This is a genomic window from Lentzea flaviverrucosa (assembly GCF_003350445.1).
Classification (GTDB): Bacteria; Actinomycetota; Actinomycetes; order Mycobacteriales; family Pseudonocardiaceae; genus Lentzea; species Lentzea californiensis.
The window spans coordinates 284,750-340,427 of record NZ_QQAU01000009.1; the positions used below are offsets into that span (position 1 = coordinate 284,750).

The window sequence follows — 55,678 nt, forward strand, 5'->3', positions numbered from 1 at the left end:
CGAGCCCGAACACCTGCGTGCCTCGTCGTGAGCCGGCGACCAGCAGGGCGAGCGCCTCGTCGTGGTTCAGGCCGGTCAGCTCGGTCTGGAAGCCGGGCAGCAACGCGAACCCGCCGTGCCTGCCGCGTTCCGCGTAGACCGGGACACCTGCCGCGGACAACGCCTCGATGTCGCGCAGCACCGTGCGGGTGGACACCTCGAGTTCGCGGGCGAGGGTGGCCGCCGACAACTGGCCGTGCCGCCGCAGCAGCAGGACCAGCGACACCAACCGGTCGGCACGCATGCGAAAACCGTACGGGAATACGTGACACAGGATGTCGTGTATCGCTTGCGAGGCTGCACAGCGTCATCCGAGTTCAGAATGGAGCTGTTGTGGCTTTGGAACGAACGCCCGTCAACCCGTGGACCTGGTCGGCTGCGCTGGGGTACCACCAGGGCGAGGTCGTCATCGGGCAGACCCGCACGCTGTACTGCGCGGGCCAGACCTCGATGAACGGCGACGGCAAGCCCGAGCACGCCGGTGACATGGCGGCACAGCTGGCTCTGAGCCTCGACAACCTGCAGGCGGTGCTGGCGGAGGCGGGCATGACGCTCGCCGACCTGGTGCGGCTCAACGTCTACACGACCGACGTCGACCTGCTGTTCCAGCACTACGGCGTGCTGGCGGCACGGCTCGGGGCCGCACGCGTGGCACCGCCGACGACGATGCTCGGGGTGAGCAGGCTGGCGATCCCCGACCTGATGGTGGAGCTGGAAGGGACGGCCGTGGCGTGACGCTCAGGGTGGTGACGATCGGCGTGTACGGCTTCGGCGAGGAGTCGTTCCTGCGAGGGCTGCGGGACGCGGACGTCCGGCTGCTGCTCGACGTGCGGCAACGGCGCGGGGTCCGCGGGCCCGAGTACGCCTGGGCGAACTCGCTGCGGTTGCAGGCGGCGCTCGCCCGTGCCGGCATCGCCTACGAACACCACCCCGAGCTCGCCCCGACCACCGAGTTGCGGCAGGTGCAGTACGCGGAGGACGAGCGCCTCGGCGTCGGCAAGCGCAGCCGTCGCGTGCTCGCCGCGGAGTACGTCCGCCGCTACGAGGCCGAGATCCTCGGCAGTGCCGACCTGGCTCCCGTCAGGTCGGCACTGCCGAAGGGGGCGGCGCTGCTCTGCGTCGAACGCGACCCGGAGGCGTGCCACCGCTCGTTGATCGCCGAACGGCTGCGGGTCGGGGTCGAGCACCTCAGGCCGTGACGGTCAGCCGAAACCACGCGGCACGCTTGAAGACCCCTCACCTGCCAAGCCTCGTGTCCCGGAGCCGGACGCTAAGCGTCGTCGGCCAGGGAACCGATGATGTAGCCGATGACGGTGAAGAGCGCGGTGCCGATCGTGCCCACGCTCGCCCAGTATTCGAAGAGCGTCTGACCCCAGAGACAGTTCTCGGGTGAGAAGCAAAGTCGTTGGGCGCAGTCGCATGGCTCGGCGAGGAAGTAGAAGAGTGCGATTGTCAGGATCTGTGCACCTGCCGCACCGATAATCGCACCCACCGCTTTGGTGTGGTCTTTCACGACGTCCACCTCCGCATGTCGGTCAGCAGCTCCACCTGGGCAGTCACGTGTGGCCAGGCCCAGCGCGCGAAGGTGCCACCTGCCAGACGCCCTGCTTCCAGGCGAGGAGAGCGTCGATTGTGGCCGCCATCTGCTTTTCCAGACCGCTGACTTCGGGTCTTTCCCAGATCGGTGACGAGGGCGAGCACGTTGCAGATCCAACTGGCGCTCACCCGAACGGCCTAGCGAAAGCACTCAGCCAGGCATCTAGATGGCTGATACCTCGATCGACTCGATGGCGGCGGCCGCGAGCGGGGTCGCCGTCTGCGCGTAGCGGGTGGCCAGGGACTGGAACAGCTGCTCCGCCTCGATCGCGGGCCAGTCGCCGGCCAGCAGCTCGGCGGGCAGGTGGGGGTCCTGGCGCACGAGGTCGAGCCAGTCGCCGTGCAGCACCAGCTGGCGGGCCAGGTCGTCGGGCAGTGAGGCGTCCGGCTCGCGCCACTTGGCGAGGAAGTCCTGGTAGCGGGCGGCGATGGCGGCCGTGTCGAACGCGCGGCGCGCCAGGTCCGCCGCCTCGGTCGGCTTGGCGTGCTGGGCGGTGAAGACCGTGACGTTCTCCGCGAGCCCGTCGACCAGCCCGCTCACGTCGTGGGTGCCGGGGGCGATCCACAGGCCGTTCTGCACCGGGCCGAAGCCCGCCCACTGCAGCTGCGTGCGCAGGTCGTGCCGTTCGCCGCGGCGGCCCTCCGGCAGGGAGAAGCCGACCAGGGTCCAGGTGCCGTCCCAGTCGCGGTTCACCGCGCCGCGCTGCCAGATGCGGCGCTCACCGTCCTGCAGCACGTCCGTCGCGCGGGCGGTGAGTCCGAAGTAGACCTTGCGGCCGTTGCGGTGCTTGGCGAGCAGGCCGCGTGACGTCATGCGCGTCAGGGTGGAGCGCACCGCCTCCTCGGAGACGTCCACGCGCCCGAAGACGTCGATCACGCTGCCCGAGTAGACCGCGATGTCGCGGCCCAGCACGTACAGGCCGAGGAAGTTCAGCATCAGGGACTGGGGCGTCACACCGCTCACGATACATGTTGGGCAGCATCTAGACGAGCGTCATGAATATGCCCTACTTTGGGTCGCGACCCCCACGGAGAGGACTCGCCTGATGGAGCTGTCGGGAAAGGTCGCGATCGTCACCGGTGCCGGTCGCGGGCTGGGCCGGGCGTACGCGGAAGCGTTGGCACGCAACGGGGCCCAGGTCGTCGTCAACGACGTGGACGAGGTCGTCCACGAGGTCGCGGCAAGCATCGGCGGACGCGCGGTGATCGCTCCGGTCGGGACGGCCGAGACCGCCCAGTCGCTCGTCGACGCCGCCTTCGAGGAGTTCGGCCGGCTCGACGTGCTGGTCACCAACGCGGGCATCCTGCGCGACCGCGTGCTGTGGAAGATGAGCGACGACGACTTCGACGCCGTGATCAACGTGCACCTGCGCGGCACCTTCACCTGTGCACGCGCCGCGGCCGTGCGGATGCGGGAGCAGGGCACGGGCGGCAGCCTCGTGCTGGTCTCGTCGCCCGCCGGCCAGCGCGGCAACTTCGGTCAGACCAACTACGCCGCCGCCAAGGCCGGGATCGCCGCCATGGCACGGACCTGGGCGCTGGAACTGGCCCGGTCCGACATCGCCGTCAACGCGGTCGTCCCGGTCGCCGCCACCGAGATGACCCGCACGATCCCGGCGTTCGCGCCGTTGATCGAGGAGTCGGAACGCACTGGCGCGCCGCTGCCAGGGTGGGTGCGGCGCGACGAGGGCCTGGGCACCGTCGAGGACGTCGCCGAACTGATCGTGTACCTCGCCTCGGACGCGGCGAAAGGCGTGACCGGACAGGCGATCGGCATCGGCGGCGACCGGCTCGCGCTCTGGTCGCACCCCGCCGAGAAGCAGGTCCTGTTCGCGGACGGCGGCTGGCAGGCGGGTTCGATCGCCGAGCGGTTCGGCGAGTTCGAGCCCGAGACCTACGGGATCCCGCAGCCGGTGGCGCCGTGAACACGCCCAGCCTGGATGTGGACGGCCTCGTCGCCATCGACGTCCACACGCACGCCGAGATCTCCGGCGACGGCCACAGTTCGCTGAGCCCGGCACTGCTCGAGGCGTCCGCCAAGTACTTCAGGGCCGCCCACCGCCAGCCGACGATCGCCGAGACGGCCGCGATCTACCGCGAGCGGAAGATGGCCGCGGTGATCTTCACGGTCGACGCGGAGCACGCCACCGGCCACCCGCGCATCTCCAACGAGGAGATCGCCGCGTCCTGCGCCGAACACGCCGACGTGCTGATCCCGTTCGCGAGCGTCGACCCGTGGAAGGGCCGCACGGCCGTCCGCGAGGCCCGCAGGCTCGTCGAGGAACACGGCGTGAAGGGCTTCAAGTTCCACCCGAGCCTCCAGGACTTCTCGCCGGACGACCGGATGGCGTACCCGCTCTACGAGGTGATCGAGGAGCTCGGCGTCCCCGCGCTGTTCCACAGTGGACAGACCGGTATCGGCGCCGGCGTGCCCGGCGGTGGCGGCATCAGGCTCAAGCACTCCAACCCGATGCTCGTGGACGACGTCGCCGTGGACTTCCCGCACCTGCGGATCGTGCTCGCGCACCCGTCGTTCCCGTGGCAGGACGAGGCGCTCGCGGTGGCCACGCACAAGCCGTTCGTGTACATCGACCTGTCCGGCTGGTCGCCGAAGTACTTCCCGCCGCAGCTCGTCCGCTACGCCAACACCGTGCTGCAGGACAAGGTCCTGTTCGGCTCGGACCACCCCGTCATCACCCCGGACCGCTGGCTGGCCGACTTCGCGAAGCTGGAGATCTCCGACGACGTCCGTCCCAAGATCCTCAAGCACAACGCCGCCCGCCTGCTCGGACTCGTGAAGGAGGACGCGTGACCATCTCCGTCAACGGAATCGCAGAACTCAAGGCCCTGGCGGGAAGCAGCCTCGGGCACACCGACTGGCTGCAGATCGACCAGGGCCGCGTCGACACGTTCGCCACCGCCACCGACGACCACCAGTGGATCCACGTCGACCCGGAACGCGCCGCCTCCGGCCCGTTCGGCGGCACGATCGCGCACGGCTACCTGACGCTGGCGCTGCTCATCCCGTTGATGACCGAGCTCCTCGACGTCTCCGGCGTGCGGATGAGCCTGAACTACGGGCTGGACAAGGTGCGGTTCCCCGCGCCCGTGCCGGTCGGCGCCAAGATCCGGCTGCTCGGCCAGGTCGCGTCCGTCGAGGACGTGCCGGGCGACGGCGTGCAGCTCACCGTCGACTTCACCGTCGAGATCGAGGGCTCCCCGAAGCCCGCTTGTGTCGCACGTGCCGTCTACCGCCACTACACATGAGGTGAAGTCATGGCGCCAACAACGCAGTTACGCCGTGCCGTCGCGTCGAGCTTCCTCGGCAGCGTGATCGAGTACTACGACTTCCTGCTCTACGCCACGGCCTCCGCGGTCGTGTTCAACAAGGTCTTCTTCTCCTCGCTCGACCCGCTGGTCGGCACGATCGCGAGCTTCGGCACGTTCGCCACCGGCTACCTCGCCCGGCCGCTCGGCGGAATCCTCTTCGGACACTTCGGGGACCTGCTGGGGCGCAAGAAGATGCTCGTGCTGACCATGAGCCTGATGGGCGTGGCGAGCTTCCTGATCGGCCTGCTGCCCACCTACGCCCAGGTCGGCTGGCTCGCGCCCGCCGGGCTGATCCTGCTGCGGGTCCTGCAGGGCATCTCCGTCGGCGGCGAGTGGGGCGGCGCCGTGCTCATGTCGGCCGAGCACGCCACCTCCCGGCGCGGGCTGTGGGCGAGCTTCACCAACGCGGGCGCGCCGTGCGGCATGGTGCTGTCGACTCTCGCTCTGAGCGGCACCGCGGCACTGGTCGGCGAGCAGGCGTTCCTCGACTGGGGCTGGCGGGTGCCGTTCCTGCTGAGCCTGGTGCTGCTGGGCATCGGCCTGTTCGTGCGGATGAAGGTCGAGGAGACGCCGGTCTTCAGGGCGGAGCGGAAGCCCGGCTCGATGCCGTTGCTCGACGTCCTGCGCAACCACCCGCGCACGTTGCTGCTCGGCATCGGCGTCGGCCTCTCGGCGTTCGTCGCGCAGTCGACCCTGACGACGTTCGTGCTGGCGTACGGCGTGCAGGCGGGCAACAGCAGGCAGATGATCCTCAACGCGCTGACGCTGTCCTCGGCACTGGCGGTGATCGGCATCATCGGCTGGTCGGCGATGTCCGACAAGGTGGGGCGGCGGCCCGTCGTGCTCGTCGGCGCCGTGCTCATGGCGGCGTTCGGGTTCGTGCTGTTCCCGATGGTGGACAACGGTTTCATCGTCATCGCGCTCGTGCTCGGCCAGGCCGTGATCCACCCGATGATGTACGGGCCGCTGGCCGCGCTCTACAGCGAGCTGTTCAACACCGGCAGCCGCTACACCGGCGCCTCGCTCGGCTACCAGCTGGCGGGTCTGGGCGCGGGGCTCGCGCCGTTGCTCTTCGCGCAGGTGCAGAAGTCCTCCGGCACGGGCGCGATCCCGTTCATCCTCGCGGCGTTCTGCCTGCTCACCGTCCTCTGCACGGTGACGCTGCACGAAACCAGCCGGACCAGCCTGACAGGAGACAGGGATGCGCAACGCGGGACTGGGCAGCTGGCCACGCCGCCGAGCACGCATGGCGCCGAAGCGTGAGGCGTTCACCTTCGACGGGGTCTCGACCTCGTACGAGGAGGTGGCCGTCCGCACCAACCGGCTGGCCTGGCGGTTGAGGGAACTCGGCGTCCGGCACAGTGACCGGGTCGCGTACCTCGGCCCGAACCACCCTTCGTTCGCCGAGACCATGTTCGCCACGCACCTGCTGGGCGCGATCTTCGTGCCGTTGAACTTCCGCCTCACCCCGGCGGAGGTCAACTACCAGCTCGCCGACTGCGGCGCGCACGTGCTGGTGCACGCGCCGTCGCACGTCGTGGAGCACCCACGGGCGGTGTCGCTGGCAACGTACGAGGACTGGCTCCTCCAGGGCTCCGACGAGCCGCTGGACGAGCCGGTCTCCATCAACGACACCGCGTTGATCCTCTACACCTCCGGCACCACCGGCAGGCCCAAGGGCGCGCTGCTCAGTCACGCCAACCTGCTGTGGAACACCTTCAACCTGATGATCGGCGTCGACATCGCCTCGGACGACGTCACGCTGGTCACCGCGCCGCTGTTCCACGTCGCCGCGCTCGCCCAGACGTTGCTGCCCACGTTCATCAAGGGCGGGCACAGCGTGATCACCTCGCGCTGGGACGTCGCCGAGTGCGTCTCGTTGATCGAGAACCACGGCGTGACGTGGATGTTCGGGGTGTCCACGATGTACGCCGACCTGGCCGCCTCCTCGTCGTGGCCCGGCGCGGACCTGTCGTCGTTGCGGGTGCTGCTGTGCGGCGGGGCGGCGGTGCCGGACGCGGTGATCCACGCCTACCAGGACCGGGGCCTGGTGTTCTGCCAGGGCTACGGCCTCACCGAGACCGCGCCGGGAGCGACGTTCCTGGAGGCCGCCGACAGCGTGCCGAAGGCGGGCTCGGCCGGGCCGTGCGTGTTCTTCGGCGACCTGCGGCTGGCGGAGAGCGGCGAGATCGAGGTGCAGGGCCCGAACGTCACGCCGGGCTACTGGAACGACCCGGTCGCCACCGCCGCCGCGTTCACCGAGGACGGGTGGTTCCGCACCGGCGACCTCGGGCGGCTCGACGACGGGCACCTGTACGTCCTCGACCGGCTCAAGGACATGTACATCTCCGGCGGCGAGAACGTCTACCCGGCCGAGGTGGAGAACGCGATCACCTCGCACCCGGACGTGGCGGAGGTCGCCGTCGTCGGGGTGCCGGACCAGCGCTGGGGCGAGGTCGGGCGGGCGTTCGTCCGGCCTCGCGACGGTGCGCTGGTGGACGCCGCCGGGTTGCGGGAGTTCCTGGTGCCGCGCCTGGCGAAGTACAAGATCCCGGTCCACGTCGAGGTGGTCGCCGAACTGCCTCGCACGGGGTCCGGAAAGGTCCTCAAGCCCGCGCTGCGCCGGTTGCCGCTGTGACCGCGTGGCGGGCCAGGACCGTCTGGACCGCCTCGTCCACCGAGTGGGCCATGGCCTTCTCGGTGGGCGCCCAGTTCACCAGCAGCATGCGGGGCCAGAACGCGAAGTTCGAGATCATGCCGAGGAACTGCGTGGCGGCCAGGACCGGGTCTTCGACAACGAGCGTGCCGGCCTCGTGTTCGGCGGCGAGGTAGTCGCGCACCGAGTCGAAGAACGGCTGCTTGCCCAGCTTGAACTGGGTCTGACCGAGTTCGGGGAACCGAGGCGTCTCGGCGATCACGATGCGGAACAACGCGACCATGCCCGGCCGGGTCAGCAGCGCCACGTACCGGTTGCCGAGCGCGGTCAGGCCCTTCGCCGGGTCGCCGGGCTGCGAGGTGAGCGCGCCCTCCTCCGTGCGCCAGTAGTCCGTGACGATCGCGTCGAACAGCTCGGCCTTCGTCGGGAACTGCTTGAACAGCGTCGCCTTCGACACCCCCGCCGCGTCGGCGATGCGCGCGAGCGACGTCTTGTCGTAGCCGGATTCCAGGAACAGCTCCGTCGCCGCGTCGACGATCGCCGTCCGCTTCTGCTCCGCCATGCGTTCGTGGTAGGTCGGCACGCCGTCCAGTATGCCATGAGGTGAGTCACTTGACTCACCATGCCGCTCGTGTCTACCGTTCCGAGGTGAGTCACTCAACTCACCACTGGAGGACATGATGGGACGCTTCGACGGCAAGACGGTGTTCGTCACCGGCGCGACGAGCGGGATGGGCGCGAGCCACGTGCGGGGCTTCCACGCGGAAGGTGCACAGGTCGTGATCGCCGCACGCGACCTGGACGCGGGCTCGAAGGTCGCCGAAGAACTCGGTGAGCGGGCGTCCGCCGTGCGGCTCGACGTGACGGACGAGGACGCCTGGGCCGAGGCCGTCCGGGCTGCGGAGGAGCGGTTCGGGCCGGTGTCGGTGCTGGTCAACAACGCGGGCGCGCAGCACGCGGCCGCACTGATCGAGGACACCTCGCGCGAGGTCTGGGACCGGACCCTGGCGGTCAACCTGACCGGGCAGTTCCTCGGCATCAAGCACGCCGCGCCGTCGTTGCGCAGGGCCGGCGGCGGGTCGATCGTCAACATCGCCTCGACGATGGGCAACGTGGGTTCGCCGTTCTACGCGCCGTACGTCGCGAGCAAGTGGGCGCTGCGCGGTCTGACCAAGACCGCCGCGCTGGAACTCGGCCGCGACGGGATCAGGGTGAACTCGATCCACCCCGGCGTCGTGTCGACGCCGCTGATCAACGAACCGGTCGAGGCCGGTCAGCCGGCGATCGGCGACCTCTACTCCCCCGCACCGTTCGCCGTGCCTCGCCTCGGTGAGCCCGGCGAGTTCACCGCGCTGGTGCTCTACCTGGCGTCGCAGGAGGCGGCGTTCGCGACCGGCTCGGAGTTCGTGCTGGACGGCGGTCTGCTGCTCGGCCCGGCACTAGCCGCGTAGGTAGTCCGCCACCGGGCCGAAGGTGAACAGCCCGGTACCTGCCACGAACTCGTCCTTGGCGGGCAGGAGCAGCGCATGTGCGCGCTCCGCGAGTTCGTCGTCCCGCAACCGCGTCGCCGCCATCGCCAGCAGGCAGGCACGGACCTCCGTGAGCAGGTCCGCCGGCCCGTCGGGAAGAGCACGCGCGGCTTTCAGCGCCTCGTCGTGCGGCAACGCCAGCGGGCGCACCCAGTCCAGGTGAGGGCCCCAGTCGTCGGCGAGGTCCACTGTGGACGGGCCGTGCAGGCTGAGCAGGGCCAGCGGCAGCAGTCCGCGTTCCATGCCCCAAATGCCGGTGCCCCGGACGCGACCGGCCGCGGCCCGGTATGCACTGTCGGCTTCGGCTTTCCTCCCGGCCGCCGCGAGCTTCAACGCCGCGTACCAGTCGGTGAAGAGGCCGACCAGCGGCAGGTCGTGGCGTTGTGCCAGCTCGTCGGCCGCGGCCGCGTGCTCGTCGGCGGCGGCGAAGTCGGCCAGCGCGGAGCAGGCCTGGACGAGGACCAGGTGGCCCAGCACCTCGTGGGTCACCAGGCGGCCGGACGCGACCTCGAGGAGCTCCCTGCCGATCGCGGCACGGTCCGGAGCCAGGCCGGTGCGGTGGAAGGTGTGCATGAAACGGGCGTTCAGGGCGAACGCCAGCAGTTCGGGGTCGCCGAGGGCATGTGCTGTGGCCTCGGCTTCCCGTGCTTCACCGAGGCGGGTTCCGGTGCCCCGGTCCTCCATGGCGATGGTGGCGAGCAGGCGGGCGCGGGTGGCGGTCGGGCCGGGGAAGGCGGGCAGGACCCGTTCCGCGGCGGCGACGAGTTCGGCGGAGTGGGCCGGGTCGTCGTTGGTGGTCCAGATGCCGGGCACGTCGAACGACCCGATCACCTCGGCCACCTCGTCCGGACCTTCGGCCAGCCGCAACGCCGCCGACCTGTGCTCCCTCGCCCCTTCCAGGTCCCCGCTCACCGCCAGGGCCCTGACCAGGCCGGTCAGCAGGTCGAGCCGTTCCGAACCGGCCGCCGCGAGCGCCGCGCGCCACAGCCGCACCGCCTCACGCGGTGATCGGTTCCCCGCCGCCGCCTCGGCGAGCGCGCTCACCGCCTCAGGACTCCGCGTACCCGCGAGGGCGTGGTGATGAGCGAGCAGTTGGACGTCGCCAGGTGGCATCGCCTCCGCCACCACGGCGTGCCAGCGTGCGCGCCTGGTCAGCGACACGTCCTCGTACAGGGTGTCGCGCACCAGCTGGTGCGTGAACCTGGCGCGGCCGGGTGCCACCTCGACGACGAAACCGGCCTCGATCGCCAGGTCCAGCGCGTCGAGCACGTCGTGACCGGCCAGTGCGTCCAGCAGGTCCACCTCGACGTCCCTGCCCAGCACGGAGGCCTGGTGCAGCACGGTCCGCGCCTCGGGCGGCAGCCCGGCGAGGCGGTGGCGCAGCACGTCCCGCACACCGGCCGGCACCGAGCCGAGGTCGCCTCCCGAGGCGACGAGTCGGCGGAGTTCCTTGACGTAGAAGGGATTGCCGCCGGTGCGGTGGTGGATCGCGCGCGCGTCCCGTGGTCCCACCAGTGCGGCGACGGCCTCTTCGTCCAGGCCGCCGAGCTGCACGCGGACCGGTTCCGCACGCGCCAGGGCCTCCGACGGCACCGCGGAGCGCGAGGTCGCGACGATCAGCACGCGGCCGGAGAGCACACGGCCGGTGAACGCGGCCAGCACCGCGAGGGTCTCCTCGTCGGCCTGGTGCAGGTCGTCCAGCACGACCAGCACAGGCGCGGCCGATTCCACAGTGGACACGATCGACAGGCGGAGCTGGAACCGTTCCGCGGCAACCAGTTCCTCCCCCAGTGCCTCCACCACCTGCTGCCAGGGCCACGCCACGGGCGCGTCCTCCTGACAGCGCGCCCACACCGTCCTCCACCCCCGACCGGCCAGCAGCTCGGTGAACGCCGTGGCGAGGGCGGTCTTGCCCACGCCGGCCTCACCCGTCACCAGCGCGAGCCCCAGACCGGCTGCCGGGACGGCGGTGTCCAGCAGCGCCAGTTCGGCGGCGCGCCCCACCAGCGACGGCTCGGACGAGGGCAGCAGCCGCGGCGACTGGGCCAGGATGTCCGACTCCAGCGAGCGGAGTTCCTCGCCCGGATCGACACCGAGGTTCTCCACGAGCGCCTGCCGCGCCTCGCGCACCGCTCCCAGCGCGTCGCCCTGCCGGCCCTCCCGGTACAGCGCCAGCGCGAGCAGGCTCCACGCCTTCTCGCGCCACGGATGCCCGGCCAGGTGAGCGCGCAGGTCGGCGACGACCTCGGCGGAACGACCGAGAGCGAGGGCGGCGGCAGCACGGCGTTCGACCGCGACCAGCCGCAGCTCCTCCAGCCGGTCGATCTCGGCCCGCGCCCAGTGGAAGTCGGCGAACTCGGCGTACGCGGGCCCGCGCCACAACGCGAGCGCACCGTCCAGCACGGACAGGTCGCCGCCGAGCACCTCCTCGAACCGCCACGCGTCCACGTCCGACGCGAGCAACGCGTACCCCGCACCCTCGGTCACCAGCAGCGTGGAGGGAGTCCGGGGTGGACGATCGGGCTCCAGCGCCTTGCGCAGTGCGCCGACGAACGTCTGCACCGTGCCGACGGCACCGTCCGGCGGGTCCTCCCACAGGTCGTCGACGAGCGTGCGCACCGGCACGACCCGGCGCCGGGCGACCAGCAGGCGCGCCAGCACGGCCCGTTGCTTCGGGCCGCCGAGGCGGGCGGATCCCGCGGTCAGCGGGCCCAGCACCCCGAACGTCACCACGCGCTGACCCTAACGCTGATCCGTTGCTGATCGGGCACCCGCACAGTGGGCTCGTGAACCACACCGCATTCGACCACCAGCGCGTCCAGGTCTCCGACGGCGTCGAGCTCGCCGTCGCGAGCACGGGGTCGGGGAGCCCCGTCGTGCTGCTGCACGGCTTCCCGCAGACCCACCTCATGTGGCGGCACGTCGCCGCCGAACTGGCCGCCGACCACACCGTGATCATGCCCGACCTGCGCGGCTACGGCGACAGCGACAAGCCCGCCGACACCGGCCTCACCTACTCCAAGCGCACCATGGCCGCCGACGTCGTGCAGGTCGCCCGCGCGTTCGGGCACGACACGTTCGCCCTGGCCGGACACGACCGGGGCGCGCTCGTCGCGTTCCGCACCGGCCTCGACCACCCACAGCACGTCACGCACCTCGCGTCGCTCGACGTGCTGCCGACGCTGGACATGTGGGACGTCATGCACGGCACGTCCGCCGCCGTCGGCTTCCACCTGTTCCTGATGGCCCAGCCGCCCGGCCTCGCCGAGCAGATGATCGGCGCGACCCCGGACGCGTTCTTCGGCCACTTCCTCGACGTCTGGGGCGCCGGGCCGTTCCCCGAGGACGTCCGCGCCGAGTACCTGCGCGCGAGCCGCGAGGCCGTCACGTCGATCGTCGCGGACTACCGGGCGTCGGCGACGATCGACGTCGAGCACGACACGGTGGACAGGAACGCGGGCAACCAGCTGCGGATGCCGGTCACCGTGCTGCAGCAGGACTGGGGCGCGGCGCTCGGCTTCGACGCCAGGGCGCTGTGGCAGGCCTGGGCGGCCGACCTCGACCACCGCACGGTCTCCTGTGGACACTTCATGGCCGAGGAGGCACCGGACGTCGTCGCGGCGGCGATCCGCGACCTGCTGAAGCGCTGATTCCCGATGTCACCGGCCGATCTCAGGCCCTGACGCGGCCCTTGGTGGTCCACATCCGGTAGCCGGCCGACACGGCGTCGTCCTCCGAGGCGAACGCCATGTCGCCCTTCATCCGCCGGTAGTACGGGGAGTCGGGCGTGTGGTAGACCATCGTCTTCGAGTTGCCCTTGACCGGCAACGACTCCTGCCGCGGCGGCTTCGGGGCGGCCGGTGCCGGCGGCTGTTCGGCGATCACCACCTGCTCGGCCGCCGGGCGGGGTGCGGGCAGGGCGAGGCGCGTCTTCGGGCGTTCGGGCTGCAGGCGACCGCGGACCGACAGCCACGTCACCAGCGAGCCGACGGCGAACGACACCAGGCACAGCAGGAACATCTGGGAGAACAACCAGAGCACAGCGAACTCCTAACGGACGACGACGTCGACCTGGCGGGTGGCCGGGTCGTACTCGCCGCCGGGGGCGGGACGGGTCTCGATGGCGATCAACGCGGGGGCCACGCCCTGACCGACGAGGACGTCGCGGACCATCTCGCCGCGTTTGGTCGCCATCGCCTGGTCGGTACCGTGTGCCACCAGCGTGATCGAGGCGCGCGGGGCGACCAGCAGCATGCGGCCGACGCGCTCGATGAGCACGGGGCCGTGGCCCTCGTACGCCGTGGTGCCCTGCACGAACCGGATCGCGCCGTTGCCGTTGACCAGGCGGGAGATCGAGTCGTGCAACGCCTCGACGTTCAGGTCGCCGGCAGCCGCGGACGAGCCGACCTCGATGCGGTCGGTGACCTGCAGGCCGTTCGCCGCCTCCCGGACGGCGTCGCGGACCGCCGTGGCCCTGGCCTCGTCGGGCACTCGGGCGGCGACCACGACCTGTCCGTTGTGGACGGTCGTGGTCACGTCCGACACCTTCGCGGACAGCGCGGCGGTGAGCACCCGCCCGATCACGGCCGGCGGGATCGGCAGCAGGCCGCCCAGCCGGAGCGCGGCCGTGACGCGGTGGCCGTCGGTCCGCACGGCCTCCAGCAGCGCACGGCGTTCCGCGTCGTCGGCGACCGCGCCGGACACCAGGACCTCACCGCCGCGCACCGCCAGCAGCAGCTGCTCCGGTTCGGCCGCACGCACGTCGGTGACACCGACGCCGTTCACGTCGGACACCACGGCGCGCACCGCGTCGACCGAGCGCGGCGAGACCTCGCTGACCACGACCGACCGGCCGTCCACCGCGACCACGCCGTGGTAGCCGGCCTTTCCCAGCGCGGTACGCACGTCGGAGTGCAGCGTCCGTTCAACGCCACCGCCGTAGACGAACACGCCGGTGGTGGCGAGCAACGCGGGCACCAAGAGCCCGCCGATCCAAACAGCGTGAGGCAAGCGCACGGCGAACTGGGTATCGGACCTCGTCGCCGGAAATCCAGCCAGTCCAGCCATTCGGACCGAACTTCACCCGGTCAGGTTGCCGGGTGGAGCTCGGACCTCATCTGCTAAGGCGGCACACGCCCTAAGCGACCGTGGCGCGCGTCCGGCGCCAGGCGACCACGATCAACGCGATCAGGCCGAACAGCGGGATCGTGCTGATCGCCCAGGACAGCCCCATCGGCGGCCCCGGCTGCTCCATCACCTGCAGGTTCTTCAGCTCGCCCGTGCCCGCGCCCGCCGGTCCGTCGACGTCGAAGCGCATCGTCCACGCCCCCGGCTCGGGCAGGGCGAAGATGTCGAGGCCCCACACGTCGCGCTTGCGGGGGTGCCGTGCCAGCGGGCTGTCGTCGCTCTCCACGTCCCCGCGCAGCAGGGTCAGCGTGCCCTTCTTGCCCTCGATCCCGTTCTCCGGCACGAAGGTGAAGTCCAGCGACTGCATGGCCTTCACCGGCCACGTGCTGAAGCCGATGGTCAGGTCGTACGGTCCCGCCTTCACCTTCTCCGTGTGCACCACGTTGACCGGCTCGAAGGCCAGCGCGGGAGTGGTCAGCCCGAACAGCAGGGCGGCCGTGCCCACCAGGCCCAGCAACGTCTTACGCATGGCTGTCGTCCTTTGCTGGTGCGAGGTGGCGGAGCATGTGGCCGAACCGCCGGCCGAGCATCCCGGCGAGGGCGCCGAGCACCGCGCCCGCCACGACGGTGGCCACGTACCGTTCGAGGGCCGGGAAGTTGCTGCCCTGCACGAGCATCCGCTGCAGGGGCGCGCAGGCCGTGATGATCACGCCGCCGACGGCGCCGGGGATCCAGGCTGGCAGTCCCCGCAGCAGTTCCACGGCGACCGCGACGAGGAGCAGGCTCATCGGGATCATGTTGGGCAGTCCGGGGATGCCGTCGGCGTAGTCGCGCAACGGCAGGCCGGTGGCGTCCGCGTAGACCTCGGTGGCCCACGGGGAGAACCACCAGAACACGGCTTGCAGCACCGCGACGACGACTCCGACGGCGAGCGCGCCGCCGCGCCGGTTCAGGACGTACGCGCCCATAAACAGGATCATCACCGAGAAGAACGCGCTGCCGGCGTTGACCGTGTTGACGGCACCGCCGGGCAACGCGCGCAGGCCGAGCACGGTCACCATGCTGAACGCGAGCAACGTGCCCGCCGCGGCGGCGATGCCGTAGGTCCCCCAGCGCTGGTCGCGGGCCACGGCGAAGACCATGACCGCGCCGACCATCGTGATCGAGATCGACAGCAGCAGCCCGATGTGCGGCGGCGAGTCGATCACGGCGTCGAAGCCGTACAGGCCGTGCCACCACTGGTCCCACAGCCCGTAGACGAGGAACAGCGCCGCGCCGATGCCGGAGACCAGGTACCCGACGGGGGCGGCGAACGTGCGGCCGAACACGCCGACCGCGCGGCCGCCGACCACCGGGTCGACCGCCCTGCCGCGCTTGGAGTTCGCCGTCGTCAGCAACACGACGGCGAGGCTCGCGAGGCCGGAGATCGCGCTGCCCGCGTACAGGAACAGGTGCGGCAGGGTGAAGAACGTGTCGGGCCCGACGTCGGAGTGCCACTGGATGTCCCAGGTCAGGCCGATCAGCGAGATCAGGGTGCCGCCGACCACGACGCTCGCCGGGACCAGCCCCCTCGGGACCGTCCTCGCCGGCGACGCTTCGGTCGCCGTGATGTGCACAGTCATTCCTCCCCCTTCTAGGTGAGCAGCAGCGGGATGACGACCCGCTCGCCGCGCAGTGACAAGGTGATTTCCCATTGGCCGGCCATGAACAGGTCGACGCCCGCGACCTGGTACCGGCCTGGCGCCCGCGGTGCCGCCGTGATCGGGGCGAGTGCGTGGCCCATCTGCGGCATGGCCGGTTCGACCGTCACGTCGCCGTCGGCGGCGTTGCCGGACCGGTCGGTGACGAGCAGGTCGAACGAGTTGCTGCCGGACCGGGTGCTGGCGGGCGTGAGCTCGAACCGGAGCTGCGCGCTCTCCGCGAGGTGGGGCCGGGCCTCCACCCCGCGCGGCCAGAGCACCAGCAACGCGGCCGCCACCGCGATGACGGCGGCCACGACTGCTGTCGTAGAGCGCTTCACTTCGAGGCCACCTTCCCGGCCGGGACGTCGACGACCTTCGGCACGGTGACGACCGAGTAGTCGCGTTCGACCTGGATCCACACGAGGTACCTGCCCGGCAACGGGAACGAGTAGGTGAACGGCACGTCCGGCCCGTAGGCGGCGACGCTCTCGTCGGGTTTGTCGGGCATTCCGGGCGTCGGCGGGAGCATGGAGTGCACGTGCGCCCAGATCGGGGCGTTCACGGCGTCGTCCGTCACCGGGCCGACGACGATCATGTGCCCGAGCATGCCCAGCCACGGCTGCAGGTCGCGCTCGCCGAACTTCGCGGTGATCGTGCTCGGCCTGCCCGCCTCGCGGATCTCCACCGCCGTCTCGGCCGTCGCGTCGTGCCGGGGCGCGGCCGTGCCGGAGACCGCGACGCTCGACCGCAGCAGCTGCACTCCCCCGCCACGCCGGGCGATCTCGGCGGCGACGGCGTGCGTGCCCTGTTCGGGGTCGGTCAGCCGGGCGCGGAACTCGCCGGGCGCCGTGCGGACCGGGTGCAGGTGGCGCAGGTGCCCGGACGGCGACACCACGACCAGGTGGACGAACGCGCTGTCGTGCACGAGCAGGTCGTCCACCGGCCGTCCCGACGAGCCGTCGGTCAGGTTCAGCACGAGGTCCTTGCCGTCCATGCCGGGCACCATGTTCACCGGCGGCCGCGAGAAGTCCACTATGGACGTTCGCTCGTAGGGGTTCGTGACGTTGTCGTACGTCGGGTCGAGCTGCGTGCCGGGCGCCGCGACGGGCGGGATGCTGGGCGCCAGCAACGCCGCCGTCACCCCCACCGCCACCGCGGCGACCATGCCCGCCGTGGGCACGAGCGCGAGGCCGACCTTGCCGAAGACCGCCAGCAGGAGTGCCGCCAGCAACAGGACTCCGGCCGCGATGAACCCTCCGTAGGTCGCGTTCTCCCACGGCGACGGCACGAGCGCCGGCACGACGAACGGGATGGTCGCCTCGTCGACCGCGAGCTCCCACGGACCGGGCCGGTCCACGTGCAGCAGCCCGGAGTGGAAGCCGGGCGTGGCACCGAGGACCACCTTGGTGGTGCTGCTGGGCGCACCGGCCGCGCGCAACGTCAGGGTCAGCTCGCCCGGCGGCGTTCCGGCGTGCGTCACCACGTCGACGTGCACCGGCCCCGGCACCTCCGCGACCCGCCGGATGATCACCGTCAGGTCGCGGTCGCCGAGGCTCTGCGCGACGTGGACGTCGGCACCGGACTGGGCGCCGTCGGCCAGCGCCGGGGCGGCGATCCCCAGGAGTGCCGCCAGCGCGAGCAGGAAGGTCACACCACGTCGTTTCATCGCGACCGAACGTATCGATCATGGCTTCGCCGCCGCATCACTGCGAAGACGGAAATCGCATCCCCCGCGCGGGGGATGCCCGACCCCTGCGAAGCGGGAGGTTCTCAGGGACGCCGTCCGGCAGGATTGCGCTCGATGGATCTGATCAAGCTGCCCCTCAAGCACCAGTCGTGGCTGGTCGCGACCGTGTGCATGGTCGTGGACGGCGGGTTCGTGCTGCTCGACCGCGAACCGTTGCCGCAGACCGTGGTCGTGCTCCTGATGACGCTGGCCGTGGACGCGATGCTGGCCGGTCCGGCCCGGCTGTCGCTGTGGGTGGCGGCGGCGCAGGCGGCCGTGCCGGTGATCGTCCTCGTCTCGATGCGCAACGGGGTCGACGCCAACGACGCCGGCCTGCTGATCGCCGGGTACCGGGCGGGGGCGTGGCTGCGCGGCACCCCGGCGTACACCTCGCTCGGGCTGCTCTCGGCCAGCCTGATGGCCTGCATGGTCATCAACGGCTACGGCCCCCTGTACGCGGTGCTGGTGGCGGGCAAGGGCGCGCTGCTGCCGTGGCTCGTCGGCCGCTACACGACGGCGCGCCGCGCGTACCTGGCCGAGCTGGAGAAGCGCTCGGCGATGGCCGAGAAGGACGCGAAGGCGGCGGTCACCAAGGCGATCACCGAGGAACGCGGCGCGATAGCCCGCGACCTGCACGACGTGATCATCCACCACGTGAGCGCGATCAACCTGCACGCCGGCGCCGCACGCCTCGGCCTGCCGGGAGGAAATCCGAAGCTCACGAGCTCGTTGCGCGCCGTCGAGACGTCCAGCCGCGCGGCCATGGCCGACCTGAGGCACCTGCTCGACCTGCTGCACGGCGACAAGTCCGAGGGCGCGCGGCAGCCCGGCCTCGACAACCTCGACGAACTGCTCGACGGCGTGCGCGCGGCGGGCAGGCCTGCCCGGCTCGAGGTGCGCGGGCAACGGCGGGACGTGCCGGAGTCGTTGGACATCACGGTCTACCGGATCATCCAGGAGATGCTCACCAACGCCCTGCGGCACGGCGACGCGTCCGGGGTGACGGTCACGCTGGAGTACGCGCCGGACTCGCTGACCGTCACCGCGCAGAACGTCACGGGCCCCGGCGACGACTCCGGTTCGGTGCGCCGCGGCCTCGTCGGCATCCGCAACCGCGCGGGCATGTTCACCGGCACCACCCGGTCCGGGCTCGAACCGGACGGACGGACCTGGCGCACCGTCGTCACGTTCCCCCTGGAGGCGTCATGACGTTGACCGTGCTGCTGGCCGACGACCACGCGATGCTGCGCTCCGGCATGCGCGCGATCTTCGACACGCAGGAGGACCTCCGGTGCGTCGCGGAGGTCGCGGACGGCAGGGCCGCGGTGGCGGAGGTCGCGCGGCTGCGCCCGGACGTGGCCGTGCTCGACATCCGGATGCCGAAGCTGGACGGGCTCGGCGCGACCGAGATGATCCTGGCCGACCCGGCGAACCGCACGAAGGTCCTGCTGCTCACGACCTACGACACCGACGAGTACGTCTACCGCGCTCTGAAGGCGGGGGCCAGCGGGTTCCTGCTGAAGTCGCTGCCGCCCGAGGAGCTGATCTCGGCGGTGCGGGTGGCGGCGCGCGGGGACGCGTTGATCGACCCGTCGGTGACGCAACGGCTGATCGCGCGGTTCGCCGTCAGCCTCGCCCCTCCCCCGACGCCACCGGAGCTCGAACTGCTCACCGCGCGCGAACGGGAGGTGCTGCAGCTCGTCGCGGCGGCCTGCAGCAACGCCGAGATCGCCGCGCGGCTGCACGTCGGGGACGAGACGGTGAAGACGCACGTCTCACGCGTGCTGGCCAAGCTCGGGTTGCGCGACCGGGTGCACGCCGTGGCGTACGCGCACGTCAACGGCCTGGTGCGGCGCTGAGCCGTTCCTCCACGATCCAGGACTGCGTTCGCGCGCGGTCGAGGAAGCGCTCCTCGTCCTCGGCGACGCCGGAACCGGGCGCGAGGACGAGCGAGAGCCAGGTCCGGCGGGTCGCCGCGTCGGCGAACTTCATGTGCGTGACCACGTCGAACTCCGCCGGGAAGCCCCGCTCGTCGTGGGGCGGCAGGTAGTTGCGCACGTAGTAGAACGGGCCGGGCGTGATGCCCAGGATCAGCGGCACGTGGTGGTTCTCGTAGTGGTCGACGAACTCGTCCCTGCTCATGCCCGCACGAGCTTTCAGGAAAGCCATGGTGGTGATCACGGCTCCCGACCCTAGTGGCGCTGATCCGCGAGGACCCCTCGTGCACCCCGCGGACCGGCGGCTCAGCTCTGCCAGACGACCGGAGACTTGACGTAGTCGTCGCCGCGGTTGTACTCGGCCCCCGCGACCTTCAAGCCGTCCTGCGCCGCGCTCAGCACGCACGTCTCGTACTTCTCGCCGGCCGCCTTGAACGTCTTCGGCGCGCTGGTGGAGTCGCACTTCGGGGTGTCACCGCTGATGATCACGCCCGTGCCCTTGCCGTCCTCGCCGAGGCCGCGCAGGCCGATCGAGGTGAAGCTCAGGTCGGTCCCGCTGAGGTTCTCGACCGTGGCCCGCAGGTAGAACGGCGTGATGTTCTTGGCCTTGTCGCCGAACTTCGCCAGGTCCTCCTTCGGGCCCGCCTCGATGGCCGTGACGGTGATGGCGATGGTGCCGCTCTTGTCACCGGTGACGACGGGGATGACCGCGCGGGCGCCGACCTTGAGCTTCGAGCCGGGAGCCGTGACGTCCCCACCGGCCGGAATCGGCGGCGCCTCCTTCGAGGTGGAGGTCTCCTTGGTGCTCGTGGCGGTGGTCGTCGTCGTGTCCGTGGCGGGGGTCGGTGTACCGCCGGTCTCCGAGCCGCACGCCGACAGGAGCAGGCCCGCCGCCGCGACGGAGGCGATGAACAGGGGGCCACGGGCGTGCGTCACTGCGGATCTCCTCGGACTGCCGAACCTGGGGGCGCCCAGGACGTTAGGCCAGATGCCGGAACGGCGGTATCGGTCGTTCGCACCACACGCTGTGGTTCAGAGGTCGTCGAGGCCGATCAGCCCGTCCTGGATCGCCCGCGCGACGAGCGCCGCCTTGGTCGGTGCCTGCCTGCCGATCGCCGCGTACTTGACCCTGATCCGCTCCAGGTGGGAGTTCACCGTGCTGAGCGTGATGTTCAGGCGTTGCGCCACGAACTCCTTCGACTCGGACTGGAACCACTCGACCAGGACCTCGGTCTCGCGCGGCGAGAGGGCGGGCCTCGTGTCCGACCTGTCGCCCGCCAGCGCGCCCGCGAGAGCCGGCGGTGTGTACGACTGCCCCTCGGCCGCCGCCTTGACGGCCTGCACGAGGTGGTCGGCGCCCTCGGCCTTGGTCAGGTAGCTGAGCGCGCCGATCTCCAGGCACTGCAGGACGATCTCGTCGTCGGCGCGCATCGAGTAGACGACGACCCTGCGGCCGTCCTCGACGAGCTTGCGCAGTTCGGACGTGGCGGGCGCGACGCCGCCGAGGTGCAGGTCGAGCACGACGACCGCCGCGCTCGCGCCGGGACCGGTCCAGGCCACCCCGGGGTCCTCACCGCTCGCCACCAGCTCGATGTCCGCTGTGGACAGCCAATGCGCGACTCCCGCGCGCACGACGGGATGGTCGTCGACCACGACCGCCGTCACGTGGTCCGCCATCGCGCCTCGCTCCTCACCAGTCCGCTGTGGACGCTCGTCTCGACTGTCACCGCTCCTGTCCTGCCCGGAGCCGGCAGCGTCTCGGGCGCGTCCGCCACCACCGCCACACGCACCTCCGTCGCGGTGCGCAACAGGCTCACCTTCGCACGTCCGTGCGCGACGGCGAGCGCCTGGGCCATCGGCGCGACCAGTTCGCGACGCACCTCCGTCGGCACCGCCGTGGCCGTGCCGCTGACGGCGAGCGAGACGACGACACCACGCCGTTCGGCGACGTCCACGCACGCGGTCAGTTCGTGCAGCAACGGGTCGGGCACGTCGTCGTTCTCCGCGAACAACCTGCGCAGCTGCACGGCCGCGACCGAGCAGCGCAGCCTGGTCGTCTGGTCGGCCACGCTCGCGCGTTCGTCGGCGAGGTCGGCGAGCAGGGGCAGCAACGCGCCCAGCTGGCCCTCGAACCCGGCGCGCAGGTCCTGTTCCCGCTGGCGGGCGAGCTCCTCGCGGGTGCGGGCGGCGTCGAGCTCGGCGGCGGCCTCGGCGGCCAGCCCGGCGTCGCGGTGCAGCACCTGGGTGACCACCAGGACGCCGAGCTGGAAACTCGTGCCGCTCAGGATCACGACCCCGGCCGTGCCGACGTCACCGCTTCCCTCGCGCGCGAACCACGCGATGCTGAAGCAGATGTGCGCGCTCAGGGCCGCCACCAGCGCCATCGGCTTCTCGACCAGCACCAGCAGCAGGTACCAACCGACCAGGCCGAACCCCCAGTCGGCTGGAGTGAACGACGCCCCGGCGGGCAGCGCGGTCGTCGCCAGCACCGACGAGACGAGAGGTGCCACAGCGAGGTAGGCCGGTGTCGGCACCGCGGCCGCGGCACACCCGGCGACGACCGCCAGCACGGCTGTGAGCAGCCCGTACGCGACCCACGCCGCCGGGCCGTGGGGATGTGCGACGACCAAGGGCAGCATGAGGACGAGCTGGATGGCGAAGACGACGACCAGCAGGACCTGCCTGGTGGTGGTGGCGACGGTCTGATCAGTCATCGGCGGTCCACTCCAGCCGCGCGGTCGTGCCCGCCGGTCCCGACTCGACCACCGCGGTGCCGCCGGCCGCTTCGAGGCGCCCGACCACCGACCCGCGCAGGCCACGCCGGTGCTCGGGCACCTCGGCGGGCACGAAACCCCGGCCGCCGTCCTTGATCACTACCACCGCGCCTCGCGCCCGCGTCACCGTCAGATCCGCTTCGGTCGTGCCCGCGTGACGTTCGACGTTCGTGAGCAGCTCACGCGCGGCGCGCACGAACTGCAGCGCGACCCCGGCCGGCACCGGCACGACCTCGGCCTCCACCCGCACGTGCACGGCACTGTCCCGCGCCACCGCCGTGAGCGCGGCCCCGAGGTCCACGGTCCCCTGCGCGTTGCCCCGTTCGGCCAGCACGACCAGGTCCCGGCGCGCCTGAGCCGCGACCTCCTCCGGATCGCCACCGTGCGCGGCCATCAGGAACGTCGCGGCGGCCGTGTCGTGCAGCAGCGCGAGGTACTCCCGCTCCCGCCTGCCCTGGTCGAGCGCGACGGCCGCGGCCCGGCTCCGTTCGGCGGCGCGTTCCCTGAGCAGGTCCACCCGCCGGCTGGACCTGCGCAACAACTCGTAGGACAGCCGGGCGAGCACCGACTCCAGCACCGCCCGCACGAGCACGCCGGGCCCGGTCGTCACGACCTGCACCGCGAGCAGCGCGACCGTCGCGGGCACGCTGACCTTCGGCGGCCACTGCCACTGCCAGGTGATCAACGTCGTCGTGAGCACCGTCAGCACCCACTGGTCGGCGTCAGCCCCCAGCACCACCGACAGCACCGCGACCCGCAGGAACGCCACCGGCAACGCCACGCGCGGCAGCCGGAAGTCGGCGACCGTGCTGACCGCGACCGCCGCGCACAGCGACCAGCCCAGCGGCGAGTTGAGCGAGAGGGCGCCGAAGAGGCTGATCAGGACGACGCCGGCGCCGCGGATCGGACCCGCGAGACGGGACACCGTCGCAAGCAGCCTCGCCTCCAGCACGTCAGGCATTCTCCGCGAGGGCCACGCGGACCGCCTGGCCGGGCCACTTATCGTCCGCGTATCAGAAAACGCGTACGCCCTCGCAACGGCCGTGCGCCTTCACTGGGGAGCGTGCTCAACACCTGGCAGGAGTGGGTCGGTACGGAGACCGGGGTCGTGGTCGGCGCGGTGCTCGGGATTCCGGTGGCCGTGCTCGCGATGCTGCTCCTGGCGCTCTACCGCAAGCTCGTCGAGAACCCGCACCCGTGGCGAACGGCGCTGGCCGACGTCGGCATGGTCTACGGGACGCTGCCCTGGGTGTGGCTCATCATGCTGCCCGGTGCGGAGCCCGGCACCGCGGGCGAGCTGAGCCTGGTGCCGTTCGCGGACCTGATCGACCTCGTCGAGCACCGGGACGCGGGTCAGATCGTCGGCAACATGCTGGTGTTCGCGGCGCTCGGGTCGTTCGCCCCGCTGAGGTTCGCGGCGCTGCGGTCGGTGTGGCGGGTGCTGGCGTTCGCGGCGGCCTGCTCCGCGTTGCTGGAGATCGCGCAGTTCGTGCTGCGGCTGGACCGGGTGTCCTCTGTGGACGACGTGCTGCTCAACGCAGTCGGTGCGGCGCTGGCCTCACTCCTGTCGCGGTGGTGGTGGCGCCCCAAGCCCGCGCCCGTGGAGGAACGGCACCTGGTCGCGGTGTGAATATGCGGGCGATATGCCGTGCTCCCTAGGGTGGCGGCATGCGTGTGCTGATCGTGGAGGACGAGCCCTACCTGGCCGAGGCCGTCAGGGACGGACTGCGGCTGGAGGCGATCGCCGCGGACATCGCCGGGGACGGCGACACGGCGCTGGAGATGCTCAGCGTCAACTCCTACGACCTCGCCGTGCTCGACCGCGACGTGCCCGGACCGTCCGGGGACGAGATCGCGCGGTGGATCGTCGCGTCCGGCAGCGGCATGCCGATCCTCATGCTCACCGCCGCCGACCGGATCGACGACAAGGCGTCGGGGTTCGGGCTCGGCGCCGACGACTACCTGACCAAGCCGTTCGAGCTGCGGGAACTGGTGCTGCGCCTCAGGGCGCTCGCCCGCAGGCGTGTCTACGCGCGGCCGCCGGTCAGCGAGATCGGTGGCCTGCGGCTCGACCCGTTCCGGCGCGAGGTCTTCCGCGACGGGCAGTACGTCGCGCTGACCCGCAAGCAGTTCGCGGTGCTCGAGGTGCTGGTCGGGGCCCAGGGAGGTGTCGTCAGCGCCGAGGAGCTGCTGGAACGGGCCTGGGACGAGAACGCCGACCCGTTCACGAACGCCGTCCGCATCACGGTCTCGGCGCTGCGCAAGCGACTCGGCGAACCGTGGCTCATCGCGACCGTGCCGGGCGTCGGCTACCGCATCGACGCGGATGGCTAGACCACCGGGGCTCAGCGCCCGCATGAAGTTCACCCTGAGCTACGCGGGCATCGTCGTCGTGGCCGGCGCCGTCCTGATCGGGCTGGCCTGGTGGGACCTGCTGCGCTACGTCCCCGACAACGACCAGGGCCTGCTCTTCACCAGTCCCAACCGCTACCTGCTCTCCCGCATCTTCGGCCGCGCCGCCGCGATCGCCATGGTGTTCCTGGTGGCGTTCGGCCTGGTCGGCGGGTGGATCCTGGCCGGCCGCATGCTCTCCCCGCTCGACAAGATCGCGGACGCCGCCCGGCTGGCCGCGAAGGGGTCGCTGTCGCACCGGATCCGGCTGCCCGGCAAAGCGGACGAGTTCCGCGAGCTCTCCGACGTCTTCGACACCATGCTCGAGAAGCTCGAGTCGCACGTCGGCGAGCAGCGCAGGTTCGCCGCCAACGCCTCCCACGAGCTGCGCACCCCGCTGGCGATCTCGCAGTCCCTGCTCGACGTGGCCCGCCAGGACCCGTCCCTGGTCGACGCCGAACTGCTCGACCGCCTGCACACCGCGAGCCGCCGCGCGATCGACCTCACCGAGGCCCTCCTGCTGCTCAGCCGCGGCGAACGGGGCGTGTTCACCCGTGCGTCCGTCGACCTCTCCCTGGTGGCCGAGGAAGCCGCCGAAACCCTGCTGCCCCTGGCGGAACGGCGCGGGATCGAGCTCGAGGTCACCGGTGAGCCCGCGACCACCACCGGTTCCGCGGAGCTGCTCCTGCGGATGGTGACGAACCTCGTCCAGAACGCCATCGTCCACAACCTCCCGACCGGCGGCAGGGTCACCGTCCACACCGAACCGCAGCACCGGGCGTGCGTCGTCCGGATCGAGAACACCGGCCGGCGGCTCCCCGCGGACCTGGTGCCGACGCTCACCGAACCGTTCCAGCGCGGCGGCGAGCGCGTCCGCGACGACGATCACGCGGGTGTGGGCCTGGGTCTCGCCATCGTGCACAGCATCGTCCGCGCGCACGACGGCGCGTTGGACATCGTTCCGCGCCCGGAAGGCGGCCTGCGCGTCACGATCCGGCTGCCCAGTCCCTGACCTGTGGCCGGACGTCGTCGAAGAAAGCGGTCTTGGCACGGGTGTAGTCGTCGTAGTCCGGCGCGCCCGCGTGTTCGTCGGCGAGCGCGCGCTTGATCTGCTCGTAGCGCCGGGCCTGCTCTGGGTGACACCGCAGCCAGTCGCGGAGGTCCACGACCCACCGCGCGAACGGCGAGTCCGCGCGGCGGATGTGCAGGATGGCGCTCTCGGCCGGCGAGTGGAACAGGCGCTTCTCGTAGGCGGCGTCGTCGGCTTGGTCGCCGGGCCTCCGGGCATCCCGGTGCACGCCAGGGGAATCCGGCCTCGAACCGTGCGCCGGCACGAACGGCGTGGGCGCCAGGACCTCGGTCAGCCGGGCCAGCGACGGCAGATCCGGCATGCGCACCTGCAGGTCCACGATCGGCTTCGCGCCGAGCCCTGGCACCGCGGTCGACCCGATGTGCTCGTAGTCGAAGCCGTCCGCCCCGGGCAGTGCCGCGAGCGCCGACCGCACCCCGGCGAGGAGGTGCTGCGCGCGAAGCGGCCAGGCGGCGTCGTACTCGACGATGACGGCGGAAGGCATGTCTTCACGCTAGGGCGTGTCCCGTAAGTCTCGACCGCGACAGTCGCGGCCGAGGGCCCCGGAGGCGGCACCGCCGCAACACCCGAATACGCCCGGTATGAGGGCGCCGCGGCGGCACCGACTCCGGGTCTCTCGACCACGATTCTCATCGAACGGACTTACGGGACACGCCCTAGGACGACCGCTGAACGTCGCCGCCCACGTGAGGCGAGCGGCGACGGACGCGTTCGTCACAGCGATCCGCTCAACGCCGGTAGACGCCGAACTCGTAGAGCGAGTAGCCGAAGCCGGTTCCTCGTTGCGTGGCGTGCAGCCGGACGTACCGGGCGGTCGCCGTCACGTCGATCGAGTCCACGCCGCCGTTCCCGGTCGTCGTGCCGTGCACCGTGCGCCAGCCGTTGCCGTCATCGGACACCTGGATCTCGTACGCACGACCGAAAGCGCCCTCCCACACCAGCTGCACGTGCTGGAATGTCGTCACCGCGCCGAGGTCGACGCGGAGCCACTGCGGATCGGCCCAGTCGGTGGCCCAGCGCGAGGAACCGTTGCCGTCCACCGCGTTCGACGGCGGGAACGGCGCCCCGTCACCGACCTGCTGGTACGACGAGGCGGTGGTCGCCTTGCCCTGGGCCACGTTCACGCCGGACGGCTGCGGCGCCACGACCCGGACCGAGCGGGTCTCGATGCCGATGTTGCCGCGCCCGTCCTCGGCCATGACGTAGACCTTCCACACGCCGAGCCGGTCCGGGGCGGTGACGGTGAGCCGGTTTCCGTTGACCTGGACCGGTGTCGCCGCCAGAGCACCGCTGTTGTCGATGTACTTGCTGTTGAACGCGGCCGACCACGCGATGGCGTCACCGTTGGGATCGGCAGCGGCGACGTCGATGGTCAGCGGCGCGCCGGCTGCGACGGTCTGCGGAACGGTCATCGCGGAGATCACCGGCGGGGTGTTCGCGGGAGTGGCGCCGCCGAACGCGCGCTGGACCGCGTAGAACGAGAGCCGCTTCTTGCCCGCGGGCGTGAGGTTGAACCAGACCGCGCCGAAGTCGTACTCCGTGCCGTAGTGGAAGAGCGTGCCGCCGAACGAGACTCCGGTGTGGCCCACGATGCAGTTCCACGCCTGGGTGTAGCCGTCGCGCTTCTGCACGTCGGTCGGCTCGGCCGGCACGCCGTTGGCGTCGTCCGGCACCTCCCACTCCCCCGCAGGGCCGGCCTCGGTGAGGATGTACGGCTTGGTGTGGCCGCCGGAGATCCAGTCCTGGCGCACCTGGCAGACGTTGCCGTAGGAGTTGACGGAGTACAGGTCGAGGTCGGGCGTGTGGGCCTTGAGGTACGCCCACGCACCGGTCCACGCGTCGGTGTTCGTCACCGGGTGGCCGGTGTCGATGGCGTGGATCGCCCGCGCCGCCTCGTTCAGGTAGCGGGCGTACGCGACGCGCTGGTTCTCCAGTTCCGCGCCGGAGTAGCAGTTCTGCAGGCCGAGGATGGACTCGTTGCCGACGTTCCACATCAGGACGCCGGGGTGGTCCTTGTACGTGGTGACCCACTGGCGGATCTGCCCGAGCACGTCGGCCTTGTACTGGGCGTCGGTCACGTAGTTGACGCAGCCCCCGGAACCGGGACCGCCGCCGGGCTGCAACCAGAAGCCGTTGATCACGCGCAGGCCGTGGGACGCGGCCGCGTCGAGCAGCGGGCGGGTCGAGGCGTCCGTGCCCCAGGTGCGCAGGGTGTTGACGCCCATGGACCTCAGCTCGGGCATGTACCGCGCGGCGTCCGCGGCGGGCGGCCCCCAGGTCAGGCCCTTCACGACCCACGGCTGACCGTCGACCGTGAGCTGCCAGTCGCCCTGCGACCCGGTGACGTGCACGCCGCTTCCCGGCACGGCGCCGCCCTGCGTGCCGAAGACCCGGAACTCCCACAGCGAGACGCCGTACCCGTTGGCGCGCTGGGTGGCGTGCACCCGGACGTACCGGCCGGTGCCGGTCACGTCGTAGCCCTGCCGGCCGCCGGTGGCACCGGTCACCGAACGAACCGGCTGCCACGCGTCGCCGTCGGCGGAGACCTGGATCTCGAACGCCGTCGCGTAGGCGCCCTCCCAGTCGAGCTCGACCCTGCTGAGCGCCGAGGAGGCACCGAGGTCGACGCGCAACCACTGCGGGGCACTCCACTCGCTGGACCAGCGGGTGCCCGCGTCGCCGTCGACCGCGGCCGAAGCCGGGGTGCCGCCGTTCTCGGTCGACGAGGCGACGGCGGGTTTGCCCTGGGAGAGCAGGGTGGGAGCGGCCTGTGCCGGGACCACCGCGAAGCCGAGGAGCACGGCGACCACCGTGCAGATGGAGCGGACGCGAGCCATCGCGCCTCCTGCCACGAAGTAGGGATGCGTGAGGAGAGCGCTCTCACAACCCTGCCGCCGAACGTTACGACCAGACGCCGGGAGTGTCAAAGAACCGGTCTTGACACCCCGTGCGGCGTGGCGGGACGCTGTTTGGGAGAGCGCTCTCCAAGCCGGTTCCCCACTCGGCAGGAGGACAAGGATGTCCCGAAAACTCACCGCGTCGACGATGGCGGCCGCCCTGGTGGCGGCCGTGGTCGTGGTCGCGACCCAGTCGGCCCAGGCCGACGACCTGGTCACGCACCACGAGTTCCAGGCGAACTGCTCGGTCACGACCCACCTCCCGGACGACCCGATCGTCTTCCCGGGACTACCGGGCGCGTCGCACATGCACACGTTCCTCGGCAACGCCTCCACCAAGGCCGGCAGCACCAACGACTCCCTGAAGGCAGGTCAGACCAACTGCAAGACGCCGGACGACAAGTCGGCGTACTGGTTCCCGTCGATCTACGACGGCGACCAGATCGTGCCGCCGAACTTCCCGCAGGTCATCTACTACAAGTCCGGCATCCTGCGGTACCAGGACGTCGTGCCGTTCCCGGCGGGCATCCGGTTCGTGGTCGGCAGTCCCACGGCGACGCAGGAGCAGTTCCGCACCGCGCCCGGCGCGGTCGAGGGCTGGGAGTGCGGCGACAGCTCCCACAACTGGGACATCCCGGCGTACTGCCCGCCCGGCACGCAGCTCAACGTCCGTTACCAGGCCCCGAGTTGCTGGAACGGCCGTGACCTCGACTCGGCGGACCACAAGTCGCACATGGCCTATCCGGACCGTGCGACGCTGGTCTGCCCGCCGAGCCACCCGGTCGCGGTGCCGATGATCGAGTTCAAGATGGCGTTCCCGGTGGCCGGTGACATGTCCCGTGTGCGACTCTCCAGCGGCCGCGGGTACACCTGGCACTACGACTTCATGAACGCCTGGGACGCGCCCACGCAGGCCGCGCTGGTCCGCCACTGCGTCAACGGCGGCCTGCAGTGCGACCCGCGCGGGTTCGACCTGTACAAGCCGAACCGAGGCGCCGCACTGGGACCGGACTACCGGTTGCCTCGGTGAGGTTCCTCGCCTCATGCACCCCAGGGCGGCGCGTGCCCTGGGGTGTTTCCGCGTTGCTGCTGTTCGCGGGGTGCGCCGCGCCCGCTCCCCCGCCACCGCCGGTGTCCCCGTTCAACGCCACGGACACGGCCTGGGTCCAGCTGATGATCCCGATGAACGAACAGCTCCTGCCCGCACTCGACGTCGCGCCACCAGCGCTCGCCGATTTCGCCGCGGAGCTCAAGGCATCGCACTCGGACGAGCTGGTCCACCTGCGGCAGTTGCGGGACCGGGCCGGGCTGCCGGACACCAACCCGCACGCCGGCCACCAGATGCCGGGCCTGGTCTCCGAGGCCGACCTGCTGGCCATCAGAGCGGATCCCTCGGTGCTCACGAAAAAACTCCGCGAGCACCTCGGTCAGACGGCCGAGCTCGCCCGCAGTGAGCAGGAGAACGGAACGGACGCCGCGACCAAGGAGTTCGCGGCGTCCGTCGAGTCATCCCGCAGGGATCAGCTCAGCAGGCTCGGTCACGGGTAGTTCACGACGTACCGGACCTGGTTCGCCAGGTCCGCCTGACCACCCGTGCCGTTGATGACGTTGGCGATCGTGCCCACGCCACCCAGTGACACCGCCACGAGGTGCGTGAACCGGACTCCCGGCCGGTTCGGTGCCTCGAAGCCGTTGTCCGTCACGATGCTCGGATCTGCCTGGTTGAAGGCGTACACGCCGACACCGAACGCGTCGTGCGTGGTCACCGAGTCCGCGACCTTGTAACCGGCCCAGCCCCGCTTGGACCCGTTCATCCACGCGGCCTGGTTCGGCGGGTCGTACGGCAGCTCGTTCTGGTAGAGGTAGACGCGACCGCCGTTGCCGTTCCACACCAGGTTGTGCTGCTGGTAGTGCTCCACGAACAACCCGTAGGCGATCACGTTGTCGCCGTTGACGACCACGCCGTTCTGGCCGGGGTTCGCGGTCCAGCTGACGCCCGCGCCGTGATCGGCGCGCCACACCCAGGTGTGGTCGATGATCGTGTTGCGGCTGTTGACGCGCATGCTGACCGTCGCCTTGCCGGCCTGCGACCCGCCGACGCGCAGGTACACGTCGTGCAGCGAGGTCGGGTTGGCGGCGTGCGAGGTGGCGCTGGAGTCACCGATCTCCAGCAGCACCGGGGAGTTCTGCACGCCGGCGTCGACCAGGAACCCTGCCAGCTTGACACCGTCCACATCGGACGTGGTCAGCGCGGCCTTGCCGGTGGTCGGCGTCAGCGTCGCGAGGCCGAGGCCCAGCACGACCGTGTTCGGGCGGGTCACCCGGATCGTGTCGTCGAGCTGGTGGATGCCCGGCGTGAGCAGCAGGTGCTTGCCCTGCTGCAGAGCCGCGTTGATCGTGGCGGCCGTCGTGCCCGGCTTGACGATGAAGAAGTCCGCGAGCGACACCGACATGCCGGGGTTGCCGTTCTCCCAGCTCGTGCCCCGCGAGTTCTGGCGCAGCGCGGGCAGGAAGACGCGGTACTCACCGGAGTTGTCGAAGTACAGGTAGGGCTTCTCCCGCGTCACCGGCGAGGTGTCGACGGTGGTGTGCGACGGGTTCGGGAAGTTGTTGGGCGGTGCGCCCTGGGTGCCGGCGAACACCATGTTCCACACCGAGCCCGACCAGCCGCCGGCGAGGTTGCTGTTGCGGGTCAGGAACTGCTGCTGCGAACCGGAGACGGTCACGCCGTCGATCTTGCTGTCCACGATCAGGCCACCGCTGGCCCAGCCGTCGTAGCCGTTCCACAGGTGCGCCTGGCCCCGCAGGTGCATCCGCCGGTACGCGGTGGCCTGCGAGACCGCCCAGCGCTCGATCTGGTTGGGCGGCAACGTGACCGAGAGGTTCTCGGCGCCGCGCCAGAAGTTCTGCGTGGCGTTGCCGAGGTTGTTCGGGTCGTCGCCCTGCTGCAGCCAGTCCGCCTCGACGCGGATGTGGCCGTTGATGTTCACGTCGTCCGGCATCAGGCCGAGGCCGACGATCTGCGTGTAGAAGCGCAGGTTCACGTCGGCGTTGTAGCTGCCGGGCTTGAACAGCACGGCGTGCCGCTGCGGACCGAACTGGTTGGTCTTCATCTGCGTCGCGATGGAGTCGAGCCGCGACTGCATCTCCGACTGCGACGAACCCGGGCCGTAGACGTACACGTTCGGGCCGAAGTCCGGGTTGCGCGGGTCCGTCGGCGTGACGCCGGGGGTGTCGGGCGTGGTGGTGAAGACTCCCAGTTCCCACAACGAATAGCCGTAGCCGGTACCGCGTTGCGTGCCGAGGACGCGCAGGTAGCGGCCGGACCCGGTGACGTCGACGGACTGCGTGCCGCCGGTGCCGGTCGTGGTCGAGTAGATGTTGCGCCACGAACCGGAGTCGGCGGCGTTGTCGGTCACCTGGACCTGGAAGGCCTTGCCGTACGCGCCCTCCCAGCTCAGGGAGACGCGGCAGACCTCCTGCGTGGAGCCGAGGTCGACCTGCAGCCACTGCGGGTCGGAGAACTGCGACGACCAGCGGGTGCCCGCGTTGCCGTCGACCGCGGCCGACGCGGGCGTGCCGCCGTTCTCCGTGGAGGACGCGGTGGCGGTGCGGTTGAGGGCCGCGTTGGAGGTGCCGCACGCGGCGGCGCCTGCTGGGGAGGTGGCGCTGATCGTGGTCACGAGACACAGAGCGGCAGCGGCGAACGCGGCGGCCCTGGACAGGGTTGAGCCCATGGTCCTGCCTGACGGGGGAAGGGCTGAAAGCCTTGGACAGGGGCGTGAGAGCGCTCTCCCAAGGGACGTTAACGCCGGGTGTCGAACAGGTCAATCAGGCAGAGGCCCGTACGACGAGTTCCGGTTCGAAGATGACGGATCTCGGCCGTTGTCCCGGTTTTTCCAGGTCCGCGAGCAACAGGTCGGCCATCTGAGCGGCCATTCGCTCCACCGGCTGCCGGATGGTGGTGAGCGGCGGGCGGCAGGCCAGGGCCGGCGCGCTGTCGTCGAACCCGACCACGGCGACGTCCTCCGGCACGCGCAGGCCGTGCTCCAGCAGCACGTCCACGGCCGCCTGCGCCATCAGGTCGTTCGCGGCGAACACGGCGTCGAGGTCGGGGCATTCGGTGAGGAGCCGGTGCATCGCGGCCGCACCGCTCTCGGCGGTGAAGCCGCCCTCGACGGTCGGGACGTACGGGAAACCGTGGCGGGCCATGGCGTCGCGGAAGCCGGCGTGCCGGTCCTGGCTCGCCAGGACGTCCATCGGGCCGGAGATGGTGGCGATGTTGTACCGCCCCGCGGCCACCAGGTGGTCCGCGGCCAGCCGCCCGCCGGCGCGGTGGTCCATGTCGACGTACCCGATCGGCATCGGCCTGCCGGGCCGGGCGTAGAGCACCGAGGGGACCCCGGCTTCGAGCAGCCGGGCGGGCAGCGGGTCGGCGGGGTGGGTGGACACCAGCAGCGCGCCGTCGGCGCTGCCCTGTCTGAGGAACTCGACGACCTCGGTCCGCGCGTGGTCGGAGTCGGCGAGCATGAGCACCGGGTGCACGCTGTGGCCGCGCAGGAAGTCGACCACACCGGCCGTCACCCGGCCGAAGAACGGGTCGCTGAACACGTCCGATCCCCCGCCCGCGCCGGAGATCACCAGCGCGACCGTGCCGGTGCGGCGCGTGACGAGAGACCGGGCCACGCGGTTGGGCGTGTACCCGGTCTGCTCGATCGCGTTGCGCACCGTCTCCTGGAGCTCAGGATCGACGTTGCGCGTCCCGTTGACGACCCGGGACACCGTCGCGCGGGACACGCCCGCGACTCTGGCGACGTCCTCCAACGTGGGTGCGACCCTGCTCATACACCGGTTGTACCACGTCCGGAGAGCGTTCTCCCAACATCAAGAGGTGACGACCACGTCCTTGATCGCACCTCGCCAGAAGTCCACGTTCTGGCCGTTGTACTTGGCACGTCCCACCGCGAACGCGCCGGTGCTCTCGACGGCCGGTCCCGCCGGTGCCGTGGCGACCAGCGCGCCGTCCACGTAGAGCCGGATCTCGCCGCCCTTGCGCTCACCCTTGATCTCGTACCAGCGGCCGATCTCCGGCGTGATCTCGTAACGCGCCCGGTTGCCACCGGGCGTGCTGAACGCGAACGCGCCCTGGCCGTACTGCAGGTAGAAGGGGTTCTCCGACTGACGGCCGTCCTGGCTCACCGCGGAGGCGTAGTTGCCGGGCAGCTCGTCCAGCCGCACCTTCGCGGACACGGCGTAGTCCTTGGTCGTGTCGACCACCGGGCCGTAGGTCTCCGCCGAGCCGTTGCGGAGCTCCAGCGCGCCGTCCTTCCAGGTGGCACCGGCCGGGCTGAGCGTCAGCGGGTTGGCGCCCTTCGAGTCCTTCGCGGTCGTGCCCGTGGTCTCGTTCAGCTTCCACTCGCCGCTGCCCGCGTACGGGTACGGCTTGCCGGCGTTGGCCCCGGCCTCGATCACCCGCCGGTTGATCTCGCGGACGGGACCGGGGTCGACCTTGATGCGCTTGCGGTCGTAGGTCCACAGGCCGTTGAGCTCGCCCTCCAGGTCGGTGACCTGGGTGTAGACCGACGCGGACATCTCCTGGCGCGCCTGGCCCAGGTAGAACGTGCGGGTGTTGTCGACGTACTTCGCCGTCAGCGCCGCCTTGTTCGCCACGCCGCTGTAGATCGCGATCGGCGCACCGGGCCACTGGTGTCCCGGCGTGCGCAGCGTGAACCCGCCGTGCTCGCCGTCCATCACGACGCGCTTGCCGTCCGGGCGTGCCGGGTCGGTGTTGTTGTAGTCGTGGTGGTCGATGACGTCACCCTTGCCGCTGTCGCCCTTGGAGGCGCAGCAGTTCACGCCGCTGTGCGCGCTGACGACCCGGCTCGGGTCGGCCGCCTTGACGTCGTCGGTGATCTGGCCGGTGACGGTGCGGTCCCACTCGCCCCAGCCCTCGTTGAACACGATCCACGCGTAGATCGACGGGTAGTTGTGCAGCTGCTGCATCAACTCGCGGCTCTCGTTGAGGAAGGCCTGCTGCGCCACGGGGCTGTTGCCGTCCTCGACGGACACGAAGTCCTGCCACACCAGCAGTCCGAGCCGGTCCGCGTGGTAGTACCAGCGGGCGGGTTCGGCCTTGATGTGCTTGCGGACGGAGTTGAACCCGAGGTCCTTCTGCGCCTTCAGGTCGAACACGAGGGCCTCGTCGCTCGGCGCGGTGTTCAGGCCGTCCGGGTAGAAGCCCTGGTCCAGCTGCATCAGCGAGAAGATCGGCTGGCCGTTGAGCGTCAGCTTCGGCGTGCCGCCGACGTTCGCGACGCCGGTGGAGCGCATGCCGAAGTAGCTCTTGACCTTGTCCTTGCCCAGCGTGACGTCGAGCTTGTAGAGGTACGGGTCGTCCGGCGTCCACAGGTGCGGGTTCGGCACCGGCAGCGTCAGCTTGGTGTTGGCCGGTCCGGTGACGGTGCCGACCTGCTTGCCCTTGGCGTCACGGGCGACCGCCGTGACGGTGGCGTTGCCGGCGGACTTGACGGTCACCGCGAGGGAACCGGTGGCGAGGTCCGGCGTCGTCTTGATCTCGTCGATGCCCTTGTCGGCCACCGGTTCCATCCACACGGTCTGCCAGATGCCCGACGACGGCGTGTAGAAGATGCCGCTGGGGTTGGGCGACTGCTTGCCCTTGGGCTGGTGCGGGCCGGTGGTGTCGGTGACCGCGACGACGATCTCCTGCTCACCGCGCTTGAGCGCGTCGGTGATGTCCGCGCTGAACGCCGTGTAGCCGCCGGTGTGCTCGGCGACGAGCTTGCCGTTCACCCAGACCTTCGCGTGGTAGTCGACCGCGCCGAAGTTGAGCTTCAGCCGCTGCCCGGACCCGATCCGCCAGTCGTGCGGGACGCTGACCGTGCGGCGGTAGAACATGTGGTCCTCGTGCCGCTCGAGCCCGGAGAGCTGCGACTCGATCGGGTACGGCACGACGACCTTCTCGCGCAGCTTCTTCCCGAACACCGGCTGCTCGCCGGCCTTGGCGCCCGCGAACTCCCACGGACCGTTGAGGTTGAGCCACTTGTCGCGTTCCAGCTGCGGCCTCGGGTACTCCGGCAACGGGTTGCGCGTGTCGACCTTCTCGCCCCACGGCGTCCTGAGCCGTTCGGTGGAGACGTTGCCGACCGTGCGCGCGGTCTTCTCGACCTTCTTGCCGTCGACCGCGAGCGCGCCGGCACCGTCGTAGTAGATGCGGACCCGCTGGCCCTTGAGCACCCGCTCGGCCAGCCGGACGGTGAGGCGGTTGCGGCTCGTGGTGACGACCGAGACCGGCATCGGCGTCGCGTCGACCTCGACCACCAGGTGGTCCTTCAGGTCCGCGGTGCCCGAGACGCGGCCGTCGAACTCCGCGGTGAGGGTCCGGCCGTCCTTCGAGACCCCGGCCGTGCGCGGCACGACCTGGAAGCCGGACGGCGGCGTGAACGCGGACTCCGGCACGATCTGCTTCGGTGTGGTCGCGCTCGACCAGCGCAGGAACATGTTGGCGCCGCCGATGTCCTGGAACATCTCCAGCTTGAAGTCGTACTGGCGCCCGGCGGTGAGCGTCACCGGGGCGCTGGTCTGCTCGCGGTCCCAGTCGGGCACCCAGTGGTCGATCACCGGCTTGCCGTCGATCAGCAGCCGGAACCCGTTGTCCCCGACGGCGTGGAAGGTGTAGTCGCCGGTCTGCGGCACCGCGATCTGCCCGGTCCACCGCGCGGTCGTGTGTTCGGTGCGACCGTTCAGGAAGCCGAACACCCCGGTCAGGTCACCGTGGTTGACGTCGGCGTCGAGCACGGTGCCGCCCAGGGTCGCGAAGTCCCGCGCGCCCGGTGCCGACATGCTGAAGTACTCGCCCTTCAGACCGTGCACGGGCTCGGCGGCACCCGCGGACGGCGTGCCGGGCGCTATGCCCAGCGCCAGCAGCAGCGCGACGAGTACGGGGGCGGTTTTCTTCATCAGCGAAGATCCCCTTCAGTTTTACAACGTTGTAAGAGCGCTCCCACACATCAACGCACACGATTCAACAACCGGGCTACGGCCGAACGGAGGTATCGGGCATGTCAAACCGGACAGGTTTCCGGGACGTTACGAGGCGCGGAGGTCCTCGGTGACCTCGATGCCGTGCCCGCTCCACCGGACGGCCCGCAGGTCAGGCACGACGACCGGCGCGGGTGTGCGCAGAGCACCGGAGCCGACGCCGACCACGGTGGCGGCCTCGGCGGCGAGACCCGCGGCGACGCCGTTGCCGCTGTCCTCGAAGACGACGCACTCCCCGATCGGCAGCCCGAGCTTGCCCGCCGCCTTCAGGTAGCCCTCGGGGTCGGGCTTGCCGTGCGTCACGTCGTCGCCGTTGATGACCACGGACGGCAACGGGATCCCGACCGCGGCCAGCCGGACCGTGAGCAGTTCGGGCGGGGCGGACGTGACCACCGCCCAGTTCCCCGGCAGCGAGTCCACCAGCTCGCGCGCTCCGGGGATCGGCGCGGTCGAGCCGGCGTCGGCGACCTCGATCTCGTTGATCCGCCGCAACGCGCCGGCGTGCGCGGAGGCGGGCACGTGCATGCGGACGGTGTCCGTGGCGCGACGGCCGTGCAGGCCGCGCAGGACCTGTTCCGGGTCGACGCCGAACTCGTGCGCCCACTGCGTCCACGCGCGTTCGGCGGAGACCGTCGAGTCGGTCAGCACGCCGTCCATGTCGAACAGCACCGCCCGGCAGGCCAGGTTCATCGTCCTCCTCACGGCAGCGGGATCTCCAGGCTCACCGTGCCGCGCAGGTCCAGCCACGCGCGGTCGCGTCCGCGGACCAGCCGCAGCACGACCTCCTCGCAGTGCGGGCAGCGCGCGACGACGCCCGGCGCGTTCTGGTAGACGCGCAGGCTCGCCACCGAGCCTTTGTACCCGCAGCCCGAGCACTGCCCGGTCGCGACGGTCAGGTCCACCGCGAAGATCTCGCGGAGGTCCCCCGCCAGCGCGTTCCCGTCCACGTGGCTCATCGGTGCTCTCCTGTCAGCCGAAGCGTTCGGTGCGGACGCGGCGGGGGTCGTGGCCCAGCGCGACGAAGATGTCGGACACCGTCTCGACGAACCCGGTCGGTCCGCACACGAAGACGTTGGGGGTGAAGTCGGCGGGCCAGGCGTGGGTGTTGAGCGTCGCGAGACCCAGGCGTCCCGGTGGCTCGGGTGAGCCTTCCGGGGCTTGGCGGGTGTGCACGAGGTGGACGTCGAGACCGCTGTCCTCGCGGGCACGCCGGCGCAGCTCATCGGCGTAGTAGACGTCCTCGGGCGTGCGCACCGAGTAGATCAGCCGGAACGGCACCCTGCTGCCCTCCGCGGCCCGCGTGCGGATCATCGCCATCAACGGTGCGATGCCCGATCCGCCCGCCACGAGCGTCACCGGCGCCTGGTCGGTCGCACGCCACACGAACCAGCCGCCGACCGGCCCGCGCAGCTCGATCTGGTCGCCGGGCGAGAGCACGTCGCACAGGTACGGCGACACCTCGCCGTCCTCGACGCGCTGCACGCTCAGCTCGAACCGTTCCCCGTCCGGTGCGGAGGAGATCGAGTAGCTGCGCTGCACCGAGTAGCCGTCCTCGGCGGTCAGGCGCACGTCGACGTGCTGGCCCGGCAGGTGTCCAGGCCAGCCGGGCACGTCGAACACCAGGCCGCGCGCGCTCTTCGTGATGTCGGTGGCCGTGGCCAGTTCGGCCACCCGCCAGGTCAGTCGCCCTGGTACCGCTGCTCGCGCCATGGGTCTCCGTAGTCGTGGTAGCCCGCGCTTTCCCAGAAGCCGGGTTCGTCCTCGAGCAGCAACTGGATCCCGCGGACCCACTTCGCCGACTTCCAGAAGTACAGGTGCGGCACCAGCAACCGCGCCGGCCCGCCGTGCTCGGGCGTGAGCTCGTCGCCGTCGTACCGGTAGGCGACCCACGCCTGGCCGTCGACCAGGTCCTCCAGCGGCAGGTTCGTGGTGTAGCCGCCGTAGGACTGGACGAGCGCGTAGTCGGCGGCCGTCTCGACGTCCTCCAGCAGCACGTCCAGCGAGACACCCTTCCAGCGGGTGCCGAGCTTGGACCACTTGGTCACGCAGTGGATGTCCGTGGTGATCTTCTCCGCGGGCAGCTCCATCAGCTGCTGCCACGACCAGTCGTAGCGCTGACCGGCCTCGGTGTTGATCGTGAACTGCCACCGGTCGGCCGTCACGCGCGGCGTCGGCCCCGCCGTGAGGACCGGGAAGTCCTCTGCCAGGTACTGGCCGGGCGGCAACTGCACGTCCGGTGACTGGCGTCGCCCGGTGAACCCGGGAGAGACGATTGGCATCGTGTCAGTAGACGCCAGCGGCGCCCCGAACGCCACTGCTGATCACGGAGGTCACATGGACGTCATGGTGGAGATCACCGGCACGACGACGTTGATCAGGATGAATCGCCCGGACCGGCGCAACGCGGTCGACGGGCCGATGGCCGCCGCGCTGCGGGACGCGTTCCTGGCGTTCGAGGCGGACCCGTCGCAACGGGTGGCGGTGCTCGCCGGCGAGGGCGGGACGTTCTGCGCCGGGGCGGACCTGACCTCCGTCGGCGATCCGGCCCGGCGCAACGAGCTCGATCCCTCGGGCGGCGGGGCCGGGCCGATGGGGCCGACCCGGTTGCGGCTGAGCAAGCCGCTGATCGCGGCCGTCAGCGGGTACGCGGTGGCGGGCGGGCTGGAGCTGGCGCTGCTGGCGGACCTGCGGGTGGTCGAGAGCGACGCGGTGTTCGGGGTGTTCTGCCGGCGGTGGGGCGTGCCGTTGATCGACGGCGGGACCGTGCGGCTGCCCCGGATCGTGGGACTGGGGCGGGCGTTGGACCTGATCCTGACCGGCCGGCCGGTGCACGCCGAGGAGGCACTGGCGATCGGGCTGGCGAACCGGGTGGTCGAGCCGGGGCAGGCGGTGGCGGCGGCGCTGGAGCTGGCCGGGCAGATCGCCGGGTTCCCGTTCGAGTGCGTGCTGGCAGACCGGGCGTCCACCTACGGCGGGCTGGACCTGCCGCTGGCGGACGCGTTGCGGGCGGAAGGTGCGGCGAGCGTGCCGATCGTGGCCGGGGAAGGGGTGGCCGGCGCCGCCCGGTTCACGGGCGGCGCCGGACGGCACGGCGAGTTCAGCGCAGACGGCGAACGCTGAGGTCCGGGTTGGCCGCGATCTCCCGTTCGGTGAACTCCCCCTTGACCCACTGCTTCTTCGCGTAGAGCCGGGCCTGGTCGGTGTGGTGCGGCGAGGCCGGGTCCGCGGACTGGCCGTAGACCAGCATCGAGCTCATCCGCGGGCCGTTCCCCGTCAGCTCCACCGCCATCACGAAACTGGTGCCGTGCGGGATGCCGGGCTCCGCGTCCGGCCTGGGCGGGCCGGGCACGGAGATGACGTTGAAGCAGCCTTCCGGGCCGCGGCACCCGTGGATCGGGATGCCCTCGTACTGCTGCACGGCGTCGAGCGGCACGTCCACCGCGACTCCGGCGGCCGCGAACATCCGCACCGCCTCGGCGAAGGCCCGCTGGACGCCGGGGTCGTTCGCGTTGATGCCGCGCGGGGTGCGGACGGGGTCGGCCGGGTCGAACGGCACCTGCCACAGGCTGGTGCCGGGGCGGCCGGTCAGCGCCAGGAACGACCGCCAGAAGTACGCGCCGCGGCCCGCCTCCCCGGTGTCACCGGTTCCCGGCCAGGCCGCCAGTGCCGCGCAGGCCGCGCGGACGTCCACGAGCTGACCGTCGTTCGCGGGCAGGGACGGGTTCGCCTGGCACATCGCCACGACGGCGGCCCGGCCCTGTTCGGCGGTGAGGTTGCGGTTGCCGACCATCGCGGATTCCAGAGTGGACAGCGTGAAGTCGTTGGTACCGATCATGTCCAGGCCCACGCGGGTGCGCGCGGAGCGTTCGGTGCCCACGTCGCCGACGATGGACGGGTAGCCGGTCAGCGGTGCGGCCGGGTTGGCGAGCCACGCGCTGTCGTTCATGTTGCTCACGTGGTCGCGCCGGACCAGGTGCGGCAACCGGCCCGGGCCGAGCCTGCCCGGTGTCACGGCGTCGGGGTCGCTGCCCCAGCCGCAGTCCGACCGGCTGCCGTCGAGGACCACCAGGCCGATCGGTGTGCCGGCGTCGCACCGGGTTCGCTGCTCGTCGGTCACGTGCGGGACCACCTGGACGTCACCGAAGTAGGCGGTGCCGGTGGCGTCCGAGGCGAGCGTGTTGACCCATGGCAGGGCCTGGTGGCGGACGAGTGCCTTGTGCAGGTCGGAAACGCTGCGGGCGCGGGCGATGGCCAGCCACTGGTCGACGACCTGGAGGTTGCCGTGGTTGGCGTCGCGCAGGACGAACGCGGTGGTGCCGGTCCACTGCAACGCGCGGTCGTCCTCGACCACCGGGCCGTCCGGGGTGCGGTAGAGGGTTCTCGTGGTGCCGCCGGCGGTGACCTGTTCGGCGATCATGCGGTGCGCCTTGCCGTCCACGACGTAGCTGGTCGGGTCGCCGGGGACGAGCGTGAGCTTCGAGAGAGTGATCGTCTGCGCCTCGGACGCGGTGTGGGTCCAGCCGAGCCTGTCGTTGTGGCCGATGTTGACGACCGGCACGCCGTACAGGCCCGCGCCGCTGACGTCGAGCTCACCGGGAATCGTGAGGTGGTGCTGGTAGAAGCGCCAGGTGTCGTCCCAGTCGAAGTGCGGGTTGCCGAGCACCATGCCGGTCCCCGGCACCGTCGCGTCCCGGCCGAGGGCGATGCCGTTGCTGCCGGGGCGTTCCGTCGCGACGCGGGCGGGCGCCGTGACCGCCGACCCCGGCGGCTGCGCCGACACGAGCTGCTCCTGGAACCCTTCGCTGCCGGTCAGGCCCGCCACCTGGTGGACGCGCCGCCAGACGTCGATCTCGGTGATCGGCCGCGCGTAGGCCCTGCAGGCGGTGGGCAGGCCTTTCTCGGTGAGGTAGCGGTTGAACCCGGCCACGTACCCGCGCACCAGGTCCTTCGCCTGCTTCGACGGGCCGCGCGCGAGCTGCCGTTCGACCACCGAGGACTGGTTGAGCCGCTGGTGGTGGAGGTCACTGGCCTCGTTCTCCTGCCCGAACCAGCGGGACCGCTCGGCCGCGAGCGTCACGACGATCTCGGCCATCACGCAGGCGTTGTCCTGCGCGAACGCGTACCCGAGGCCTTGGCCCGCACCGCGGTAGTCGTCGGCGAGCACGTGCGGGATGCCGTAGGAGGTCCGTCTGATCAGCGTGCCCCCACCGGCGGCGGCGGGTGGGCTGGTGACCAGAACTCCTGCCACCACAAGCGACAACGCGATGAACCTGCGCATGGTGATCCCCCTATTCGTTGTGCAGGACGGTGGCGATCGAGAGGCGCGCCGCTCCCCTGGCCGGCACGACGGCGCCCAGAACGGCGATGACGACGCCGGTGAGGGCCAGCAGTGCGAGCAGCGGCGCGTGGTAGACGTCCATGAGGATGTCGACGGCGTCGGCCTGGCCCGCGTGTGCCATCAGGGGCACGACGACCTGGTGCACCGCGATGCCGATGGGCACCCCGATCAGTCCGCCGAGCACACCCAGGGCGCCCATGGACGTCACGAGCAGCACGGTGACCTGGCGCGGGGTCATGCCGATCGACTTGAGCATGCCGAGGTCGCGGCGCCGTTCGCGGGCGTTGAGGACGACGGTGTTGAACACCCCGAGCGCGGCGACCGCGCCCAGCACCAGCGTCAGCACGACGGCGGCGCTGATGATGATCACCGCGGTCGACGACGTGCCGTCGCGCGGCGGCAGGACGCGCAGACCGGGATCGGCGGCCTTCACGGCGGCGGCGTAGGTGTCGCGGTCGGTGCCGGCGGCCATCTGCACCAGGTACGTGGTGGCACGCGCTCCCGGGTCAAGAACGTCCACAGTGGACCAGTCGGCGAAGATCTCGTCGGCGTTGTTCGTCAGCACGACACCGACGATCTTCACCTGCGTCCGGTTTCCCCGCGCCCGCACGGTGATCGTGTCACCGACGGCGAGCCCGCGCTGGTTCAGGAACCTCGACGGCACCGCGACCTGTCCCGGTCCGTCCGGCCAGTGCCCGGTCAGCACCCGCGGACCGAGTGCGGAGACGTCACCGCGGTAGAACAGGATCGTGGCCCTCTGGGTGCCGCCCGCGACCTCCGCGTCGAGCTGTGTCTCGGCGAGAACCGCCGTCGTGCCGGGCAGGGAGCGCAGCATCGACTCGTCCTCGGCGTCGCCCAGTGTCGCGGCCGGCTCCTCCACGCCCTCCGGACGGACGGCAGGTGCCCCCGGAGGTGGTCCGGCCATCAACTCGACGCGATCGGTGAAGTGGGGCCGGACGGCGTCGTTGTAGGCCGTCATCGACATCGTCACGCCGGCCGCGAGAGTCACCGTCATGACGCCGAGCACGACCGAGGCCAGCGTCAGCGCACTGCGGGCGGTGCGGGCGAACGGCATCCCGAGGCCGAGGCTGATCGACCGCGGCAACCCCGTACCGCCCAGCCAGCGCTGCACCCCCATTGCCCGCCCGGTGTGCGCGGCCGTGCCCGCGCTGATCGCCCGCGCCGCCGGGAGCCCGCGTGCCCGCAGCGCCGGGACGAGCGCGGCCGACACCACCAGCAACGGCATGCCCAGCGCGGCGACGAGGTTCACCCACGGCGCGAAGCTCAGCTCGTCGACGCCGAAGCCCTCCACCGCGTCCTGCACGACCGGTCTGGCGAAGAAGTTGCCCGCGACCGTGCCCAGCGCACAGCCCACGACCGCCGGTGCCGAGACCATCACCAGGTACACGGCCATGACCTGGTTCGGAGTGAAGCCGATCGCCTTGAGCATGCCGATGTGCCGCAGTCCCGCGACGACGGCGCCGCTCACGACGTTGGCGACGATCAGCACCGCGACGGCCAGACCGAGGATCCCGAAGATCATCAGGAATGGGATGAACACGCCGAGCTCGGAGGTCGCCTTGTCCTTGACGGTGAGGTGCGAGAGCGTGCCGAGCAGCCCCTCGCGCGGCAGGCCCGCCGTCGCCGCGGCCATCTCGGCGGCCGTGCCGGCGTGCGCGAAGCGGTAGAGCACCTGCAGCGAGTCCGGCCGCAGCGCCTCGACCTGCTCGGGCGTGACCCAGGCGTCGGCGGATCCCGTGACCGAGTGGGCGAAACCGACGACGGTCAGCGCCGGGCGTCCCGGCAGTTCCACCCGGAACCCCAGGCCGATCCGGCCGTCGGCACCCGGTGTGCGGTTGAGGACGATCTCGCCGGAACCGGTGGCCCACCTGCCCTGCGACACCGCCAGCCGGTCGACCTGTCCCCCTGGGTCGGCCCGCCCGACGACGGTGAGCGCGCCCAGGAAGACCTCGCCCTCCGAAGTGTCCACAGTGGCCTGCCGGAACGGTCCGGCGGTGGCCTGTGCGGCCGGGTTCGTGAAACCGGTCGCCTTGTCCGCGTCGTACTGGGCGGCCAGGTGCGCGCCCTGCTGGGTGCCGAAGGCCCGGTCGAAAGGCGCGGCTGCCGCGTCCAGCAGGCCGAGTGCCATCACGAGCGTCGCACTGGCGGCGCACACGACGACGGCGATGACGATCGTCTGCAGCTTCCTGCGCAGCACGGCCGCCCAGGCCGCCGACCACACCGCGCTCATGCCCGCTCCAGGCTGTTCTCGCGGGCGATGCGGCCGTCGGCGACCTCGATCAGCCGCGTCGCGCAGCGGGTGGCGAGGCGTTCGTCGTGGGTGACGAGCAGCAGCGTCTGGCCGATCTGGTTGAGGTCGAGCAGCAGGTCCATGACCTGCTCGCCGGACCTGCTGTCGAGCGCGCCGGTCGGTTCGTCGGCGAGCAGCAGGGCCGGGCGGTTCATCAACGCCCGCGCCACCGCGACGCGCTGCCGTTCACCGCCGCTGAGCTGCGCCGGGTAGATGTTCCTGCGGCTGGAGATGCCGAGCTCGCCGAACAGCTCCAGTGCGCGTTTGCGGGCCTGACCAGCCGTGGTGCCGGTGAGCTGGGCGGCGAGGGCGACGTTGTCGAGCGCCGAGAGGTCGTCCAGCAGGTTGAAGAACTGGAAGATCATGCCGACGCCCCTGCGCCGGAACAGGGCCAGGCCGGTCTCGTTCAGCTTCCCGAGATCGGTGCCGTGCACCACCACCTGTCCCGACGTCGGCCGGTCGAGGCCCGCGATCATGTTGAGCAGCGTGGACTTGCCGCTGCCGGACGGTCCCATCACCGCGACGGCCTCCCCGGCGCGGACGGTGAGCGACACCCCGTCCAGCGCCGTCGAGTCGCTGTACTCCTTGCGCACGTTCGTCAGCTCGACGACGGCGTCTGCGTTCTGCATGGCGGCCATCCTGCTCAGCCACGCGATCGGGGGCGTCAGTCCGCGGAGGTAACTCGGCGGGCCCGTCATCCTGTGGGTGTAGGGCCTGCATCCGGGGTTTGATGCGCGGGTGATCGCCGCTCTGGGACAGTGGCGGGGTGTGGGAGCTGGTGGTGGCCGTCGTCGCCTGCCTGGCCGCCGCGTACTTCGCGGTGCGGCTGGCGGGGGCGCGACGCGCGTACACCCGTGCGGTGGAGGAACGAGGCTGGTTGCTGGAGCGGGAACGGGAGTCCGCCGCCCGTGGCGCCGTCGACGCCGAACGTGCCCGGATCGCGCGGGAGCTGCACGACATCGTGAGCCACAACGTGAGCGTGATGGTCGTGCAGGCAGGAGCGGCGCGGCGGGTGCTCTCGACCGGTGCCGGCCAGGCGGCCGACGCGTTGCTGGCGGTGGAGAGCGCGGGCCGCGACACGATGACCGAACTGCGGCACATGCTCGGGCTGCTCGCGCCGTCGGCAGACAGCGATGACCTGCTGGCGCCGCAACCGGGTCTGAGCCGGCTGAGCTCGCTCGTGGACCGGATGTGCTTCGCGGGCCTGCCCGTGGAGGTGCGCGTCTCCGGTGAGCCGCGGCCGTTGCCGTCCGGTGTCGACCTCACGGCGTACCGCATCGTGCAGGAGGCGCTGACGAACGCGCTGAAGCACGGCGACGGGCGGCAGGCGGAGGTGACGGTCCGGTACGCGGAGCACCACCTGCGCGTCGAGGTGCTGAACTCGGGGCCCAGCGCGTTGTCCGGCGACCGGGTGTCCTTCGAGGACGGACAGGGGCGCGGGTTGCTCGGCCTGCGCGAGCGGGTGGCCGCGCTGGGTGGCGACCTGGACGCGCGCAGGCGGCTCGGCGGCGGGTTCCGCGTCCGGGCCAAGATCCCGGTCGAGCGGCCGTGAGCGGGCCGCGGGTGGTGATCGCGGACGACCAGGCGTTCGTGCGCATCGGGTTCCGGATGATCCTGGGCTCCGGCGGCGTCGAGGTCGTCGGCGAGGCGGCGGACGGGGCCCAGGCGGTGACGGCGGTGCGCGACCTGCGGCCGGACGTCGTGCTGATGGACATCCGCATGCCGGGGATGGACGGGCTGGAGGCGTGCCGGCGGATCGTGCGGGAACCGGGTGACTGCCGGGTGCTGATGCTGACGACGTTCGACCTCGACCGGTACGTGTACGAGGCGCTCGCGGCCGGTGCGAGCGGGTTCCTGCTCAAGGACGTCACGCCCGAGCACCTCGTCGCGGCCGTGCGGCTGATCGAGACCGGGGACGCCCTGCTCGCGCCGTCGATCACGCGCCGGCTGGTGGAACGGTTCGCTTCCGGCGTCTCCGTTCCGGCCGTGCACCGGGACCTGGCCGCGTTGACGCCACGGGAACGTGAGGTGCTCACGCTCGTCGGCAGCGGGCGGTCGAACTCGGAGATCGCCGGTCATCTCACCCTGAGCGAGGCGACGGTCAAGACGCACGTGGCCCGCATCTTCGCGAAGCTCGAGTTGCGCGACCGCGCGCAGGCCGTCGTCCTCGCCTACGAGACGGGCCTGGTCACGCCCGGCGCGTGAGCTCCCACGCGGCGATCTCGGTCCTGGTGCGCAGGCCCAGCTTCGCCAGCACGCTGCGCACGTGGGTCTCGACGGTGCGTTCGCTCAGGTGCAGGCGGGTCGCGATCTGGCGGTTGGTCAGGGCCTGCGCGACCAGGTCCACGACCTCGGACTCGCGCGGTGACAACGGGTCCTGCGCTTGTTCTGCGGCACCGATCTGCCTGAGGAGCCGGTCGGCCTCGGCCAGCCGGATCGGCATGTCCAGCGCGCGGAACTCGGCCGCCGCCTCGGCCGCGAGCGTGCGGGCCGCCGTCAGGTCGGTCAGGGCCCTGGCAAGGCCGAGCCGGCTCAGCGCGGCGAACGGCCGGGCGCCGATGCGGGCGTTCATCTCCAGGGCCAGCCGGTAGTGGCCGGCCGCGGCCTCCGTCCGGCCGCAGGTCATGGCGAGGTCGCCGAGCAACCGCGGTGTGGCGGCGGAGGAGAACACCGCGCCCGATCCGTCCGCGGCGAAGCAAGGGTCCACTGTGGACAGGATCGAGTAGACGCTCGCCGCCGTCTCGGCGTCGTCCAGCATGCAGGCGACCACACCGATCTGCCCGACCAGCGGAGCCCACGTCGGCCCGGCCTCCAGCGTCGCCGGCATCGACCGGAACTCCTCGAACGTCGCCCGGGCCTGGTCGGTCTGCCCGAGGATCGCGTGCAGGAACGGCACGTAGACGCGGGCCAGCGGGATGTCGCCGACCAGCGCGATCACGTCGAACACCTCCCGCGCCGTCTCCTCGTCGATGCCGCCGACCAGCTGCGCCAGCTCGTTGCGGAACGCGTGGTACATGCCCTTGGCCGCCGAGACCCCCATCCGTTCGGCCACCACTCGAGCCGTCTCGTTGCACTCCCGCGCCCTCTGCAACTGCCCGACCAGCGCCGCCCGCGTGGCCCGCAGCCGGTGCAGGTGCCACCAGGCCACCCCGTGCTGCCGCGCTGCCGCGAACTGCTCGATCAGGTCCAGTTGCCGGTCCACCTCGGCCAGGTCGCCCACCTGGATCGCCGCGTCGACCAGCCAGACGTGGCCCCACAGCTCGGCGTGCGGCTGCCGTGCGGTCCCGGCCAGCTCGACGGCCCGGTTCGCGAGCTCGACCCGTTCGTCCCTGAACTGCGGCGCGCACAGGGTGAGGTGCCGCGCGTGGATGCCGTCCAGCTCCGCGTCCGGATCACCGCTGCGCACGGCGAGTTCCAACGCCGCCGCAGACAACTCGCGCGCCCGTTCCGCCGCACCGGTCGTGGTGGCCGCCATCGCCCGGCGGGCCAGCAGCCGGGCCCTGGTCGCGGTGGCCTCCTCCGGGACGTGCCGCAGCGCGGTCGTGCAGAGCTGGTCCACCGCGGCCAGCAGCGAGCGGTCGCCCAGACCGGTGATCACGAGAGCTGCTTCCGCCATCAGCTCGGGCGTGCCGGCCTCCTGGGCCAGGCGAGCGGCGGTGCGGCAGTGGGCGAGGCTGCTCTGGGTGTCTCCCGCGAGGAACTCGGCTCGGGCGAGGCCGAGGGTGAGCTCCGCCGTCTTCTCCTCCGCCGAGGTCAGCGCGAGCGCCGCGAACCCGGCCGCCTCGTCGTAGGCGAGTTCCGCGGTGGCCGCTCTCGCCGCCTCCCTCGCCCACCTCGCGCACTCCGCGGCAGCGTCCTGCCCACTGGCCCGGTGCCACTGCGTCGCGATCCGTCCCGGCGCACCACCACTGGCGGCGAGTGCCAGCGCGCAACGACGATGCAGGTCCGCGCGCACGGAAGGCGCCAGGTCCTCGTACACGGCGTCCCGCACGAGAGCGTGCGCGAAGGCCAGCGACCCGTCGTCGGCCTGCAGGACCTTGGCGGCGACCGCGTCGTCGAGCGGTGCGGCGGGGTCCTCCCCGGTGACGGCCGCGAGCAGCGCGGGGTCGATCCGCTCCCCCAGGACGCTGGCCACGCCGAGCACGTCACGGGCGCGCGGACTCAGCCGGTCCAGCCTCGACAACACCAGCCGGTGCAGCTCCTGGTGTCCCGCGACCTCGCCGCTGTCGAGCAGCATGCGCACGTACAGCGGGTTGCCGTCGGTGCCGTCCACGAGCCGCGCCGCCACCGGCTCGGGGTCTGACTCGTCGGTGGCAGAACGCACCCACCCGGCCACGTCGCCGCAGGTCAGACCGCGGAGTTGCACCGCACGGGTGGCCGGGGCGCGCAGCAGCTCGGACAACTCGGCCTCGCGGTAGGTCGCGACGACCAGGATCCGGGAAGCGGGCAGTTCGGTGGCGAGGTGGGCCAGCAGGCGCAACGACGTGCGGTCGGCCCAGTGCAGGTCCTCCAGCACGAGCAGCAGCCCACCCGGCTCGGCCTCGGCGACCAGGGCGTCCGCCGCGTCGGCGAGCAGGGCGAAGCGGGCCGAGTCGTCCGTGCCGGAGTGCGCGTCGCAGAGCACGCGGTGCAGCGCGGGCAGGGAACGGGCCAGGCGGCGCCACGGCCACAACGGCGGCATGCCGGGGTCGTCGACGGCGTGGCCGCGTGCGACCGGGATGCCGTACGAGCAGGCCATCGCGGCGACGGCCGTGGCCAGCCGGGTCTTGCCGATGCCCGCCTCGCCGCCGACCAGCACGAGACGGCCGGCGCCACCCGCCGCCGCGACGAGGCCCGCCCGCAGCGAGGCCAGTTCGCGGTCGCGGCCGAAGATCGGGGCGTCCTCCACGCCGGGAGTATCGCCGACCGGTGGTGGTTCGGTACCGGACTCCGTACTGGCACGGATCCGTGTCGCGCCGCACGAGCCGAGACTCGGTGCACCACCAAAGGAGGCGACCATGTACGCGCAGCTCACCTACTTCGACGGCCCCCGCGGGCCCGAACAGCTCGCCGCCGCGGACTTCGCGGCGAAGCAGCGGATCGCGCCGGCGGCCATGAAGGTGCCGGGCAACATCAGGACCTACGTGCTGCGCCGGGCCGACGGGTCGGAGGTCGTGCTGTCGATCGCCGAGTCCGAGCAGGCGCTGATCGACACCCAGAAGGCGATCATGGGCACGCGCCTGCTGCCCGGCGAGGACGCGGCGTTGCTGCCGGGCGCGGACCGCGTCGAGATCTACCCGGTGCTCCAGGTCTTCGAGTACGACGGCGCGCAGTCATGACCGCCACGAGAGCACTCGCGGCCGGCGTGTGGCGAGCCGACCCGAGCCGCAGCACCGCGTCGTTCCAGGTGGGCAACCTCGGCCGCAAGGCGCACGGGACCGTGCCCGTCACCGCGGGCACCGTCGAAATCGGCACGGACGGCGCGTTGCTCGCCGTGCACGGCACCCTGGACCTCGGCGCCATCGACACCGGCAACGCCAAACGCGACAAGGACCTGCGCAAACCCGGCCTGCTGGACCTCGACCGGCACCCCGTGATGACGTTCACCGCGACGTCCGCGCGGACCGGCGGGACCGGCTGGCACGTCACCGGCACGCTGACCGCCCGAGGTACCGAGACCGAGCTCGACGGCACTGTTGAGCTGTCCTCATTGGACGGACGTGAGGCCGTGCTGACCGCGACGGCCCGGCTGGACCGCAGGACGCTCGGCATCCGCGCGCCGAGCTTCATGATCGGCAAGTGGGTGGACGTCACCGTCACCGCGGTGGTCGCTCAGTCCGCCTGAAGGACGAAGAACAGGAAGTTCGGGGCGCCCGCGTAGTGCGCGAACTCCCCAGGGAACAGGTCGCGGGCCTCCGGCAACGGCGGCGGCTCGCTGATCGAGGAGATCCGGAACCCGGCCGCGGCGAACGCGTCTGTCATCGCGTGCAGCGGCCGGTTCCAGAACGTCACCTCCACCACCCCGTCCCCCACCGGCCACCGCGCGGGGCTCGGGTAGGTCGAGTAGTAGTCGGGCCAGCCTCCGGCGAGCCGTTCCTCGCAGTAGCCGGCGGTGGGGTGGTTGACCGAGACGATCAGCCTGCCGCCGGTCCGCAGCACCCGCCGCACCTCGGCGAGCGCCGGGCCCCAGTCCTGCAGGTAGTGCAGCACCAGGGACGCGATGACGTCGTCGAACTCGGAGTCGGGGAACGGCAGCGGCTCGCCCAGGTCGGCGACCCGCAGGTCTGCATCGGCTCCGAGCCGCAGCCGCGCCTGCTCCACCATCCCGGCGCTCACGTCGACACCGCTCACGACCGCGCCCCGCTCGCGCAGCGCCGCGAACAACGGGCCCGCACCGCACCCGGCGTCGAGGATCCGCCGCCCCGTCACGTCTCCGGCCAGCGCCAGCGTCGCAGGCCGCTCGTAGCAGGCGTTCGCGTAGTTCTTCTCGTTGTCGGCCGCGTACGCCTGCGCCACGGCGTCGTAGTCGCTCATGCGATCGATCTTGCCCGAACTCCGTGGTCACCAACGCGAACCAGGTGAGGTCAGGACGGTGACGATCGATCCTCAGCGGGCCGTCCGGACGCCACCTCTGCTGGCGGAGGCGTAGAACTCGGCTCCGAAGCTGGCCTGAGGTCCTCCCGGCCCGGATGCCGCCGCGCCGACCACAGCGTCAGCGCGGCGGCACCCAGCCCCACGATCAGCGAGGTCCAGATGTTCAGCCGCAGGCCGAGGATCGTGTTCGCCTCGTCGATGCGCAGCGCCTCGATCCACAGCCGTCCCAGCGTGTAGAGCACCACGTACAGCCCGAACGCGCGGCCGTGCCCGAGCCGGAACCGGCGGTCCGCCCAGATCACCACGGCCGCCGCGGCGAAGGTCCACAGCAGTTCGTACAGGAACGCCGGGTGGAACGTCCCGAGCACCACGGGCGCTCCGTCCGAACCGATCACCGCACGGCCCGCGTCCTGGTCCCACTCGTGGATCGTGAGCGCCCACGGCAGGTCGGTCGGGCCGCCGTACACCTCGTTGTTGAACCAGTTGCCGAGACGGCCGATCCCCTGTGCCAGCAGGATTCCCGGTGCGGCCGCGTCGGCGAGCGGCGGCAACGCGACGCCGGCGCGTCTCGCGCCGATCCAGGCTCCGAGCGCGCCGAACGCGATGGCTCCCCAGACGCCCATCCCGCCCTCCCAGATGTAGAGGGCGCGAACGGGACTGCCGCCGGGGCCGAAGTACGGCTGCCAGGACGTGGCCACGTGGTAGAGCCGGGCGCCGACGACACCGAACGGCACGCCCCAGGTGGCGATCTGGTTGATGACGCCGGGCCTGCCGCCGCGCTGCACGTAGCGGCGTTCGGTCAGCCAGGCGGCCACGAGGATGCCGGCGATGATGCAGAAAGCGTAGGCGCGGATCGGCATCGGACCGAGGTGCCAGACACCCTGGGTCGGACTCGGGATGGCGGCCAGGAGCATCGCGCCACCCTAACGACGCCGGGGCCTGCGCACTGTGAAGTCCGCAGGCCCCGGCTCGTCACTACTTGTTCAGCGCACCGCCGACGATCGGCAACACCACCTTGCTGGCACCCAGCGACACGTTCAGCGAGACACCGCTCGCCGCCGAGTCCGAGGCGAGGTAGGCGTTGTGGTTCGTGACGAGCACGATCCCGATCCGGTGCCCGGCCGGGACCAGCGCGTCACGGGCGTGCAGCTTCCAGGTGACGTCCGCGGTGGACCCGTTGGTGGGCAACGGGGTCGCGGTCTCCAGCGACAACCGGTTCTTGGCGTCGATCGCGCCCTTGGTCAGCATCGTCGCCGAGACCGCCTGGATCGACACGTCCGGCGGACGCGCGCAGCCGGTCTTGTCCCGCAGGTCGTTCTTGCCGCACACCTCCTGAGAGAGCTGCAGCGGACTGCGTTCGGACAGCACCGCCTGCGTGCCGGGGCCGTAGTCCACCAGCAACGCCGTGAGCGGCGTCGACGCCCGGTTCGACGCGATGCGGACGGTCAGGCTGACCTCACCGGACAACCGCGCGTCCTTCGTCAGCGGTGACGTCACGTAGGCCAGCCGTCGCGTGTTCGCGGTCTCCGGACCGGCCATCATGGTCGCCTCGCTGATGTTCGCGTTCGCGACCAGCGTCTGCGTGCCACCCGAAACCGGCGCGGTGGTCAGCGAACCGGACATGCCGCCGGACGCCGGGCCGAAGTACAGCGTGGTGTCCTTCGTGTCCGGGCGCGGCCACGAGGCGGCCTGTTCCCAGCTGCCGTCGGGCTTCTGCACGTCGGCCATGGGCTCGTTCATGATCCCGTTGTTCGCGCCCTTGAGCCAGTGGTCCATCCACAGGCCCATGACGCGCTGCCACTCGGCCTGGCGGAACGAGATCGGGTCGAGGTGCCCGCCCCGGTGCAGCCAGATCTTGCGCGGCACGCCCTGGTCCGAGAGCGCGTTCCACCAGCGGCCGAACTGCGACGGCTTGACGTTCCAGTCCGCCTGGCCGTGCACCGCGAACACCGACGCGGACACGTTCTGGGCGCCCACCCGGTAGTCGCGGGCCTTCCAGAACGACGTGTAGTCGTAGGACTCGTCGCCGTCCTCACGGGACAGCTTGTCGAACACCGGTTTGCACTTCGCCTTCTGCGCCGCGCTCACGACGTAGTCGGCGAGGAAGGTCGGGTAGTTCGACTCCCAGCCCTTGTACCCGATGCCCTGATCGCGGGCGTACTCGTACCAGCTGGAGATCGCGGCGATCGGCACGATCGTCTTCACACCGGGGATGTTCGCCGCGGCCGCCGCGTTGGGCAGCGTGCCGTTGTAGGAGACGCCGAGCATGCCGACGTTGCCGGTGCTCCAGCTCGCGACCGCCTGGCGGCCGTCCGCGTAGAACGCCTTGGCACGGCCGTTGAGCCAGTCGACGACCGCGCGGACGCTCGCGGTGTCCTCGGGACCGCCCGTGGTCGGGCAGCCGGTCGAGCGGGAGGTGCCTTGCATCTCCATCTCGACGACGGCGTACCCGCGCGGCACGAAGTACTCGTCGTACCAGCGGCCGAAGCCGCGCGGCACGTTCGTCGCCGTCGCGGCCGCCGCGCCCAGCCCGTAGTAGGGGCTGGCCTCCATCACGATCGGCACGCGTTCGGCCGTGTCCGGCCGCATGACGTCGGCGGCGATGCGGTCGAGCTTGCCGTCCGCGTCACTGTCGATCGTGGACTCGACGTAGACGGTCTCGGTGATCGCCGCGGCGGCAGGAGCCGCGTTCGAGGCAGGCGTGTAGATCGTCGCGGCCATGAGCAGGGTGGCCGTGACGAGGTAGACCCTTCGCATGAGTTCCTCCGTCGGAGGGCCCGATGAAGCAGCAGGGGTGGAACTCGGGCCCTACGAAGGAATCTCACCGAATCCGACGGTGTCGCCGGTACGGCCGAAAGATCTAAACCATTGCCCGTCTCAGGCGGCGACCAGTTCCTTGTCCTTGGCCGGCGTCTTGACCTTGGGCTTGCGGTTCGGCAGCGACAGGCGGAAGACCTTGTGCCACGCCGAGAAGACCTGCTTGGGCAGCGGGCCGGTCACGTAGTCCAGTTCGTACTTCTCGAACAGCGCCTTCACCTTGACCGCGACCTCGGCGTACCGGTTGCTCGGCAGGTCCGGGAACAGGTGGTGCTCGATCTGGTGCGACAGGTTGCCGGTCATGAAGTGCATGGCCTTGCTGCCGCTGATGTTCGCGGAGCCCATCATCTGGCGCAGGTACCACTGGCCGCGCGTCTCGCCCTTGATCGAGCGGCGCTCGAAGGTCTGCACGCCCTCGGGGAAGTGCCCGCACATGATCACCGAGTGCGACCAGATGTTGCGGACGAGGTTCGCGGTGAACGTCGCCGCGAGCGTGGTCAGGAACGACGGGCCCGACAGCAGCGGGTGGATCACGTAGTCCTTGAGCACCTGCTTGCGGATCTTGCGGCCCACGGCCGCCGCACGCGCGCGGAACTCGGGGCGGTTGCGGCGGCGCTTGTGCAGGTTCTTGCCGAGCTCCAGGTCGTACGCGGCGATGCCGTACTCGAAGAAGCACGCGTTGATGAAGTTCCACAGCGGCTGGCCCAGGTGCATCGGGTGCCACTTCTGGTCCTCGTCCACGCGCATGATGCCGTAGCCGAGGTCGTTGTCCTTGCCGATCACGTTGGTGTACGTGTGGTGCAGCTCGTTGTGCGAGTGCTTCCACTGCTCGGCCGGGGAGACGTGGTCCCACTCCCAGGTGGTGGAGTGGATCTTCGGGTCGCGCATCCAGTCCCACTGGCCGTGCAGGATGTTGTGCCCGATCTCCATGTTGTCCATGATCTTCGCGACGGACAGACCGGCGGTGCCGATGATCCACGCCGGCGGGAAGAGCGAGAACAGCAGGATGCCGCGGCTGGTCAGCTCCAGCTTGCGCTGGATCGAGATGACCTTGCGGATGTAGGCCGCGTCCTTCTCACCTCGGCTCGCGATGACTTCGTCGCGAATCGCGTCGAGCTCGCGGCCGAGCTCCTCGATCTGCTCGTCGGTCAGGTGGGCGGTGGGATCGATGGCGGTCATGAGACTCGCTTTCCGGGGAACCAGTGGCTTGGGGGTGGGCCACTTCACGGGGGGAGGAATGTCAGTGGTGGGCGCGGGCTGGCGGGTGTGGCTCGGAATGTCGCCGGGCGAATTCGCGGTCAGACAGGTGTCTGTGGATTACCCAGCCGATGTTCTGAGTCACATCGACTAGCGTTCGAGTTCGCAAGGGCCCGCTGCGGCGGACACGCAGGTCTGGACGAGCACGTGGGCGGTGGGGCTGTCCTCGGCCTCGGTGATCTCGCCGGTGCGCAGGTCTCGCACGGCGCCGGACTTCAGCGGCGTCACGCAGCCGAAGCAGATGCCCATGCGGCAACCGGACGGCATCAGCACGCCCGCTTCCTCGCCGACGTTCAGCAACGGGGTGGCGCCATCGGCCTCGACGGTCTTGCCGGTCTTGCCGAACGTGACCTCGCCACCCTCGCCGGCGACGACGACCGTGGGCCGGAAGCGCTCGGTGTGGAGCTTGTCGGCGACGCCATGCTCGGCCCAGTGCGCCTCGGCGGCGTCGAGCAGGCCGGCCGGCCCGCAGGCCCAGGTCTCGCGCTCGGCCCAGTCGGGCACGAGCTTCTCCAGCTCGGCGAGGTCGAGCATGCCGTCGGTGTCGGTG

Annotated in this window: 55 protein-coding genes (2 of these 55 cut by a window edge); 21 read left to right on the forward strand and 34 right to left on the reverse strand. The window is 71.1% G+C overall.

Annotation, left to right across the window (positions count from 1 at the left end; all coding sequences use genetic code 11):
• On the reverse strand, positions 1–283 hold the 5' portion of the coding sequence (locus DFR72_RS27445; protein WP_090063424.1) for a helix-turn-helix transcriptional regulator. 689 nt of this gene lie to the left of the window's left edge; 283 of the gene's 972 nt are visible here — the first part of the coding sequence; the start codon lies at positions 281–283; the stop codon falls past the left edge of the window.
• Between the two features lie 95 nt (positions 284–378).
• On the opposite strand from DFR72_RS27445, the gene DFR72_RS27450 reads away from it, so the two are divergent.
• Both DFR72_RS27450 and DFR72_RS27455 read left to right on the forward strand, forming a co-directional pair.
• Positions 379–774, forward strand: a complete 396-nt coding sequence (locus DFR72_RS27450) for a RidA family protein (RefSeq protein ID WP_090063425.1) — start codon at positions 379–381, stop codon at positions 772–774.
• The gene (locus DFR72_RS27455) at positions 771–1,238 is read left to right on the forward strand and encodes a DUF488 domain-containing protein (RefSeq protein WP_090063426.1); all 468 of its coding nucleotides are present in this window, start codon (positions 771–773) and stop codon (positions 1,236–1,238) included. Before DFR72_RS27450 ends, DFR72_RS27455 begins: the two co-directional genes overlap by 4 nt.
• A gap of 71 nt (positions 1,239–1,309) precedes the next feature.
• On the opposite strand, the gene DFR72_RS27460 is transcribed toward DFR72_RS27455, so the two are convergent.
• Together DFR72_RS27460 and DFR72_RS27465 are read right to left on the reverse strand one after the other, a co-directional pair.
• Positions 1,310–1,552, reverse strand: coding sequence for a hypothetical protein (locus DFR72_RS27460; RefSeq protein WP_143086602.1), 243 nt, complete (start codon positions 1,550–1,552; stop codon positions 1,310–1,312).
• A gap of 246 nt (positions 1,553–1,798) precedes the next feature.
• Positions 1,799–2,590: a PaaX family transcriptional regulator gene (locus tag DFR72_RS27465; protein WP_245983549.1), complete on the reverse strand. Its 792-nt coding sequence runs from the start codon at positions 2,588–2,590 to the stop codon at positions 1,799–1,801.
• A 91-nt stretch (positions 2,591–2,681) separates the two neighbouring features.
• On the opposite strand from DFR72_RS27465, the gene DFR72_RS27470 reads away from it, so the two are divergent.
• The 5 genes from DFR72_RS27470 to DFR72_RS27490 are packed head-to-tail and all read left to right on the forward strand — an operon-like array spanning position 2,682 to position 7,603.
• Complete coding sequence (locus DFR72_RS27470; RefSeq protein WP_090063428.1) at positions 2,682–3,560, forward strand: SDR family oxidoreductase; 879 nt, start codon at positions 2,682–2,684, stop codon at positions 3,558–3,560.
• Positions 3,561–3,571: 11 nt separating this feature from the next.
• Positions 3,572–4,447, forward strand: coding sequence for an amidohydrolase family protein (locus DFR72_RS27475; RefSeq protein WP_090063633.1), 876 nt, complete (start codon positions 3,572–3,574; stop codon positions 4,445–4,447).
• Positions 4,444–4,902: a MaoC family dehydratase gene (locus DFR72_RS27480; RefSeq protein ID WP_090063429.1), complete on the forward strand. Its 459-nt coding sequence runs from the start codon at positions 4,444–4,446 to the stop codon at positions 4,900–4,902. The genes DFR72_RS27475 and DFR72_RS27480 overlap by 4 nt, the downstream gene beginning before the upstream one ends.
• 9 nt (positions 4,903–4,911) lie before the next feature.
• On the forward strand, positions 4,912–6,228 hold the full coding sequence (locus tag DFR72_RS27485; RefSeq protein ID WP_090063430.1) for an MFS transporter: 1,317 nt from the start codon (positions 4,912–4,914) through the stop codon (positions 6,226–6,228).
• The gene (locus tag DFR72_RS27490; protein ID WP_090063431.1) at positions 6,167–7,603 is read left to right on the forward strand and encodes an acyl-CoA synthetase; all 1,437 of its coding nucleotides are present in this window, start codon (positions 6,167–6,169) and stop codon (positions 7,601–7,603) included. The genes DFR72_RS27485 and DFR72_RS27490 overlap by 62 nt, the downstream gene beginning before the upstream one ends.
• Here the strand turns inward: DFR72_RS27490 and DFR72_RS27495 are convergent.
• Positions 7,572–8,204: a TetR/AcrR family transcriptional regulator gene (locus tag DFR72_RS27495; RefSeq protein WP_245983551.1), complete on the reverse strand. Its 633-nt coding sequence runs from the start codon at positions 8,202–8,204 to the stop codon at positions 7,572–7,574. The genes DFR72_RS27490 and DFR72_RS27495 overlap by 32 nt on opposite strands.
• A gap of 97 nt (positions 8,205–8,301) precedes the next feature.
• Here DFR72_RS27495 and DFR72_RS27500 point away from each other — a divergent pair, with 97 nt between their 5' ends.
• Positions 8,302–9,072 carry an SDR family NAD(P)-dependent oxidoreductase gene (locus DFR72_RS27500; protein ID WP_090063433.1) on the forward strand — a complete coding sequence of 257 codons (771 nt, stop codon included), beginning with the start codon at positions 8,302–8,304 and terminating at the stop codon, positions 9,070–9,072.
• On the opposite strand, the gene DFR72_RS27505 is transcribed toward DFR72_RS27500, so the two are convergent.
• Positions 9,061–11,883, reverse strand: a complete 2,823-nt coding sequence (locus DFR72_RS27505) for an ATP-binding protein (protein WP_245983552.1) — start codon at positions 11,881–11,883, stop codon at positions 9,061–9,063. The genes DFR72_RS27500 and DFR72_RS27505 overlap by 12 nt on opposite strands.
• 53 nt (positions 11,884–11,936) lie before the next feature.
• Here DFR72_RS27505 and DFR72_RS27510 point away from each other — a divergent pair, with 53 nt between their 5' ends.
• Complete coding sequence (locus tag DFR72_RS27510; RefSeq protein WP_090063635.1) at positions 11,937–12,800, forward strand: alpha/beta fold hydrolase; 864 nt, start codon at positions 11,937–11,939, stop codon at positions 12,798–12,800.
• 22 nt (positions 12,801–12,822) lie between these two features.
• On the opposite strand, the gene DFR72_RS27515 is transcribed toward DFR72_RS27510, so the two are convergent.
• The 6 genes from DFR72_RS27515 to DFR72_RS27540 form a co-directional block, all read right to left on the reverse strand.
• Positions 12,823–13,191 (reverse strand): sunset domain-containing protein, encoded by a 369-nt coding sequence (locus tag DFR72_RS27515; protein WP_090063434.1) that lies wholly within the window; start codon positions 13,189–13,191, stop codon positions 12,823–12,825.
• A gap of 9 nt (positions 13,192–13,200) precedes the next feature.
• Positions 13,201–14,166 (reverse strand): hypothetical protein, encoded by a 966-nt coding sequence (locus DFR72_RS27520; protein WP_143086603.1) that lies wholly within the window; start codon positions 14,164–14,166, stop codon positions 13,201–13,203.
• Positions 14,167–14,287: 121 nt separating this feature from the next.
• Positions 14,288–14,806 (reverse strand): hypothetical protein, encoded by a 519-nt coding sequence (locus tag DFR72_RS27525; RefSeq protein WP_090063436.1) that lies wholly within the window; start codon positions 14,804–14,806, stop codon positions 14,288–14,290.
• The gene (locus DFR72_RS27530; protein WP_090063437.1) at positions 14,799–15,899 is read right to left on the reverse strand and encodes a hypothetical protein; all 1,101 of its coding nucleotides are present in this window, start codon (positions 15,897–15,899) and stop codon (positions 14,799–14,801) included. The genes DFR72_RS27525 and DFR72_RS27530 overlap by 8 nt, the downstream gene beginning before the upstream one ends.
• Positions 15,900–15,910: 11 nt before the next feature.
• Entirely contained in the window at positions 15,911–16,297 is a 387-nt protein-coding gene (locus DFR72_RS27535) for a FixH family protein (RefSeq protein WP_090063438.1), read from the reverse strand.
• Positions 16,294–17,625: a hypothetical protein gene (locus DFR72_RS27540; protein WP_090063439.1), complete on the reverse strand. Its 1,332-nt coding sequence runs from the start codon at positions 17,623–17,625 to the stop codon at positions 16,294–16,296. Before DFR72_RS27540 ends, DFR72_RS27535 begins: the two co-directional genes overlap by 4 nt.
• Before the next feature lie 135 nt (positions 17,626–17,760).
• Between DFR72_RS27540 and DFR72_RS27545 the strand changes: the two genes are divergently transcribed.
• Positions 17,761–18,894, forward strand: coding sequence for a sensor histidine kinase (locus tag DFR72_RS27545; protein WP_090063440.1), 1,134 nt, complete (start codon positions 17,761–17,763; stop codon positions 18,892–18,894).
• Positions 18,891–19,544: a response regulator gene (locus DFR72_RS27550; protein WP_090063441.1), complete on the forward strand. Its 654-nt coding sequence runs from the start codon at positions 18,891–18,893 to the stop codon at positions 19,542–19,544. Before DFR72_RS27545 ends, DFR72_RS27550 begins: the two co-directional genes overlap by 4 nt.
• On the opposite strand, the gene DFR72_RS27555 is transcribed toward DFR72_RS27550, so the two are convergent.
• The 5 genes from DFR72_RS27555 to DFR72_RS27575 all read right to left on the reverse strand — a co-directional run bounded on the left by DFR72_RS27555 (position 19,522) and on the right by DFR72_RS27575 (position 23,357).
• Entirely contained in the window at positions 19,522–19,866 is a 345-nt protein-coding gene (locus DFR72_RS27555) for an EthD domain-containing protein (protein WP_090063442.1), read from the reverse strand. The two genes, DFR72_RS27550 and DFR72_RS27555, sit on opposite strands and share 23 nt — an antisense overlap.
• A 62-nt stretch (positions 19,867–19,928) precedes the next feature.
• Positions 19,929–20,558 carry a hypothetical protein gene (locus tag DFR72_RS27560; RefSeq protein WP_090063443.1) on the reverse strand — a complete coding sequence of 210 codons (630 nt, stop codon included), beginning with the start codon at positions 20,556–20,558 and terminating at the stop codon, positions 19,929–19,931.
• 96 nt (positions 20,559–20,654) lie between these two features.
• Positions 20,655–21,299 (reverse strand): response regulator transcription factor, encoded by a 645-nt coding sequence (locus tag DFR72_RS27565; RefSeq protein WP_090063444.1) that lies wholly within the window; start codon positions 21,297–21,299, stop codon positions 20,655–20,657.
• Positions 21,284–22,336 (reverse strand): hypothetical protein, encoded by a 1,053-nt coding sequence (locus DFR72_RS27570; RefSeq protein ID WP_090063445.1) that lies wholly within the window; start codon positions 22,334–22,336, stop codon positions 21,284–21,286. The genes DFR72_RS27565 and DFR72_RS27570 overlap by 16 nt, the downstream gene beginning before the upstream one ends.
• Complete coding sequence (locus DFR72_RS27575) at positions 22,329–23,357, reverse strand: sensor histidine kinase (RefSeq protein WP_177224488.1); 1,029 nt, start codon at positions 23,355–23,357, stop codon at positions 22,329–22,331. The genes DFR72_RS27570 and DFR72_RS27575 overlap by 8 nt, the downstream gene beginning before the upstream one ends.
• Positions 23,358–23,459: 102 nt before the next feature.
• On the opposite strand from DFR72_RS27575, the gene DFR72_RS27580 reads away from it, so the two are divergent.
• The 3 genes from DFR72_RS27580 to DFR72_RS27590 are packed head-to-tail and all read left to right on the forward strand — an operon-like array spanning position 23,460 to position 25,799.
• A complete protein-coding gene (locus tag DFR72_RS27580; protein WP_211335551.1) occupies positions 23,460–24,026 on the forward strand; it encodes a VanZ family protein in 567 nt (188 codons plus the stop codon).
• Positions 24,027–24,064: 38 nt separating this feature from the next.
• Complete coding sequence (locus DFR72_RS27585) at positions 24,065–24,730, forward strand: response regulator transcription factor (RefSeq protein ID WP_090063446.1); 666 nt, start codon at positions 24,065–24,067, stop codon at positions 24,728–24,730.
• Complete coding sequence (locus DFR72_RS27590; RefSeq protein ID WP_090063447.1) at positions 24,723–25,799, forward strand: sensor histidine kinase; 1,077 nt, start codon at positions 24,723–24,725, stop codon at positions 25,797–25,799. Before DFR72_RS27585 ends, DFR72_RS27590 begins: the two co-directional genes overlap by 8 nt.
• Here the strand turns inward: DFR72_RS27590 and DFR72_RS27595 are convergent.
• Complete coding sequence (locus DFR72_RS27595) at positions 25,774–26,361, reverse strand: GrpB family protein (RefSeq protein WP_090063448.1); 588 nt, start codon at positions 26,359–26,361, stop codon at positions 25,774–25,776. The genes DFR72_RS27590 and DFR72_RS27595 overlap by 26 nt on opposite strands.
• Positions 26,362–26,605: 244 nt before the next feature.
• Positions 26,606–28,714: a discoidin domain-containing protein gene (locus DFR72_RS27600; RefSeq protein WP_090063449.1), complete on the reverse strand. Its 2,109-nt coding sequence runs from the start codon at positions 28,712–28,714 to the stop codon at positions 26,606–26,608.
• A 181-nt stretch (positions 28,715–28,895) separates the two neighbouring features.
• Between DFR72_RS27600 and DFR72_RS27605 the strand changes: the two genes are divergently transcribed.
• Positions 28,896–29,804, forward strand: coding sequence for a DUF1996 domain-containing protein (locus DFR72_RS27605; protein ID WP_090063450.1), 909 nt, complete (start codon positions 28,896–28,898; stop codon positions 29,802–29,804).
• A 32-nt stretch (positions 29,805–29,836) separates the two neighbouring features.
• Positions 29,837–30,322: a DUF305 domain-containing protein gene (locus tag DFR72_RS27610; RefSeq protein WP_090063451.1), complete on the forward strand. Its 486-nt coding sequence runs from the start codon at positions 29,837–29,839 to the stop codon at positions 30,320–30,322.
• Here DFR72_RS27610 and DFR72_RS27615 read toward each other — a convergent pair.
• From DFR72_RS27615 to DFR72_RS27645, 7 genes are all read right to left on the reverse strand, one after another.
• The gene (locus DFR72_RS27615) at positions 30,313–32,511 is read right to left on the reverse strand and encodes a discoidin domain-containing protein (protein WP_090063452.1); all 2,199 of its coding nucleotides are present in this window, start codon (positions 32,509–32,511) and stop codon (positions 30,313–30,315) included. The genes DFR72_RS27610 and DFR72_RS27615 overlap by 10 nt on opposite strands.
• A 94-nt stretch (positions 32,512–32,605) precedes the next feature.
• Complete coding sequence (locus DFR72_RS27620; RefSeq protein WP_090063453.1) at positions 32,606–33,619, reverse strand: LacI family DNA-binding transcriptional regulator; 1,014 nt, start codon at positions 33,617–33,619, stop codon at positions 32,606–32,608.
• Between the two features lie 39 nt (positions 33,620–33,658).
• The gene (locus tag DFR72_RS27625) at positions 33,659–36,751 is read right to left on the reverse strand and encodes a PA14 domain-containing protein (RefSeq protein WP_090063454.1); all 3,093 of its coding nucleotides are present in this window, start codon (positions 36,749–36,751) and stop codon (positions 33,659–33,661) included.
• Between the two features lie 129 nt (positions 36,752–36,880).
• Positions 36,881–37,522 carry an HAD-IA family hydrolase gene (locus DFR72_RS27630; RefSeq protein WP_090063455.1) on the reverse strand — a complete coding sequence of 214 codons (642 nt, stop codon included), beginning with the start codon at positions 37,520–37,522 and terminating at the stop codon, positions 36,881–36,883.
• A gap of 8 nt (positions 37,523–37,530) precedes the next feature.
• Positions 37,531–37,788 (reverse strand): DUF6510 family protein, encoded by a 258-nt coding sequence (locus DFR72_RS27635; RefSeq protein WP_090063456.1) that lies wholly within the window; start codon positions 37,786–37,788, stop codon positions 37,531–37,533.
• Positions 37,789–37,801: 13 nt separating this feature from the next.
• A complete protein-coding gene (locus DFR72_RS27640; RefSeq protein ID WP_090063457.1) occupies positions 37,802–38,542 on the reverse strand; it encodes a ferredoxin reductase in 741 nt (246 codons plus the stop codon).
• On the reverse strand, positions 38,512–39,111 hold the full coding sequence (locus DFR72_RS27645) for a sulfite oxidase-like oxidoreductase (RefSeq protein ID WP_090063638.1): 600 nt from the start codon (positions 39,109–39,111) through the stop codon (positions 38,512–38,514). The genes DFR72_RS27640 and DFR72_RS27645 overlap by 31 nt, the downstream gene beginning before the upstream one ends.
• Positions 39,112–39,166: 55 nt before the next feature.
• On the opposite strand from DFR72_RS27645, the gene DFR72_RS27650 reads away from it, so the two are divergent.
• On the forward strand, positions 39,167–39,952 hold the full coding sequence (locus tag DFR72_RS27650; protein WP_090063458.1) for a crotonase/enoyl-CoA hydratase family protein: 786 nt from the start codon (positions 39,167–39,169) through the stop codon (positions 39,950–39,952).
• Here the strand turns inward: DFR72_RS27650 and DFR72_RS27655 are convergent.
• Genes DFR72_RS27655 through DFR72_RS27665 form a run of 3 tightly spaced genes read right to left on the reverse strand, consistent with a single transcriptional unit; the run spans position 39,930 to position 45,110 of the window.
• A complete protein-coding gene (locus DFR72_RS27655; RefSeq protein WP_090063459.1) occupies positions 39,930–42,110 on the reverse strand; it encodes a penicillin acylase family protein in 2,181 nt (726 codons plus the stop codon). The two genes, DFR72_RS27650 and DFR72_RS27655, sit on opposite strands and share 23 nt — an antisense overlap.
• 10 nt (positions 42,111–42,120) lie before the next feature.
• The gene (locus DFR72_RS27660) at positions 42,121–44,421 is read right to left on the reverse strand and encodes an ABC transporter permease (protein WP_090063460.1); all 2,301 of its coding nucleotides are present in this window, start codon (positions 44,419–44,421) and stop codon (positions 42,121–42,123) included.
• Entirely contained in the window at positions 44,418–45,110 is a 693-nt protein-coding gene (locus tag DFR72_RS27665; protein ID WP_177224489.1) for an ABC transporter ATP-binding protein, read from the reverse strand. Before DFR72_RS27665 ends, DFR72_RS27660 begins: the two co-directional genes overlap by 4 nt.
• A gap of 137 nt (positions 45,111–45,247) precedes the next feature.
• Here DFR72_RS27665 and DFR72_RS27670 point away from each other — a divergent pair, with 137 nt between their 5' ends.
• Together DFR72_RS27670 and DFR72_RS27675 are read left to right on the forward strand one after the other, a co-directional pair.
• Complete coding sequence (locus DFR72_RS27670) at positions 45,248–46,033, forward strand: sensor histidine kinase (RefSeq protein WP_090063461.1); 786 nt, start codon at positions 45,248–45,250, stop codon at positions 46,031–46,033.
• Positions 46,030–46,686, forward strand: a complete 657-nt coding sequence (locus DFR72_RS27675) for a response regulator (RefSeq protein WP_090063462.1) — start codon at positions 46,030–46,032, stop codon at positions 46,684–46,686. The genes DFR72_RS27670 and DFR72_RS27675 overlap by 4 nt, the downstream gene beginning before the upstream one ends.
• Here DFR72_RS27675 and DFR72_RS27680 read toward each other — a convergent pair.
• On the reverse strand, positions 46,670–49,369 hold the full coding sequence (locus DFR72_RS27680; RefSeq protein WP_170176415.1) for an ATP-binding protein: 2,700 nt from the start codon (positions 49,367–49,369) through the stop codon (positions 46,670–46,672). The two genes, DFR72_RS27675 and DFR72_RS27680, sit on opposite strands and share 17 nt — an antisense overlap.
• A 109-nt stretch (positions 49,370–49,478) precedes the next feature.
• On the opposite strand from DFR72_RS27680, the gene DFR72_RS27685 reads away from it, so the two are divergent.
• Together DFR72_RS27685 and DFR72_RS27690 are read left to right on the forward strand one after the other, a co-directional pair.
• Positions 49,479–49,799 carry a hypothetical protein gene (locus DFR72_RS27685; RefSeq protein ID WP_090063464.1) on the forward strand — a complete coding sequence of 107 codons (321 nt, stop codon included), beginning with the start codon at positions 49,479–49,481 and terminating at the stop codon, positions 49,797–49,799.
• On the forward strand, positions 49,796–50,305 hold the full coding sequence (locus tag DFR72_RS27690; protein ID WP_090063465.1) for a YceI family protein: 510 nt from the start codon (positions 49,796–49,798) through the stop codon (positions 50,303–50,305). Before DFR72_RS27685 ends, DFR72_RS27690 begins: the two co-directional genes overlap by 4 nt.
• Here DFR72_RS27690 and DFR72_RS27695 read toward each other — a convergent pair.
• The 5 genes from DFR72_RS27695 to DFR72_RS27720 form a co-directional block, all read right to left on the reverse strand.
• Positions 50,293–50,994 (reverse strand): class I SAM-dependent methyltransferase, encoded by a 702-nt coding sequence (locus DFR72_RS27695; RefSeq protein ID WP_090063466.1) that lies wholly within the window; start codon positions 50,992–50,994, stop codon positions 50,293–50,295. The two genes, DFR72_RS27690 and DFR72_RS27695, sit on opposite strands and share 13 nt — an antisense overlap.
• Before the next feature lie 50 nt (positions 50,995–51,044).
• Positions 51,045–51,968 (reverse strand): prolipoprotein diacylglyceryl transferase, encoded by a 924-nt coding sequence (gene lgt / locus DFR72_RS27700; RefSeq protein WP_090063467.1) that lies wholly within the window; start codon positions 51,966–51,968, stop codon positions 51,045–51,047.
• Between the two features lie 61 nt (positions 51,969–52,029).
• Positions 52,030–53,811: a CocE/NonD family hydrolase gene (locus tag DFR72_RS27705; RefSeq protein ID WP_090063468.1), complete on the reverse strand. Its 1,782-nt coding sequence runs from the start codon at positions 53,809–53,811 to the stop codon at positions 52,030–52,032.
• Between the two features lie 120 nt (positions 53,812–53,931).
• A complete protein-coding gene (locus DFR72_RS27710; RefSeq protein ID WP_090063469.1) occupies positions 53,932–55,050 on the reverse strand; it encodes a fatty acid desaturase family protein in 1,119 nt (372 codons plus the stop codon).
• A gap of 168 nt (positions 55,051–55,218) precedes the next feature.
• A protein-coding gene (locus tag DFR72_RS27720) for a ferredoxin reductase (protein ID WP_090063471.1) crosses the window boundary here: on the reverse strand, positions 55,219–55,678 show its 3' portion. The gene runs 608 nt beyond the window's last position; 460 of the gene's 1,068 nt are visible here — the last part of the coding sequence; its start codon lies beyond the right edge, outside the window — the gene reads right to left on this strand; its stop codon occupies positions 55,219–55,221.

What these genes read in the sequence shown, in the direction of transcription:
- DFR72_RS27470 (WP_090063428.1), top strand. Translation starts at nt 2,682, where the DNA reads ATGGAGCTGTCGGGAAAGGTCGCGATCGTCACCGGTGCCGGTCGCGGG.
- DFR72_RS27485 (WP_090063430.1), top strand. Translation starts at nt 4,912, where the DNA reads ATGGCGCCAACAACGCAGTTACGCCGTGCCGTCGCGTCGAGCTTCCTC.
- DFR72_RS27490 (WP_090063431.1), top strand. Translation starts at nt 6,167, where the DNA reads ATGCGCAACGCGGGACTGGGCAGCTGGCCACGCCGCCGAGCACGCATG.
- DFR72_RS27500 (WP_090063433.1), top strand. Translation starts at nt 8,302, where the DNA reads ATGGGACGCTTCGACGGCAAGACGGTGTTCGTCACCGGCGCGACGAGC.
- DFR72_RS27525 (WP_090063436.1), bottom strand. Translation starts at nt 14,806, where the DNA reads ATGCGTAAGACGTTGCTGGGCCTGGTGGGCACGGCCGCCCTGCTGTTC.
- DFR72_RS27530 (WP_090063437.1), bottom strand. Translation starts at nt 15,899, where the DNA reads ATGACTGTGCACATCACGGCGACCGAAGCGTCGCCGGCGAGGACGGTC.
- DFR72_RS27540 (WP_090063439.1), bottom strand. Translation starts at nt 17,625, where the DNA reads ATGAAACGACGTGGTGTGACCTTCCTGCTCGCGCTGGCGGCACTCCTG.
- DFR72_RS27545 (WP_090063440.1), top strand. Translation starts at nt 17,761, where the DNA reads ATGGATCTGATCAAGCTGCCCCTCAAGCACCAGTCGTGGCTGGTCGCG.
- DFR72_RS27550 (WP_090063441.1), top strand. Translation starts at nt 18,891, where the DNA reads ATGACGTTGACCGTGCTGCTGGCCGACGACCACGCGATGCTGCGCTCC.
- DFR72_RS27565 (WP_090063444.1), bottom strand. Translation starts at nt 21,299, where the DNA reads ATGGCGGACCACGTGACGGCGGTCGTGGTCGACGACCATCCCGTCGTG.
- DFR72_RS27570 (WP_090063445.1), bottom strand. Translation starts at nt 22,336, where the DNA reads ATGACTGATCAGACCGTCGCCACCACCACCAGGCAGGTCCTGCTGGTC.
- DFR72_RS27575 (WP_177224488.1), bottom strand. Translation starts at nt 23,357, where the DNA reads ATGCCTGACGTGCTGGAGGCGAGGCTGCTTGCGACGGTGTCCCGTCTC.
- DFR72_RS27585 (WP_090063446.1), top strand. Translation starts at nt 24,065, where the DNA reads ATGCGTGTGCTGATCGTGGAGGACGAGCCCTACCTGGCCGAGGCCGTC.
- DFR72_RS27590 (WP_090063447.1), top strand. Translation starts at nt 24,723, where the DNA reads ATGGCTAGACCACCGGGGCTCAGCGCCCGCATGAAGTTCACCCTGAGC.
- DFR72_RS27595 (WP_090063448.1), bottom strand. Translation starts at nt 26,361, where the DNA reads ATGCCTTCCGCCGTCATCGTCGAGTACGACGCCGCCTGGCCGCTTCGC.
- DFR72_RS27600 (WP_090063449.1), bottom strand. Translation starts at nt 28,714, where the DNA reads ATGGCTCGCGTCCGCTCCATCTGCACGGTGGTCGCCGTGCTCCTCGGC.
- DFR72_RS27605 (WP_090063450.1), top strand. Translation starts at nt 28,896, where the DNA reads ATGTCCCGAAAACTCACCGCGTCGACGATGGCGGCCGCCCTGGTGGCG.
- DFR72_RS27615 (WP_090063452.1), bottom strand. Translation starts at nt 32,511, where the DNA reads ATGGGCTCAACCCTGTCCAGGGCCGCCGCGTTCGCCGCTGCCGCTCTG.
- DFR72_RS27620 (WP_090063453.1), bottom strand. Translation starts at nt 33,619, where the DNA reads ATGAGCAGGGTCGCACCCACGTTGGAGGACGTCGCCAGAGTCGCGGGC.
- DFR72_RS27625 (WP_090063454.1), bottom strand. Translation starts at nt 36,751, where the DNA reads ATGAAGAAAACCGCCCCCGTACTCGTCGCGCTGCTGCTGGCGCTGGGC.
- DFR72_RS27630 (WP_090063455.1), bottom strand. Translation starts at nt 37,522, where the DNA reads ATGAACCTGGCCTGCCGGGCGGTGCTGTTCGACATGGACGGCGTGCTG.
- DFR72_RS27635 (WP_090063456.1), bottom strand. Translation starts at nt 37,788, where the DNA reads ATGAGCCACGTGGACGGGAACGCGCTGGCGGGGGACCTCCGCGAGATC.
- DFR72_RS27640 (WP_090063457.1), bottom strand. Translation starts at nt 38,542, where the DNA reads ATGGCGCGAGCAGCGGTACCAGGGCGACTGACCTGGCGGGTGGCCGAA.
- DFR72_RS27645 (WP_090063638.1), bottom strand. Translation starts at nt 39,111, where the DNA reads ATGCCAATCGTCTCTCCCGGGTTCACCGGGCGACGCCAGTCACCGGAC.
- DFR72_RS27650 (WP_090063458.1), top strand. Translation starts at nt 39,167, where the DNA reads ATGGACGTCATGGTGGAGATCACCGGCACGACGACGTTGATCAGGATG.
- DFR72_RS27655 (WP_090063459.1), bottom strand. Translation starts at nt 42,110, where the DNA reads ATGCGCAGGTTCATCGCGTTGTCGCTTGTGGTGGCAGGAGTTCTGGTC.
- DFR72_RS27660 (WP_090063460.1), bottom strand. Translation starts at nt 44,421, where the DNA reads ATGAGCGCGGTGTGGTCGGCGGCCTGGGCGGCCGTGCTGCGCAGGAAG.
- DFR72_RS27665 (WP_177224489.1), bottom strand. Translation starts at nt 45,110, where the DNA reads ATGCAGAACGCAGACGCCGTCGTCGAGCTGACGAACGTGCGCAAGGAG.
- DFR72_RS27685 (WP_090063464.1), top strand. Translation starts at nt 49,479, where the DNA reads ATGTACGCGCAGCTCACCTACTTCGACGGCCCCCGCGGGCCCGAACAG.
- DFR72_RS27690 (WP_090063465.1), top strand. Translation starts at nt 49,796, where the DNA reads ATGACCGCCACGAGAGCACTCGCGGCCGGCGTGTGGCGAGCCGACCCG.
- DFR72_RS27695 (WP_090063466.1), bottom strand. Translation starts at nt 50,994, where the DNA reads ATGAGCGACTACGACGCCGTGGCGCAGGCGTACGCGGCCGACAACGAG.
- lgt (WP_090063467.1), bottom strand. Translation starts at nt 51,968, where the DNA reads ATGCTCCTGGCCGCCATCCCGAGTCCGACCCAGGGTGTCTGGCACCTC.
- DFR72_RS27705 (WP_090063468.1), bottom strand. Translation starts at nt 53,811, where the DNA reads ATGCGAAGGGTCTACCTCGTCACGGCCACCCTGCTCATGGCCGCGACG.
- DFR72_RS27710 (WP_090063469.1), bottom strand. Translation starts at nt 55,050, where the DNA reads ATGACCGCCATCGATCCCACCGCCCACCTGACCGACGAGCAGATCGAG.